The organism is Solibacillus sp. FSL W7-1472 (genome assembly GCF_037969775.1).
GTDB classification, from domain to species: domain Bacteria; phylum Bacillota; class Bacilli; order Bacillales_A; family Planococcaceae; genus Solibacillus; species Solibacillus silvestris.
In genome coordinates, this window is record NZ_CP150208.1 from 60,001 (window position 1) to 115,000 (window position 55,000).

56 protein-coding genes, 2 tRNA genes and 2 rRNA genes (1 of these 60 cut by a window edge) are annotated in these 55,000 nt (G+C 39.3%); 55 read left to right on the forward strand and 5 right to left on the reverse strand.

Annotated features, from left to right (window positions below; genetic code table 11):
* The 12 genes from MKY07_RS00260 to rsmI all read left to right on the forward strand — a co-directional run.
* A 23S ribosomal RNA gene (locus MKY07_RS00260) occupies positions 1-1,083 on the forward strand (it extends 1,846 nt beyond the left edge of the window).
* 183 nt (positions 1,084-1,266) lie between these two features.
* Positions 1,267-1,382: ribosomal RNA gene (gene rrf, locus MKY07_RS00265) — 5S ribosomal RNA — on the forward strand.
* Positions 1,383-1,726: 344 nt separating this feature from the next.
* Complete coding sequence (locus MKY07_RS00270; RefSeq protein WP_339263440.1) at positions 1,727-3,151, forward strand: aminotransferase class I/II-fold pyridoxal phosphate-dependent enzyme; 1,425 nt, start codon at positions 1,727-1,729, stop codon at positions 3,149-3,151.
* Positions 3,152-3,170: 19 nt separating this feature from the next.
* On the forward strand, positions 3,171-3,800 hold the full coding sequence (gene tmk / locus MKY07_RS00275; RefSeq protein WP_014822310.1) for a dTMP kinase: 630 nt from the start codon (positions 3,171-3,173) through the stop codon (positions 3,798-3,800).
* Between the two features lie 199 nt (positions 3,801-3,999).
* Positions 4,000-4,329, forward strand: coding sequence for a cyclic-di-AMP receptor (locus MKY07_RS00280; RefSeq protein ID WP_008408314.1), 330 nt, complete (start codon positions 4,000-4,002; stop codon positions 4,327-4,329).
* A gap of 136 nt (positions 4,330-4,465) precedes the next feature.
* Positions 4,466-4,906 carry a YaaR family protein gene (locus MKY07_RS00285; RefSeq protein ID WP_008408313.1) on the forward strand — a complete coding sequence of 147 codons (441 nt, stop codon included), beginning with the start codon at positions 4,466-4,468 and terminating at the stop codon, positions 4,904-4,906.
* A gap of 122 nt (positions 4,907-5,028) precedes the next feature.
* Positions 5,029-6,033 (forward strand): DNA polymerase III subunit delta', encoded by a 1,005-nt coding sequence (gene holB, locus MKY07_RS00290; protein ID WP_039967427.1) that lies wholly within the window; start codon positions 5,029-5,031, stop codon positions 6,031-6,033.
* Positions 6,026-6,841, forward strand: a complete 816-nt coding sequence (locus MKY07_RS00295; protein ID WP_008408311.1) for a stage 0 sporulation family protein — start codon at positions 6,026-6,028, stop codon at positions 6,839-6,841. The genes holB and MKY07_RS00295 overlap by 8 nt, the downstream gene beginning before the upstream one ends.
* A gap of 24 nt (positions 6,842-6,865) precedes the next feature.
* Positions 6,866-7,225: a DNA replication initiation control protein YabA gene (yabA, locus tag MKY07_RS00300; RefSeq protein WP_008408310.1), complete on the forward strand. Its 360-nt coding sequence runs from the start codon at positions 6,866-6,868 to the stop codon at positions 7,223-7,225.
* Positions 7,226-7,313: 88 nt separating this feature from the next.
* The gene (locus tag MKY07_RS00305) at positions 7,314-8,063 is read left to right on the forward strand and encodes a tRNA1(Val) (adenine(37)-N6)-methyltransferase (RefSeq protein WP_014822308.1); all 750 of its coding nucleotides are present in this window, start codon (positions 7,314-7,316) and stop codon (positions 8,061-8,063) included.
* Positions 8,047-8,325, forward strand: a complete 279-nt coding sequence (locus MKY07_RS00310; protein ID WP_014822307.1) for a GIY-YIG nuclease family protein — start codon at positions 8,047-8,049, stop codon at positions 8,323-8,325. The genes MKY07_RS00305 and MKY07_RS00310 overlap by 17 nt, the downstream gene beginning before the upstream one ends.
* Positions 8,306-9,178 (forward strand): 16S rRNA (cytidine(1402)-2'-O)-methyltransferase, encoded by an 873-nt coding sequence (gene rsmI, locus MKY07_RS00315; RefSeq protein ID WP_339263443.1) that lies wholly within the window; start codon positions 8,306-8,308, stop codon positions 9,176-9,178. The genes MKY07_RS00310 and rsmI overlap by 20 nt, the downstream gene beginning before the upstream one ends.
* Before the next feature lie 226 nt (positions 9,179-9,404).
* On the opposite strand, the gene MKY07_RS00320 is transcribed toward rsmI, so the two are convergent.
* Entirely contained in the window at positions 9,405-9,683 is a 279-nt protein-coding gene (locus tag MKY07_RS00320) for an AbrB/MazE/SpoVT family DNA-binding domain-containing protein (RefSeq protein ID WP_008408305.1), read from the reverse strand.
* A gap of 345 nt (positions 9,684-10,028) precedes the next feature.
* Here MKY07_RS00320 and metG point away from each other — a divergent pair, with 345 nt between their 5' ends.
* The 18 genes from metG (at position 10,029) to mfd (ending at position 29,253) form a co-directional block, all read left to right on the forward strand.
* Positions 10,029-11,990 (forward strand): methionine--tRNA ligase, encoded by a 1,962-nt coding sequence (gene metG, locus MKY07_RS00325; RefSeq protein ID WP_339263444.1) that lies wholly within the window; start codon positions 10,029-10,031, stop codon positions 11,988-11,990.
* 258 nt (positions 11,991-12,248) lie between these two features.
* Complete coding sequence (locus tag MKY07_RS00330) at positions 12,249-13,016, forward strand: TatD family hydrolase (RefSeq protein ID WP_339264607.1); 768 nt, start codon at positions 12,249-12,251, stop codon at positions 13,014-13,016.
* Positions 13,017-13,229: 213 nt separating this feature from the next.
* On the forward strand, positions 13,230-14,429 hold the full coding sequence (locus MKY07_RS00335; protein WP_339263446.1) for a ubiquitin-like domain-containing protein: 1,200 nt from the start codon (positions 13,230-13,232) through the stop codon (positions 14,427-14,429).
* A 286-nt stretch (positions 14,430-14,715) separates the two neighbouring features.
* Positions 14,716-15,279: a ribonuclease M5 gene (gene rnmV, locus MKY07_RS00340; RefSeq protein WP_039967429.1), complete on the forward strand. Its 564-nt coding sequence runs from the start codon at positions 14,716-14,718 to the stop codon at positions 15,277-15,279.
* The gene (gene rsmA, locus MKY07_RS00345) at positions 15,272-16,159 is read left to right on the forward strand and encodes a 16S rRNA (adenine(1518)-N(6)/adenine(1519)-N(6))-dimethyltransferase RsmA (protein ID WP_008408297.1); all 888 of its coding nucleotides are present in this window, start codon (positions 15,272-15,274) and stop codon (positions 16,157-16,159) included. The genes rnmV and rsmA overlap by 8 nt, the downstream gene beginning before the upstream one ends.
* Before the next feature lie 138 nt (positions 16,160-16,297).
* Positions 16,298-16,555, forward strand: a complete 258-nt coding sequence (locus MKY07_RS00350) for a Veg family protein (RefSeq protein WP_008408296.1) — start codon at positions 16,298-16,300, stop codon at positions 16,553-16,555.
* 108 nt (positions 16,556-16,663) lie between these two features.
* Positions 16,664-16,852, forward strand: a complete 189-nt coding sequence (locus tag MKY07_RS00355) for a small, acid-soluble spore protein, alpha/beta type (protein WP_008408295.1) — start codon at positions 16,664-16,666, stop codon at positions 16,850-16,852.
* Between the two features lie 257 nt (positions 16,853-17,109).
* The gene (gene ispE, locus MKY07_RS00360) at positions 17,110-17,976 is read left to right on the forward strand and encodes a 4-(cytidine 5'-diphospho)-2-C-methyl-D-erythritol kinase (protein WP_008408294.1); all 867 of its coding nucleotides are present in this window, start codon (positions 17,110-17,112) and stop codon (positions 17,974-17,976) included.
* 71 nt (positions 17,977-18,047) lie between these two features.
* Positions 18,048-18,881 carry a pur operon repressor gene (purR, locus tag MKY07_RS00365; RefSeq protein WP_008408293.1) on the forward strand — a complete coding sequence of 278 codons (834 nt, stop codon included), beginning with the start codon at positions 18,048-18,050 and terminating at the stop codon, positions 18,879-18,881.
* A complete protein-coding gene (locus MKY07_RS00370) occupies positions 18,878-19,252 on the forward strand; it encodes a RidA family protein (RefSeq protein ID WP_008408291.1) in 375 nt (124 codons plus the stop codon). The genes purR and MKY07_RS00370 overlap by 4 nt, the downstream gene beginning before the upstream one ends.
* Positions 19,253-19,573: 321 nt before the next feature.
* On the forward strand, positions 19,574-19,873 hold the full coding sequence (gene spoVG, locus MKY07_RS00375; protein ID WP_008408289.1) for a septation regulator SpoVG: 300 nt from the start codon (positions 19,574-19,576) through the stop codon (positions 19,871-19,873).
* Between the two features lie 285 nt (positions 19,874-20,158).
* Complete coding sequence (gene glmU, locus MKY07_RS00380) at positions 20,159-21,529, forward strand: bifunctional UDP-N-acetylglucosamine diphosphorylase/glucosamine-1-phosphate N-acetyltransferase GlmU (protein WP_339263448.1); 1,371 nt, start codon at positions 20,159-20,161, stop codon at positions 21,527-21,529.
* A 26-nt stretch (positions 21,530-21,555) separates the two neighbouring features.
* Positions 21,556-22,515: a ribose-phosphate diphosphokinase gene (locus MKY07_RS00385; RefSeq protein ID WP_008408287.1), complete on the forward strand. Its 960-nt coding sequence runs from the start codon at positions 21,556-21,558 to the stop codon at positions 22,513-22,515.
* Positions 22,516-22,740: 225 nt separating this feature from the next.
* A complete protein-coding gene (locus MKY07_RS00390) occupies positions 22,741-23,394 on the forward strand; it encodes a 50S ribosomal protein L25/general stress protein Ctc (RefSeq protein ID WP_008408286.1) in 654 nt (217 codons plus the stop codon).
* A 127-nt stretch (positions 23,395-23,521) separates the two neighbouring features.
* A complete protein-coding gene (locus tag MKY07_RS00395; protein ID WP_008408285.1) occupies positions 23,522-24,733 on the forward strand; it encodes an MFS transporter in 1,212 nt (403 codons plus the stop codon).
* 72 nt (positions 24,734-24,805) lie between these two features.
* A complete protein-coding gene (gene pth, locus MKY07_RS00400; RefSeq protein ID WP_339263451.1) occupies positions 24,806-25,369 on the forward strand; it encodes an aminoacyl-tRNA hydrolase in 564 nt (187 codons plus the stop codon).
* A 59-nt stretch (positions 25,370-25,428) separates the two neighbouring features.
* Complete coding sequence (locus tag MKY07_RS00405; protein ID WP_008408283.1) at positions 25,429-25,656, forward strand: anti-sigma-F factor Fin family protein; 228 nt, start codon at positions 25,429-25,431, stop codon at positions 25,654-25,656.
* A gap of 84 nt (positions 25,657-25,740) precedes the next feature.
* Positions 25,741-29,253, forward strand: a complete 3,513-nt coding sequence (gene mfd / locus MKY07_RS00410) for a transcription-repair coupling factor (RefSeq protein WP_339263453.1) — start codon at positions 25,741-25,743, stop codon at positions 29,251-29,253.
* 73 nt (positions 29,254-29,326) lie between these two features.
* Here mfd and MKY07_RS00415 read toward each other — a convergent pair whose 3' ends face one another.
* Entirely contained in the window at positions 29,327-29,638 is a 312-nt protein-coding gene (locus MKY07_RS00415; RefSeq protein ID WP_014822295.1) for a hypothetical protein, read from the reverse strand.
* A 236-nt stretch (positions 29,639-29,874) separates the two neighbouring features.
* Here MKY07_RS00415 and spoVT point away from each other — a divergent pair, with 236 nt between their 5' ends.
* From spoVT to MKY07_RS00455, 8 genes are all read left to right on the forward strand, one after another.
* On the forward strand, positions 29,875-30,411 hold the full coding sequence (gene spoVT / locus MKY07_RS00420; protein WP_014822294.1) for a stage V sporulation protein T: 537 nt from the start codon (positions 29,875-29,877) through the stop codon (positions 30,409-30,411).
* Between the two features lie 114 nt (positions 30,412-30,525).
* A complete protein-coding gene (locus MKY07_RS00425; protein ID WP_039967423.1) occupies positions 30,526-32,130 on the forward strand; it encodes a polysaccharide biosynthesis protein in 1,605 nt (534 codons plus the stop codon).
* A gap of 9 nt (positions 32,131-32,139) precedes the next feature.
* The gene (gene mazG / locus MKY07_RS00430; RefSeq protein ID WP_339263457.1) at positions 32,140-33,606 is read left to right on the forward strand and encodes a nucleoside triphosphate pyrophosphohydrolase; all 1,467 of its coding nucleotides are present in this window, start codon (positions 32,140-32,142) and stop codon (positions 33,604-33,606) included.
* Positions 33,607-33,611: 5 nt separating this feature from the next.
* Complete coding sequence (locus MKY07_RS00435; protein ID WP_014822291.1) at positions 33,612-33,902, forward strand: RNA-binding S4 domain-containing protein; 291 nt, start codon at positions 33,612-33,614, stop codon at positions 33,900-33,902.
* 79 nt (positions 33,903-33,981) lie between these two features.
* Positions 33,982-34,281, forward strand: coding sequence for a sporulation protein YabP (gene yabP, locus MKY07_RS00440; protein ID WP_008408271.1), 300 nt, complete (start codon positions 33,982-33,984; stop codon positions 34,279-34,281).
* A gap of 2 nt (positions 34,282-34,283) precedes the next feature.
* The gene (gene yabQ / locus MKY07_RS00445; RefSeq protein WP_339263459.1) at positions 34,284-34,739 is read left to right on the forward strand and encodes a spore cortex biosynthesis protein YabQ; all 456 of its coding nucleotides are present in this window, start codon (positions 34,284-34,286) and stop codon (positions 34,737-34,739) included.
* A gap of 47 nt (positions 34,740-34,786) precedes the next feature.
* Positions 34,787-35,221, forward strand: a complete 435-nt coding sequence (locus MKY07_RS00450; RefSeq protein ID WP_008408267.1) for a septum formation initiator family protein — start codon at positions 34,787-34,789, stop codon at positions 35,219-35,221.
* 240 nt (positions 35,222-35,461) lie between these two features.
* Entirely contained in the window at positions 35,462-35,890 is a 429-nt protein-coding gene (locus MKY07_RS00455; RefSeq protein ID WP_008408265.1) for a S1 domain-containing RNA-binding protein, read from the forward strand.
* A 127-nt stretch (positions 35,891-36,017) separates the two neighbouring features.
* Here MKY07_RS00455 and MKY07_RS00460 read toward each other — a convergent pair whose 3' ends face one another.
* From MKY07_RS00460 to MKY07_RS00470, 3 genes are all read right to left on the reverse strand, one after another.
* On the reverse strand, positions 36,018-36,209 hold the full coding sequence (locus MKY07_RS00460; RefSeq protein ID WP_339263461.1) for a sodium:potassium antiporter: 192 nt from the start codon (positions 36,207-36,209) through the stop codon (positions 36,018-36,020).
* 130 nt (positions 36,210-36,339) lie between these two features.
* Positions 36,340-36,411 (reverse strand) — tRNA-Glu (locus MKY07_RS00465).
* A 6-nt stretch (positions 36,412-36,417) separates the two neighbouring features.
* Positions 36,418-36,494, reverse strand: a tRNA-Met gene (locus MKY07_RS00470).
* A 255-nt stretch (positions 36,495-36,749) separates the two neighbouring features.
* Between MKY07_RS00470 and MKY07_RS00475 the strand changes: the two genes are divergently transcribed.
* From MKY07_RS00475 to lysS, 17 genes are all read left to right on the forward strand, one after another.
* Positions 36,750-39,104, forward strand: coding sequence for a SpoIIE family protein phosphatase (locus MKY07_RS00475; protein WP_339263462.1), 2,355 nt, complete (start codon positions 36,750-36,752; stop codon positions 39,102-39,104).
* A 21-nt stretch (positions 39,105-39,125) separates the two neighbouring features.
* A complete protein-coding gene (gene tilS / locus MKY07_RS00480; RefSeq protein ID WP_339263463.1) occupies positions 39,126-40,532 on the forward strand; it encodes a tRNA lysidine(34) synthetase TilS in 1,407 nt (468 codons plus the stop codon).
* Between the two features lie 32 nt (positions 40,533-40,564).
* Positions 40,565-41,107, forward strand: coding sequence for a hypoxanthine phosphoribosyltransferase (gene hpt / locus MKY07_RS00485; RefSeq protein WP_008408259.1), 543 nt, complete (start codon positions 40,565-40,567; stop codon positions 41,105-41,107).
* Positions 41,108-41,292: 185 nt separating this feature from the next.
* Positions 41,293-43,332: an ATP-dependent zinc metalloprotease FtsH gene (gene ftsH / locus MKY07_RS00490; RefSeq protein WP_339263465.1), complete on the forward strand. Its 2,040-nt coding sequence runs from the start codon at positions 41,293-41,295 to the stop codon at positions 43,330-43,332.
* Positions 43,333-43,590: 258 nt separating this feature from the next.
* Positions 43,591-44,358, forward strand: a complete 768-nt coding sequence (locus MKY07_RS00495) for a type III pantothenate kinase (RefSeq protein ID WP_008408254.1) — start codon at positions 43,591-43,593, stop codon at positions 44,356-44,358.
* Positions 44,359-44,375: 17 nt separating this feature from the next.
* Positions 44,376-45,257 carry an Hsp33 family molecular chaperone HslO gene (hslO, locus tag MKY07_RS00500; RefSeq protein WP_008408253.1) on the forward strand — a complete coding sequence of 294 codons (882 nt, stop codon included), beginning with the start codon at positions 44,376-44,378 and terminating at the stop codon, positions 45,255-45,257.
* Positions 45,241-46,215: a peptidyl-prolyl cis-trans isomerase gene (locus MKY07_RS00505; protein WP_339263468.1), complete on the forward strand. Its 975-nt coding sequence runs from the start codon at positions 45,241-45,243 to the stop codon at positions 46,213-46,215. The genes hslO and MKY07_RS00505 overlap by 17 nt, the downstream gene beginning before the upstream one ends.
* A gap of 219 nt (positions 46,216-46,434) precedes the next feature.
* On the forward strand, positions 46,435-47,370 hold the full coding sequence (gene cysK, locus MKY07_RS00510; protein WP_339263470.1) for a cysteine synthase A: 936 nt from the start codon (positions 46,435-46,437) through the stop codon (positions 47,368-47,370).
* A 147-nt stretch (positions 47,371-47,517) separates the two neighbouring features.
* Entirely contained in the window at positions 47,518-48,927 is a 1,410-nt protein-coding gene (locus tag MKY07_RS00515; RefSeq protein ID WP_065216279.1) for an anthranilate synthase component I family protein, read from the forward strand.
* Positions 48,924-49,493 (forward strand): aminodeoxychorismate/anthranilate synthase component II, encoded by a 570-nt coding sequence (gene pabA, locus MKY07_RS00520; RefSeq protein WP_065216280.1) that lies wholly within the window; start codon positions 48,924-48,926, stop codon positions 49,491-49,493. The genes MKY07_RS00515 and pabA overlap by 4 nt, the downstream gene beginning before the upstream one ends.
* Before the next feature lie 11 nt (positions 49,494-49,504).
* Positions 49,505-50,368 (forward strand): aminodeoxychorismate lyase, encoded by an 864-nt coding sequence (pabC, locus tag MKY07_RS00525; protein ID WP_008408248.1) that lies wholly within the window; start codon positions 49,505-49,507, stop codon positions 50,366-50,368.
* On the forward strand, positions 50,352-51,212 hold the full coding sequence (gene folP / locus MKY07_RS00530; protein WP_339263472.1) for a dihydropteroate synthase: 861 nt from the start codon (positions 50,352-50,354) through the stop codon (positions 51,210-51,212). Before pabC ends, folP begins: the two co-directional genes overlap by 17 nt.
* A gap of 10 nt (positions 51,213-51,222) precedes the next feature.
* The gene (folB, locus tag MKY07_RS00535; protein ID WP_008408246.1) at positions 51,223-51,591 is read left to right on the forward strand and encodes a dihydroneopterin aldolase; all 369 of its coding nucleotides are present in this window, start codon (positions 51,223-51,225) and stop codon (positions 51,589-51,591) included.
* A complete protein-coding gene (gene folK, locus MKY07_RS00540) occupies positions 51,588-52,112 on the forward strand; it encodes a 2-amino-4-hydroxy-6-hydroxymethyldihydropteridine diphosphokinase (protein WP_065216282.1) in 525 nt (174 codons plus the stop codon). Before folB ends, folK begins: the two co-directional genes overlap by 4 nt.
* Positions 52,064-52,267, forward strand: coding sequence for a helix-turn-helix transcriptional regulator (locus MKY07_RS00545; protein ID WP_008408244.1), 204 nt, complete (start codon positions 52,064-52,066; stop codon positions 52,265-52,267). The genes folK and MKY07_RS00545 overlap by 49 nt, the downstream gene beginning before the upstream one ends.
* 22 nt (positions 52,268-52,289) lie before the next feature.
* Positions 52,290-53,300, forward strand: coding sequence for a tRNA dihydrouridine synthase DusB (dusB, locus tag MKY07_RS00550; RefSeq protein ID WP_008408243.1), 1,011 nt, complete (start codon positions 52,290-52,292; stop codon positions 53,298-53,300).
* 174 nt (positions 53,301-53,474) lie between these two features.
* On the forward strand, positions 53,475-54,977 hold the full coding sequence (gene lysS, locus MKY07_RS00555; RefSeq protein ID WP_193433813.1) for a lysine--tRNA ligase: 1,503 nt from the start codon (positions 53,475-53,477) through the stop codon (positions 54,975-54,977).
* Positions 54,978-55,000 lie beyond the last annotated feature (23 nt).

Here is a 55,000-nt window from a genome sequence, read left to right on the forward strand (position 1 = left end):
GTATAGGGGCTGACGCCTGCCCGGTGCTGGAAGGTTAAGAGGAGCGGTTAGCGCAAGCGAAGCTGTGAATTGAAGCCCCAGTAAACGGCGGCCGTAACTATAACGGTCCTAAGGTAGCGAAATTCCTTGTCGGGTAAGTTCCGACCCGCACGAAAGGCGTAACGATCTGGGCACTGTCTCAACGAGAGACTCGGTGAAATTATAGTACCTGTGAAGATGCAGGTTACCCGCGACAGGACGGAAAGACCCCGTGGAGCTTTACTGTAGCCTGATATTGAATTTTGGTACAACTTGTACAGGATAGGTAGGAGCCAGAGATCTCGGAGCGCCAGCTTCGAAGGAGGCGTCGGTGGGATACTACCCTGGTTGTATTGAACTTCTAACCCATGCCCCTTAGCGGGGTAGGAGACAGTGTCAGGCGGACAGTTTGACTGGGGCGGTCGCCTCCTAAAGAGTAACGGAGGCGCCCAAAGGTTCCCTCAGAATGGTTGGAAATCATTCGTAGAGTGTAAAGGCATAAGGGAGCTTGACTGCGAGACCTACAAGTCGAGCAGGGTCGAAAGACGGGCTTAGTGATCCGGTGGTTCCGCATGGAAGGGCCATCGCTCAACGGATAAAAGCTACCCCGGGGATAACAGGCTTATCTCCCCCAAGAGTCCACATCGACGGGGAGGTTTGGCACCTCGATGTCGGCTCATCGCATCCTGGGGCTGTAGTCGGTCCCAAGGGTTGGGCTGTTCGCCCATTAAAGCGGTACGCGAGCTGGGTTCAGAACGTCGTGAGACAGTTCGGTCCCTATCCGTCGTGGGCGTAGGAAATTTGAGAGGAGCTGTCCTTAGTACGAGAGGACCGGGATGGACATACCGCTGGTGTACCAGTTGTCTTGCCAAAGGCATCGCTGGGTAGCTATGTATGGACGGGATAAGTGCTGAAAGCATCTAAGCATGAAGCCCCCCTCAAGATGAGATTTCCCATTACGCAAGTAAGTAAGACCCCTGAAAGACGATCAGGTAGATAGGTTCGAGGTGGAAGTGCGGTGACGCATGCAGCTGACGAATACTAATCGGTCGAGGACTTAACCACATTTTATTGCTCAATTCAATGAAACGTTTATCCAGTTTTGAAAGAATGATCTTTCTAAGGGTTTCAAGACACAAGCTAGTCGAGGAAACGACTGAGTGATTGAAGGAGCGTACTTAAGTACGTGACTGAAAGAACGAGGGAAGTTGACGAAGGATAGCGCCGTGAATTGGAAGCCGAAAATAGTGAAGTGATGATGGCAAAGAGGTCACACCCGTTCCCATACCGAACACGGAAGTTAAGCTCTTTAGCGCCGATGGTAGTTGGGGGCTTCCCCCTGTGAGAGTAGGACGTCGCTTCGCACAATGCAAACCCGCTGAGGAATCAGTGGGTTTTTTGTTTACTTAAAATCTGTATGCGCTGTAACCATGAGTATGCAAATTCAAGCAAGCACAAAGACCGAGAGCAAAGAAACTTTTGATAATTGAACAGAGACATATGAAATGCCAAAGTCTAAAATGCAGTGACGAATGTAGATATTGTTATAGAAAAAATAGTAGTTTGTTTAAAAATTTATTATGTAACCAATATACGTTTTATGACTAGCTAATGATCAATGTTAGCTAGTTTTTCATTTCTAACGCCAATAGTGGTTTGAGAGGTCGAGACGTCTTATAATAGAGGAACAATGGAAAATGAGGTGAATATGGTGAATAGTGATCGACCAATTGTTCAAGCATTAAAAAAGTTTGTTGCGGATGAGCCGCAATCTTTTCATGTGCCTGGACATAAAAATGGGTTGCTGTCGAATTTGCCTGATGAAATAAAACAGGCATTAAAATATGATGTAACTGAACTGACAGGGTTAGATGATTTCCATCATCCAGAAGAAGCGATTCAGCAGGCAGAACAACTTCTCGCTTCTACATACGGGGCAAATCGGAGTTTCTTTTTAGTAAATGGCTCAACAGTTGGGAACTTAGCAATGATCTATGCAACATGTGAAAAGGGAGATACTGTACTTGTTCAAAGAAATGCACACAAATCTATTTTTCATGCGTTGGAATTGGTTGGGGTAAAGCCTGTATATGTTTCACCAAAGTGGGATATAAAAAGTCAGACAGCGGGTTGTATCGATCTGGAGACATTAGAGCAAGCGGTAGAAACCTATCCGCATTTGAAGGCCGCTATTTTTACGTACCCGACTTATTATGGGGTGACAGCAGAGGATTTTGCAGAGCAAATTGAGTTATGCCATGAATATCATATTCCTGTTCTAGTTGATGAGGCGCATGGGGCCCATTTAACCGTATCGGAGGATCTGCCCGCTTCGGCCCTTGAGCTAGGTGCAGACATTGTCGTCCAGTCAGCCCATAAAACATTACCCGCTATGACAATGGCTTCCTTTTTACATATGAAATCATCATTAGTAAGCGAACAGAAAGTAAACCGTTATTTACGTATGTTACAATCGAGTAGTCCGTCGTATTTACTTTTAGCTTCCCTTGATGATGCAAGAAGTTATGTAGGGAACTATACGCCAGCTGACTATGCGTATCTTATGGAGAAGCGTCAGCAATTTATTAAATCATTGACAACTTTAACGGATTTAAAGGTTATTGAAGTGAATGATTCATTAAAACTATTAGTACGTGCCCCTGGTTACACAGGTTTTCAATTAAAAGAGGCATTGGAAAAAATGCATGTGTATGTTGAGTTGGCAGATGCAAAACAAGTGCTTTTAATTTTACCGTTATTGAAGCAAGGAGATTGTTACTCGATTACGGATTTATGTAACCGTATGAAAGAGGCAAATACCCATCTAAAACTCTGCGAAAGCAATGAATATATAAATGATACAGAAAGCTTTGAGACGTTAGCAATTACGCAACCGGAATATAGCTTTGAGGAAATAGAGCAGGCAGAAAAAGAGTGGACGCCATACAAGCTGACTATCGGGCGAATTGCAGCTAATACAATTATTCCGTATCCACCGGGAATTCCATTACTGGTCCAAGGTGAGAAAATTACGGAAGCACAAATTCGTCAGTTCGAAGAGCTGCTCGCTATCGGTGCACTGTTCCAGGGAGATCACCGATTACAGGAAAAACTAATACAAGTCATAATATAGATGCAGGGAGAATATAAAAATGCAAAGGAATTTATTTATTACGTTTGAAGGCGGGGAAGGTGCCGGTAAAACAAGTGTACTAAAGGCAATTGGGGAGCGTTTAAAAGAAGAGCGTATTGAGGCTTTACTAACACGTGAACCAGGCGGGATTGAAATCGCCGAGAAAATTCGGACGATTATTTTAGACCCGGCACATACAGAAATGCATGAGCGGACAGAGGCATTATTATATGCTGCAGCACGTGCACAGCATTTCTATGAAAAAATTGTGCCTGCATTGGAAGAGGGAAAGCATGTATTATGCGATCGGTTTATTGACTCCTCATTGGCATATCAGGGCTATGCACGGGAAATCGGAGTCGATGATGTACTTTCTATTAATGAATTTGCGATAGGAAAGCGTCTGCCGGATGTAACTATTTTCTTTAATATTGCACCGGAAAGAGGGTTAGCGCGTATTCATGCGACACGTAGTGATGAAATTAACCGATTAGACGCTGAAGGTTTGGCATTCCATCAAAAAGTATATGAAGGGTACGAGGAAGCAATAAGACGTTACCCGGAGCGCTTTAAAATGGTGAATGCAGACCAGGCTCTTGAACAGGTGATTGAAGAAGTGTGGGGGATTTTAAATCCGCTATTAGGGTAAAAGTAAATGAAGTGTACCTTTTATTTTTATTCAGCGGGTTTCTAGAACACCCGCTGAATAAAAATAAGCCTCTGGCAGATGTCACAGATTTTTTAATAGAAATTTTTTGAGTAAACTCAAAAAAAATCTGGACACAATTACACCGAGGCGTAATTGATGATATAATAGAGGAACCAATTCAATGAAGGGGTGAGTACGGATGAAGTTAGTAGTAGCAGTAGTGCAAGATCAAGATAGCAACCGCTTATCGAATGCATTAACGAAAAACAACTATCGTGCGACAAAATTAGCGAGTACAGGTGGATTTTTACGATCGGGAAACACGACATTTTTAATAGGTACGGATGATTCTTTAATTCCAAGGTTATTAGAGATTATTCGTGAAAACTGTCGATCACGCGAGCAAATGGTTGCTCCTGTATCGCCAATGGGGGGGAACGCAGATTCTTACATCCCGTACCCTGTAGAAGTTGAAGTTGGAGGAGCGATTGTATTTGTATTACCAATCGAACAATTCCACCATTTTTAATTTCTTTCAACAGACTGAAGGAAATTAAAGCCCCAATCGGTAATGTTAAATTCACGCAGCCATCATTATTGCGCGTATAAAACCGAGTTCGGTAGTAAGTATAGTGGGGCGTTATTTTTTTGGAGGCGAATGGTAAATGAAGATTAATCAAGATCTCCGAACAAATTTGAATGCGAATCGCAATGATTTGCGTCCGGCAAATCAAAACGGGAATCGCTTTGGTGACATGATTGTAAAGCAAGAGTCGAAAATGCAGTCAGAGCAGCTCACGAGATTAATGGGTGATATTTCTACAGCGGGTGACCGAGTAGCACGATCACGAAATTTACGTGAATTAGCTCGCTTTAAAATGCTTGTGAAACGTTTTTTACAGGAAGCAGTAGATTATGGGCTTGAGATGAAGCAATCACATACATGGAACCGTTTTGGAGAAGGGCGCCGCTTAAAAATTGTCGAAACAATTGATGAGCGTCTTGTCGAATTGGCAGAAGATATTTTAAATGAAGAAAAAGAGTCTATTGAGTTATTGGCGAAAATTGGCGAGATTAAGGGACTTTTAATAAATCTGTATATGTGAAAAATGCCCGTGTCTTTGTTGTGCACTAGACACGGGCATTTTTCCAAGCAGAATATATATTGTTTGAATTGTACATAGGGCATTCAAATAAATAGAAGCAGGAAATGAAAAAGGTGAGGGAATTGACACGAACTATTGAAGAGCTTACGAAGCTGCAACCTGTAGTGATGAAGCAACTACAAACAATTGTAGATAAAGATCGTTTAGCACATGCCTATATATTCGAAGGTGAAAAAGGTACGGGTAAACGAGATGTCGTCTCTTTTTTTATGAAACTTCTTCTTTGCGGAAATTTGTCAGAAAATGTTCCATGTGAAACATGTCGAAATTGCAGACGAGTTGATTCGGGAAATCACCCGAATATTTGGCAAGTAGAGCCTGATGGACAATTTATTAAAATTGATCAAATAAGAGATTTAGTTGCGGAAATGAAGATGACAGGTGTAGAGAAGGGCAAGAAAATTTATGTGCTTCATCATGCAGATAAATTAAATATTGCTTCTGCTAATATGCTCTTAAAGTTTTTAGAAGAACCTGACGGACAAGTCGTGGCGATTTTATTAACCGAGCAAATTCAATCTATTATTCCGACGATCCGTTCTCGTTGTCAGCATATTAAATTTGCAAAAGCACCCCGTATTACTATGATGGAGCAACTGGTAGAACAGGGAATTACAAATTCAATGGCATCGACAACAAGCATGGTGACAAATGATCTCGAAACAGCTATTGCACTTGCAAATGATGAGCAATTTGTACTTGCACGAAAAACAGTGTTAAAATTAGTAGAGATTGTTCATCAAAATGTTCATGAAGCACTATTATATATTCATGAAGAATGGCTCCCGCTCTTCAAAGAAAAAGAAGATATGGAGCTAGCACTGGATTTGTTGCTATTTGCATACCGTGATATAGTAGCGATTAAAGCAAACCAGCAAGCAAAGTGCACGTATCCCGATATGTATCAACGATTTAATGAACTGGCACTCGTATTGACATATGAGAAACTGTCACGCCAAATGCAATCTATTTTGCAGGCCCGCACGAATTTAAATCGTAATATGAATCGTACGTTATTGATGGAACAGCTTATGCTGAATCTTCAGGAGGGGTATACATTTGTATAATGTAGTCGGAGTTCGCTTTAAAAAAGCGGGTAAAATATATTATTTTGATCCAGCCGCTTATATTTTGGAAGTTGGCGAATATGTAATCGTAGAAACAGCCCGGGGAATTGAATATGGCAAAGTAGTTGTGCCGATGCGGCAAGTCGGGGAGAATGACGTTGTTTTACCATTAAAACAAGTAGTTCGACCAGCCGATGAACGTGATCGTTTCCAGGTAGAAGAAAATACTATTGAGTCAAAACGTGCCTTTGAATTAGCGAATACGAAAATTGTTGAGCATTCGTTGGATATGAAGCTCGTTGACGTTGAATATACATTTGATCGCAATAAAATTATTTTTTATTTTACAGCAGAAGGGCGTGTAGATTTCCGGGAATTAGTAAAAGATTTAGCTAGCGTTTTCCGTACACGAATAGAGCTACGTCAAATTGGTGTTCGTGATGAAGCGAAACTGCTTGGAGGAATTGGTCCATGTGGAAGAATGCTTTGCTGTTCGACATTTTTAGGTGATTTTGAGCCTGTGTCGATTAAAATGGCAAAGGATCAGAATTTATCGCTGAATCCGACAAAAATATCCGGGTTATGCGGGCGTTTAATGTGTTGTCTAAAATACGAAAATGATGATTATGAGATTGCAAAAGAAGGTATGCCAGACATCGGTGATTTATCAATGACACCAGAAGGCGAAGGCAAAGTCGTCGGATTAAATGTATTAGAGCGACTCATTCAAGTATATTTGACGAAGCAGGAGCGTATGGTTGAATATACGCTTGAAGAGCTTATGCAATATGAGAAAAATCTGATATAGATAGAAATTAATGGGGTGGCTTGAGTGAAGGACCGTAATTTTTTGGATACTGTTATGGAGTTCGAACAACAGCTTGAATCAATGCAACAGCAATTTAGCGCACTTAAGCAATTTGTTGCGCATATGATGGAGGAGCACCAGACGCTTCAAACAGAAAACCTTCACCTACGTACGCGCTTAGAAGAACTATTAGCGAATGAAGCAACTGCAATTAAACGAGTAGAAGAGCTGAAAAAAGAACCAGTAGATATTGGTGAAGGGTACGATAATTTAGCAAGGCTTTATAATGAAGGCTTCCATGTATGCCATGTGCATTTTGGAAGCTCACGTAAAGGTGAAGATTGTTTGTTCTGTCTATCATTTTTAAATAAACAAAATGGTTAAAAACAAAAGGCTGAATCTGCTAAAGTAGATATCAGTCTTTTGTTTAGAAAAGACTGATTATAATAGCAGTTAAGTGGAGGATTTAATAGTGGAGCAATGGTTGAAGGATGATGAGCGATTAGATTATTTACTGGCGGAGGATTTACGAATCATTCAAAGCCCGTCCGTCTTTTCGTTTTCATTGGATGCAGTATTATTGGCGCGATTTGTACAAGTTCCGAAAAATAAAGGACATATTATTGATTTATGTTCAGGCAATGGGGTAATCCCATTATTTTTGAGTGCGCGGACAAATGCAAAAATTACAGGTGTTGAATTACAGCCGCGGTTGCATGATATGGCAACACGCAGTATCGAATACAATAACTTGGCACAACAGATTGACATGCAGCTTGGTGATGTGAAAGATGCACCAGGAAAACTTGGTATTGAAAAATATGATGTTGTGACATGTAATCCTCCTTATTTTTTGGCACATGAGTTGAGCGAAAAAAATACGAGTGAGCATTATGCAATCGCAAGACATGAGCTGTACCTAACGCTGGATGAAGCAGTCGAAGCAACAAGTCGTCTATTAAAACAAGGCGGAAAGGCGGCCTTTGTGCACAGACCAGGCAGGCTTTTGGACATTGTAAGTGCGATGCGCGCAAATCGGCTGGAGCCAAAGCGGATTCAGTTTGTTTATCCAAAACGGGGGAAAGAAGCGAATACATTACTGATTGAAGCAATTAAAGACGGCAAGCCGGATTTAAAAGTATTGCCACCATTATACGTATATGAGGATAATAATGAATATACGCCAGAAGTGAGGGCGCTTTTATATGGAGAAGGAAACTAAACATTACTTTTATGTGGTAGAGTGTAGTGATGCAACACTGTATGCAGGCTATACGAATAATTTAGAAAAGAGAATTGCGGCACATAATGCAGGTAAAGGGGCAAAGTATACACGGGCACGCGGTCCGGTAACGTGTATTTATTTTGAAACATTTGAAACAAAACAGCAGGCAATGTCTGCTGAATATGCATTTAAACAATTAAAGCGTCCCCAAAAAATAAAGTATATAAGGAGTGCTACAGATGAACTCACAAAAAAGTAGCCAGCACGAACAAGGGAGCTGTCTTTACTTAGTAGCGACACCAATTGGCAATTTAGAAGACATGACGATGCGTGCACTGCGTATTTTAAAAGAGGTCGATATTATTGCTGCAGAAGATACACGCAATACGAAAAAGCTGTGTAATTATTTCGATATTCAAACACCGCTCATTAGTTATCATGAACATAATATTGAAGTAGGCGGCGAGAAACTGCTTGGCTATTTACAAGAGGGAAAATCCATCGCATTAGTAAGTGATGCAGGTTTGCCTTGTATATCGGATCCAGGTGCAGATATTGTCGTAAAAGCAATTGCTGAAGGATTTGCTGTCGTACCGATTCCTGGAGCAAATGCAGCGTTAACTGCTTTAATTGCATCCGGTCTTTCTCCGCAGCCATTTTATTTCTTCGGCTTTTTAAAAAGAAACAAAAAAGAACGCAGAGAACAGCTGGAAAAATTGTCAAAGAGAGAAGAGACGCTGATTTTTTATGAAGCACCACATCGTTTAAAGGAAACATTAAAAGACTTACAGCTCGTATTAGGTGACCGTAAAATTACATTGGCGCGCGAATTAACGAAGAAGTTTGAAGAGTTTTTGCGAGGCACAATAGAAGAAGCGATCATTTGGGCAAGTGAAAATGAAATTCGCGGTGAATTTTGCATCGTACTGGAAGGCAATACTTCCGGTGAAGCCGAAGAAGAAGAAGAGGCTTATTGGACGACAATGTCATTGGATGAGCATGTTACTTATATAATAGAAGAAACTCAGTTATCTTCAAAAGAAGCTATAAAAGAAGTAGCCAAATTACGAAACTTACCAAAACGTGACGTTTACCAGGCATATCACCAATAAAAAAGCGTTGAAAAGTCGACATACTTTTCAACGCTTTTTATATTTGGTAAAATAATACTTTACATTACATAAAGTGGAACTTCAAACAGTGGGGTTTTCGCCATGCTTAAGTCCAGAGGCGGGATTCTTGCCTCTGGACTTAAGCATTCGAGGCAGATAAACTACTGCCCGTTAATACGGGATAAATTAGTAAACCCTAACCACTTTATTTGTGTAAATAAGTATATTATTTTTTTAAGTTTTCTTGAATTTCTTTCATTAATGCTTCTGCACCTTCAGAAGACAAGATTAATTTACCGCCTACTAAACGCATGTTTTCATCAGAAACTTCACCAGTTACTGCACATGTCATGTTAGGCATGTATTTTTTTAAGATGATTTTGTCGTCATCCACATAAATTTCTAAAGCATCTTTTTCAGCAATACCTAATGTACGGCGTAATTCGATTGGAATTACTACGCGTCCTAATTCGTCTACTTTACGTACGATACCTGTTGATTTCATATTAATACTTCCTCCTATATAATAAAAAGTTATTTAAATTCGTCAAAATTCGACATTCATCTTGATCTAGTTAAAATCATAACAATTAATACCATAAACGTCAATAAATTAGTATTCATATTTTCTTCATTTAAGAAACTTTTTTGTCATATTTGTACTTTTTAAGGAAATTATAAAAAAAACTTATCATTTAATATTTAGAATAGTCGGAAAGATTTAACCAATTACCAACATTTAGTTATCGATTTTTCGACAAAACTGAATTCCAATAAACTTTCATTGAAACAATTTTCGTACTTCGTTAGAATAAGGATTATACTTTAACAAACAAATGGAGGCACTTTCGTGAGTGAACAACAAACATTCTATATAACAACCCCTATTTATTACCCGAGTGGAAAATTCCATATCGGTACTGCATATACGACGGTTGCATCTGATGCAATAGCGCGGTATAAGCGTTTAAAAGGCTTTGATGTCCGCTTTTTAACAGGCATGGATGAACACGGACAAAAAATTCAGGAAAAAGCACAAGAAGCCAATATGCATCCAAAAGATTATGTAAATGAAATTGCAGAAGGTGCTAAAAAATTATGGAATACTATGGATATTTCCTATAATGACTTTATTCAAACCACTGAAACGCGTCATACAGATTCTGTAGAGAAAATTTTCCGGAAATTTTTAGACAATGGTGACATTTACAAAGGCGAATATGAAGGACTATATTGTGTACCTTGTGAGTCTTATTATACCGAGACGCAATTAGTCGATGGAAAGTGCCCGGATTGTGGACGTGATGTGCAAAAGGTTAAAGAAGAGTCATACTTCTTTAATATGAAGAAATACGCAGATCGCCTGCTTGCTTATTATGAAAATAATCCAGAGTTTATCGAGCCGGAATCTCGCAAAAATGAAATGATCAATAACTTCATTAAACCGGGGCTGGAAGATTTGTCTGTATCCCGTACATCATTTGACTGGGGAATTAAAGTACCTGGAAATCCGAAGCATGTAATTTACGTATGGGTAGATGCATTATCGAATTATATTACTTCTTTAGGATATGGTTCTGACAATGAGGAGCTGTTCAATAAATATTGGCCGGCAGATGTCCATGTAGTAGGGAAGGATATTGTCCGTTTCCATACAATTTATTGGCCGATTTTCTTAATGGCATTGGATTTACCATTACCAAAGAAAATTTTTGCACACGGTTTCATCATGATGAAAGATGGAAAAATGTCGAAATCTAAAGGAAATGTTGTGTATCCGGAAATGTTAATTGAGCGATACGGTTTAGATGCGACACGTTATTTCTTGTTACGTGAGCTGCCGTTTGGTCAAGATGGCGTATTTTCACCTGAATCATTCGTTGAGCGTACAAATTTCGATTTAGCGAACGATTTAGGAAACCTTTTAAACAGAACAGTTTCCATGATGAACAAGTATTTTGATGGGGTAATTCCTACTGAAAATTTGGAAGCTACACAATTTGATGCAGCATTAAAAGAGCATGCTGAAAGTGTACGTATTAGATATGAAGAAAGTATGGATAAAATGCAGTTTAGTGTCGTACTTTCTGAATTATGGTCTTTAGTTTCACGCACTAATAAGTATATTGATGAAACATCTCCATGGGTATTAGCAAAAGACGAAGCCGATCATAACAAGCTTGCTGCTGTTATGAATAATTTGGCAGAGAGCTTACGCCATATCGCAGTGATGATTCAGCCATTCATGACTAATGCGCCAAAACAAATTATTGAACAATTAGGTCTTGATGAGAAATCATTACAATGGGACACGATTGAAACATTCGGGAATGTTATTCCGAAAAACATAAAAGTTGCAGAAAAAGGTACTCCTATCTTCCCGCGTCTTGATGCGGAAGTGGAAATAGCTTACATTCGTGAACAAATGCAAAGTTCTGTAAAAACACCGCAGGAAGAGGAAACTACAACTGTTGAAGCACCTGAAACAGAAGAAATTACAATTGATGATTTCATGAATGTAGATTTACGTGTTGCAACAGTAATGGCATGTGAACCAGTAGCAAAAGCAAAGAAATTATTAAAGCTGCAGGTTGATTTAGGTTATGAACAACGTCAAGTAGTATCAGGTATTGCCGAGCATTATAAACCGGAAGAGCTTATCGGTAAAAAAGTAATAGTCGTTGCCAATTTAAAACCTGTTACATTACGCGGCGAATTATCTCAAGGGATGATTTTAGCAGGTTCACATGATGGAGTTTTAACGTTGGCCACTGTTGATCCAAAATTAGCAAACGGTGCACAAGTGAAGTAATTTGAAAAGAGTCTGTTGGACCAGAAAAGTTCAGCAGACTTTTTCATTATTTTGTAAATAAAAGTAAAAGAAAACTATTCTAGTATAACTTATAAATGGTTGAAAAAGGATGATAAGTGGTTTTATGGTACCTCGTTACTAACTTTATAACAAGTACACAATAATAAATGAATATTTTGTAACCTACATGTAATAATACTGAAAACTAAGAAATATGATCTATGAGTACAATACACGATAGGAGAAATGAAGATGAGCATATTTATAGATACACATGTCCATTTAAACGCAGATCAATATGATGAAGATTTACAGGAAGTAATTGACCGTGCTATTGCTGCCAATGTAGAAAAGATGGTTGTAATCGGCTTTGATAAAAAAACGATAGAGCGTGCGATGCAGCTAATAGAGGATTACGATTTTATTTATGCAGTAATTGGTTGGCACCCGGTAGATGCAGTTGATTGCACAGATGACTATTTAAACTGGATTGAACAATTGGCAAAGCACCCGAAAGTTGTCGGAATAGGTGAGACAGGACTGGATTATTACTGGGATAAGTCTCCGAAAGATGTTCAGCAGTATTGGTTCCGTAAGCAGATTCATTTAGCAAAAAAACTCGAATTACCAATAATAATTCATAATCGTGATGCGACAGGGGATGTCGTACGGATTTTAAAAGAAGAAAACGCAGCTGCTGTTGGCGGAATTATGCATTGTTTCGGCGGTAGTGTTGAAACAGCTTATGAATGCATAAACATGAACTTCATGATTAGTCTTGGAGGACCGGTGACATTTAAAAATGCACGTCAGCCAAAAGAAGTCGCGGCAGAAATTCCACTTGAGCATTTGCTGATTGAAACCGATGCGCCGTATTTAGCACCGCATCCATTTCGAGGGAAACGGAATGAACCGGCATTCGTTACTTTGGTAGCAGAGGAGATTGCTCGCCTAAAGGAATTACCTGTGGAAGAAGTTGCCTATAAAACGACGGAAAATGCAAAACGCTTTTTTAAAATTCAATAATGAAACTATTAAAATAACCGTAGAAATAGATTCGGGATTTTTTCGTTAGGTTAGTTTTTTAAAGTGCAAAAACTTTACCATGATAAGTCGCCTCCAATACTAGTTGCAGTACGAGTTCAAGCAAAATGCCCAATTTTTGATAAATTCTTTTTTATTGACAGTAAGAAAACTAGTACGTATAATCCAACTTTGTATTAAGGAGGCGTTATTTTCATGTCAAATCAATCCATGAAAAGCCAGTTCTTAGATTCATTGAGGAGTAAGCAAACAGGGGTCCGAATTGTTTCTGTAATCCTGTTTGTATCTGTAATTGCATTTGTTCTATACCACGGAACTAAGACTCCCGTTATGTTGACAGCAGACGGGGAGACCACAAAAATTTATACACACGCAACTACGGTTGATGAGCTTCTGACAGCTCAAAATATAGATTATACAAAATACGATAAAGTATCACCCTCACTGAGTACCAGTATTGATAGTGGAATGTCAATAGAATGGGAACAGGCAAAAGAAGTAGTAATTTCAGTTGATGGAAATCAGTCTAAAGTTTGGACAACTGAAAATGTAGTGAAGAACATTTTGGAAGAAGCAAATATTGAAGTAACAGAGCATGATCTTGTATCACAAAGCTTAGATACAGAAGTAGGAGCCGATAACAAAATCGATATTCAAAAAGCGTTTCAGTTAACGCTTGTCGATGGCAAAAAAGAGAGACAAGTATGGTCCACTTCGACTACGGTCGCTAACTTTTTAAAACAACAAGAGGTTCAATTAGGTGAATCGGATCGTGTCGACAAAGGTTTGGAGGAAGTTATCACTCCAAATGATAAAATCGCAGTTGTTCGCGTAGAAAAGGTTACCGATGTAGTGGAAGAATCAGTAGATTTCGCAATTGAAAAGAAAAATGATTCTTCTTTATTAAAGGGCAAAGAAAAGGTTGTTTCAGAAGGTAAAAAAGGTAAGGTAGAGCGTACATACTCTATCGTAAAAGAGAACGGAAAAGTTGTCTCGAAAAAACTTGCTTCTGAAAAAGTCATTAAAAAACCGAAAACAAAAGTTGTATCTGTAGGGACAAAAGTTGTTACTGCCAATGTTTCCCGTTCTACTGAACCGAGTTCTGGGAAAGAGTTTTATGTAACTGCAACAGCATATACACCAAATTGTGCAGGCTGCTCGGGTATTTCAGCAGCAGGTCTTAACCTGCGCGCAAATCCGGATATGAAAGTCATTGCAGTTGACCCTAACGTTATTCCATTAGGAACAAAAGTATGGGTTGAAGGCTACGGGAATGCTGTAGCTGCTGACACAGGCGGTGCTATAAAAGGTAATAAAATCGATGTTTTAGTACCAACAACGTCCAAGGCAAAAAGCTGGGGACGTAAAAAAGTGCGTATTAAAGTACTGAAATAAAATTTACCTTTATTCAGCAAATTGTTTTTGTGCTGAAAGAGTAGCGGCAGGTACAAAAAAACACTCACCTCTGTAGGTGGGTGAAGAGTGCCTTTGTTCGTTTCAACTTCAGCGTAATTGATTATTTAGTTGTTTTATATAAGATCAACAATCCAAAATGTATAATGGCTTTCTCGCTTTTTGACTGATGGCGAGGGAGCTTTTTTCATTGAAGTTAGCACAGCGGAAACAAAGTGCAATCTATGGTAAAATAGCGAAAGACTATGTTGGAAATGAGGAACGTTTCTTGGATATACAAGAGATTATTGTTGTTGAAGGAAAAGACGATACAACAGCGATTAAGCGTGCAACAGGAGCAGATACTATTGAAACAAACGGCTCTGCCATTTCAGACGAAGTACTGCGCCGTATCGCACATGCCCAGAAAAAAAGAGGCGTCATTGTATTCACTGACCCTGATTACCCAGGCCGCCGTATTCGTGCGATTATAGAAGAACGGATACCAGGTGTGAAGCATGCGTTTTTAGCAAAGGCGAAAACAATCGCCAAAAACGGTAAAGGTTTAGGGATTGAACACGCAAACGATGAGGATATCCGTGAAGCATTAAGCAATGTTTATACATTGGCGGATTCACAAATTGAAGAAAAAATTACACTGGAAGATTTAATGACAGCCAAACTGATAGGACACCCGCAATCCAAAAAACGTCGTGACCAGTTAGGTGAAATTTTAAATATTGGCATGACAAATGGTAAACAGCTTCATAAACGGTTGATGATGTTTCAAATTACAATCGAGCAGTTTGCAGAGGCAATTTCGCAATTAGATCAGGAGGATACGCATGCATAAAGACATTGCTACACCGGTACGTACAAAAGAAATTTTAGAAAAATACGGATTTTCATTTAAAAAGAGCTTAGGGCAAAACTTTTTAATCGACCCGAATATTTTACGTAATATCGTCAGCCACGCCAATTTGACGGAAAACAGCGGAGCAATTGAAGTTGGACCTGGGATTGGTGCATTGACAGAGCATTTAGCCCGCGAGGCAAAAAAAGTCGTATCGTTTGAAATTGATCAAAGGCTTTTACCTGTACTCGAGGATACATTAAGCCCTTATGACAATGTAAAGATAGTCCATTCGGATATTTTAAAAGCGGATGTTGCGCAAGTAATTGAAGAAGAAATGCCAGGTATTGAAGATATTATGGTTGTAGCTAACTTACCTTATTACGTAACAACGCCGATCTTAATGAAGCTTTTAAATGATCGTTTACCGATTCGCGGTTTTGTCGTTATGATGCAGAAGGAAGTAGCGGATCGTATTACGGCAAAACCGGGTACGAAGGCATATGGCTCCTTATCAATTGCTATTCAGTATTACGTAACAGCGGAAATCGCGATGGTTGTACCGAAAACGGTATTTATGCCACAGCCAAATGTAGATTCAGCAGTAATCCGTTTGATCAAACATGAAAACCCGCCGGTGAAAGTAATTGACGAGGACTTTTTATTTGAAGTATCCCGTGCTTCTTTTGCGCAACGACGTAAAACAATTTTAAACAATTTACAAAACGGACTTATAAACGGAAAGCAAAACAAAGAGCTGATCCTTAAAGCATTAGAAGAAGCCGGAATTGAGCCCTCACGCCGCGGCGAAACATTGTCAATTCAAGAATTTGGGAAATTAGCGGACTGCTTATATCCACACTTTTGTGTACGACAATAAAGTGAATTTCCATTAAAAAATTTTAAGAAATCTTAAGAAAAAAGTTGACGACTTTGTATTGCGGTGATAAAATATTATATTTTATTGACATTTTAACTACATCATGGTATACTGTTTTATAGTGAGGTGTATGCAAAAATGCCAAAAACGTTAGCAGACATTAAAAAATCATTGGATAGTCATTTGGGTAAACGTTTGCAATTAAAAGCAAATGGTGGTCGCAAGAAAACAATTGAATGCGAAGGCGTCTTAAGTGACACTTACCATGCAGTGTTCGTCATTGAACTAAAGCAGGAAGATAATGCGTGTAAACGCGTATCTTACAGTTACACAGATATACTTACTGAAGCAGTAGAGATTACTTTTTTAGATGATGCTGTAGCTACCATCAAATAGTTTTTCTAGTACTTATTTTAATATTTTTAAAAAAAGCGCTCATTTAAAGTGAGTGTTTTTTTCTTTTTTGCACATGCTAAAAGCGTCAACAAAAAGGAGGTTTTTTGCATGGCAAGACAAAAAATCATGTCGAGTCGTCTAAAGGAAGAGATTGCAAAAGAACTTGGATTTTACGACGTTGTTCAACGTGAGGGTTGGGGCGGTATTAAAGCCCGTGATGCAGGAAACATGGTAAGACGTGCGGTTGAAATGGCTCAGGAAAACTTAGCTAAACAATCGCAGAACAACCAAAAATAAGTTGACACAAAGATGGCACCATCGTAGGTTCTCGCTTACGGTGGTGTTATTTTGCTTGCAGGTAAAGCGATTTACTAAGCTTACTTAAAATGTCTAACTACTGGATTGTACAGCATGCATATTTTAACAATAAATTGCAAAGAAAAGTGAATGTTTTCGTGCATAATACAACGCTTTCATATGGTAAAATAGGGGCAATAGAATTTTAATCGCGTATTACATATTATGCGTGCCTTATACAGTAGGAGGAATTTTCAATGTTATACGTAAAAGCACCCGCAAAAATTAACTTAACACTCGATGTGCTTTATAAACGTCCAGATCAATATCATGAAGTGGAAATGATTATGACAACGGTCGACTTGGCCGATCGAATTGGACTAGAATCACGAGCAGATGGCCAAATTAAAATTGTTTCGACAGATAATTTTGTCCCGGATGATCAGCGGAATTTTGCTTACCAGGCAGCAGAGCTTTTAAAAAATACATACGGTATTAAAGAAGGCGTAACTATTTCAATTGAGAAGCAAATTCCTATAGCGGCGGGTCTAGCGGGTGGAAGCAGTGATGCAGCGGCTACATTGCGCGGTTTAAATGAGCTTTGGAATCTAAATTTAACGTTGGACGAGTTGGCGGAACATGGAGCGAAAATTGGTTCTGATGTATCTTTCTGCGTTTATGGCGGTACAGCATTGGCTACTGGGCGCGGAGAAAAGATTAAAGAACTATCCGCACCTCCAACTTGTTGGGTTGTTTTGGCCAAGCCGAAAATTGGCGTATCGACAGCTGATGTATATGGTGGGCTGAATATTGAAGGGCTACAACATCCAAACACGAGTGAAATGATAAAGGCGATTGAAACAGAAGATTATGAGCTAATGTGCAATTCTCTTGGAAATGTTTTGGAAACTGTAACATTTAATCTTCATCCGGAAGTTATTACCATTAAAGAGCAAATGCAACGTTTTGGTGCTGACGCAGTACTTATGAGCGGCAGTGGTCCGACAGTATTTGGGCTGGTGGAAAATGAAGCACGTGTCAGCAGAATCTACAATGGATTACGTGGTTTTTGTGAGGAAGTTTATGTAGTACGTATGTTAGGGGAACGAAATCCACTTGCATAAATACGTATAATTATGGTAATTTGACTATTAAATATTCGTATTTTAATAATTAATGTTTAGGAGAGGGTCGCATGAAATGGAAGCGCAGTGAACGCCTTGTGGATATGACTTATTATCTACTTGAGCATCCACATCAGTTGATCCCGCTAACTTATTTTTCTGAGCTTTACAGTTCTGCAAAATCTTCAATTAGTGAAGATTTAACAATTGTAAAGGAAACATTCGAAGAAAAAGGAATTGGGCTTTTAATTACTGTACCTGGGGCAGCAGGCGGTGTTAAATATATCCCTAAAATGGCGGAACAAGAAGTTCGTGATATAATTAGGGAATTTATGGGAGAACTTAGTCAATCCGATCGACTGTTACCTGGTGGCTATTTGTTTATGACGGATCTTTTAGGAAATCCGGAATTAATGAATCGTGTAGGTAAAGTATTTGCAAGCGTGTTCGCAGATCGGCAAATTGATGTCATTATGACTGTTGCAACAAAAGGGATTTCAATAGCACATGCGATTGCAAGACATTTGAATGTCCCGGTTGTAGTTGTGCGTCGTGACAGTAAAGTGACTGAAGGTTCAACGGTGAGTATTAATTATGTATCAGGATCTTCTCGTCGTATTCAAACGATGGTTTTATCAAAACGTAGTATGAAAAGTGGCCAGCGTGTATTAATTACCGACGATTTCATGAAAGTCGGAGGCACAATGAATGGTATGAAGAACTTATTGGAAGAATTCGAATGTGAGTTGGCAGGTATTGCTGTATTAGTAGAAGCACAGCATGCTGATGTAACATTAGTAGATGATTACTATTCTTTAGTAAAACTACAAGAAGTAAATGAGAAAGATCGCACAATTGCATTAAGTGAAGGTAATTTTTTTTCAAAAGGAGAGAAATTAAAATGAAAACTGTTTCAACAACAAATGCACCAGCAGCAATCGGTCCATATGCACAAGGTATTGTAGTAAATAATATGTTTTATTCTTCAGGCCAAATTCCACTTACAGCTTCAGGGGAACTTGTAGAAGGCGATATTGAAGTACAGACTCACCAAGTTTTCGAAAACTTAAAGGCAGTTTTAGCAGCAGCCGGTTCTTCTTTAAGCCAAGTTGTTAAAACAACAGTATTTATGAAAGATATGAATGATTTCGCTATAATGAATGAAGTGTATGCAAGTCATTTTGGTGAGCACAAGCCAGCTCGTTCAGCAGTGGAAGTTGCCCGTTTACCAAAAGATGTAAAAGTTGAAATTGAAGTCATTGCATTAGTGAAATAATATTTTATTAGGAATAATTATTTTGATTTATATTAGTTATAGCTTAAATCCACGGCTTTCGGACTTTAGAAAAGGCGTGGATTTTTTATTAAAAAAATATTTTGACTCTATTTACAGCAATTATTAAGAAAATCCTCAGAAATAAGTAGAATATTTAGTTTATTTTAATAATTATAAAAATTGTAGATAGAAAAAAATTACATTATATTGTATTCTATTGATAAATGATGAATTTTTAGAAATTTACTGGATGATAGAAGGAATCTATACTTTCATCCCGAATACTAAAAATAACACATCAAACTACAGGGGGTATAAATAATGGAAGTAACTGACGTAAGATTACGACGTGTTCAAACAGAAGGGCGTATGCGTGCGATTGCCTCAATTACGCTAGATGATGAATTTGTTATCCATGATATTCGTGTAATTGATGGAAATACTGGTTTATTTGTAGCAATGCCTAGCAAAAGAACACCAGATGGCGAATTCCGCGATATTGCGCATCCGATTAATTCAAATACGCGCAACAAAATTCAGGAAATCGTTTTGGAAGCTTTCCATGCATCTGCTGAGGAAAATACAGAGGAAACTTTGGAATTAGAAGAAGTGAATGTTTAATATAAATTAGGGTCACTCATATGAGGAGGCTCTTTTTTTTATGAATTTTTTTTATAGGCAGAAATGTTCTATAACAGAAAAGGAAAAATGAGAATATGGTCGGAAAAATACTGATTATTTACTTTTTATCGTTAAAATTTGCTGAATTAGTACACAAAAGAAAATGTGTCAAACTATTATAGATATTTTAAATTCAAAGATTTGTCAAGTCTGAATACCTTGAAAAGATTATGAAATTGCTTTATAGTCATAAGAGAAAATGAGCTAAATTGGAGGACTTGTAATATGACGAATATTTTTGCGGTCGTGTTAGCGGCTGGTCAAGGTACACGAATGAAGTCCAAATTATATAAAGTGCTCCACCCAGTATGCGGAAAGCCAATGGTGGAACATGTAATTGATCATATCAGTTCACTAAATGTTGAACGTGTCGTAACTGTTGTAGGACATGGTGCAGAGCTGGTAAAAGAAACACTTGGAAATAAGAGTGAATATGTTTTACAAGAAGAGCAATTAGGCACAGCGCATGCGGTTCAACAGGCAGAGCCGATTTTAAGCGGACTTAGCGGAACTACGCTTGTCGTATGTGGAGATACCCCTTTAATTCGCCCTGAAACAATGCAGGCACTTCTGGATCAGCATGCTTCTCAAAATGCAAAAGCAACTATTTTGACAGCGGTTACAGATGATCCGACAGGCTATGGTCGTATTTTACGTGACGAACATGGTCAAGTTTCGCAAATTGTTGAACAAAAAGATGCAACATCTGAACAACAGCTTGTGAAAGAGATTAATACAGGAACATACTGCTTCGATAATGAAGCACTGTTTGAGGCACTTAAGCTAGTTAAAAATGAAAATGCACAAGGTGAATTCTATTTGCCGGATGTTATTGAAATTTTACAGAAGCAAGGTGAAACAGTTGCAGCCTATGTAACAGAAAACTTTGATGAAACGCTTGGTGTCAATGATCGCTTTGCTCTATCTCAAGCAGAGGAACTAATGCGTGCACGTATTAACGAACGTCACATGCGTAATGGTGTAACGATTATTAATCCAATTTCTACACATATTAGTGCAGACGCAGTAATCGGCAGTGATACGGTTATTTTACCTGGAGTAATCATTGAAGGTAAAACGGTTATTGGCGAAGATTGTAAAATTGGTCCGAATAGTCATATTGTGGACAGTCATATTGGCAATGCAACTACGATTCATAGTTCAGTCGTGCTAAACAGCCAAGTAGGTAATGAAACAGCAGTAGGTCCGTTTGCACATTTACGTCCGGAATCTTCATTAGGAAACCATGTAAAAATCGGTAATTTCGTTGAAGTGAAGAAGAGTACATTAGGTGATGATACGAAAGTGTCTCATTTAAGCTATATTGGCGATGCAGAAGTCGGCAAGAACGTAAATATTGGCTGCGGTTCAATTACTGTTAACTATGACGGTAAAAACAAATATAAAACAACTATTGAAGACGATGTATTCATTGGATGTAATTCAAATTTAGTTGCACCGGTAACATTGAAAAAAGGTTCCTTTATTGCAGCAGGATCGACAATTACTAAAGAAGTTCCTGAAGATGCATTGGCGATTGCGCGTGCTCGTCAGGAAAACAAATTAGGCTATGTGAGTAAATTAAATTCAAAATAAAATTAACTAAAATACAGGAGGCCATCATGCCGTATCAATACGCTGACTCAAAATTAAAAATCTTCTCATTAAATTCTAACAATCCACTTGCCAAAGAGATTGCTGATGAAATGGGTTTAGAACTAGGGAAATCATCCGTTAAACACTTCAGTGATGGAGAAGTCCAAATTAGCATTGAAGAAAGTATTCGAGGAATGGATGTATTTATCGTTCAATCTACTTCTGCGCCTGTTAATGAGCATTTAATGGAACTTTTAATTATGATTGATGCTGTTAAACGTGCATCTGCTCGTACAGTAAACGTTGTTATGCCTTACTATGGCTATGCACGTCAAGACCGTAAAGCAAAAGCGCGTGAACCAATCACTGCTAAATTAGTAGCAAACTTACTTGAAACTGCCGGTGCAACTCGTGTAATCGTATTAGATCTACATGCACCTCAAATCCAAGGTTTCTTTGATATTTTAATCGACCATTTAGTGGCTGTACCACTACTTGCTGAACATTTCGGGACAAAAGGATTCAATGAAGAGGAACTAGTTATTGTTTCTCCAGACCATGGTGGTGTAACTCGTGCGCGTAAATTAGCAGAGCGCTTAAAAGCTCCGATTGCTATTATTGATAAGCGTCGTCCAAAACCAAACGTGGCAGAAGTAATGAACATTGTTGGTAATGTAGATGGCAAAATCTGTATCTTAATTGATGATATCATCGATACGGCAGGTACGATTACGATTGGTGCAGAGGCATTAATTAAGAGCGGTGCTAAAGAAGTTTACGCATGTTGTTCACACCCTGTATTATCAGGTCCAGCAATTGAGCGTATTGAAAATTCTCCAATTAAGGAATTAGTTGTAACAAACACTATTCAATTGTCTGAAGAAAAACTTTCTCCAAAAATTCAGCAATTATCAGTTGCGAAATTAATGGCAGATGCAATCTCTCGTATTTATGAAAATAAATCTGTTAGTACATTATTCGACTAATCCATTGCAAAACAAGAAGCAAACAGCATTTTCCTCAATAGAGGAAGATGCTGTTTTTTTTATACCCTCACTCATGAAATCTCTACGGCTGTCGCAACTAAATTTTCATTCCTCGTATTTCTATATGCGGATATTTGCAAAAAAATCTGACAATTTTTATGTTTAGTGTGGACAAAGGTAGGGTAAATGTATCTTTGTATAACTATTTAAGGGGGACGATGGAATATGACTACAGTATTACAAGCAACAAAGCGAGAAACTGGGAAACGTTCGATACTATCCCAACTTAGAAACGAAGGCCAACTGGCAGGTGTGCTGTATGGCTATGAAACAGAAACAACACCAATATCGTTGGATTATAGAGATACCGCTAAAGCAGTTCAAACATATGGTACAACTAGCGTGTTTAAAATTGAAGTAGGCGGGAAAAGAGTAAATGCAGTACTTACTGATATCCAACGTGATGCACTAAAAGGACATGTGAAGCACGTTGACTTCCTTGCTATCAATATGAAAGAAGAACTTGAAGTGGATGTTCCAATTGCATTTATCGGAACTTCAGTTGGTGTAAAAGAAGGTGGAGTAATTACTCAACCTAACCATACATTGAAGATTAAAGTGAATCCAAGCAAAATTCCAGACACAATTGAAATCGATGTATCCGATTTAGCAGTTGGTGAATCGTTATCTGTGGGTAATGTTCGTGATCAATTTACAGCGTTTACGATTGTAGATAATGACGACTATACATTAGCAACGGTAACACCGCCAGCAGCACCAGTTGAAGATGTCGATGCAAATGCAGAAAATGTAACAGCCGATGATCTTGATGCAACGGGAGAAAAATTATCGCCTGAAAAACCAGGTAGAGAAGATTAAGAAATTGGACGGGCCGCCCTATTTATTAGGGCGGTTTTTTTAGTGTAAAAAAATACTTCGACATCCGAAAGGAAATCAGTATAATAATATGGAGATGAGTAAATATTAAGAAAAATTAGAGGTCTTTATGAGAACACATAATGAAAAAATGAGTATTTACCACGGGATGGCATCTGCTGTTGCACAAAATACATCAAACAGCTACATTCCGATTTTTGCGATGACGATTCTTGGTGCAACAAATTATCAGGTCGGGTTAATCAGTTCTTTGCCACCGTTAATTACATTGCTAATGACATTACCGGCTGCTATTTTACTAAATCGAGCATTCGAACAAAAAAGGCTCGTTGCTTTTTCCGTCTTGGCAGCACGCTTTGTATTCTTACTAATTGCCTTTATTAGTTATGTACCAGGAAGTTTTGGTTCTTGGTTGCTGCTGGCACTGATCGCTGCAATGAGTGTGCCGAATACGATGGCGAACATGGGCTGGCAATCTTTTATCGGTAATATTATTGAGGAAACACGTCGGGCCCAATTTTTTAGTGACCGTAATCGCTTGCTGACAGTGGTAGGCTTATTCGTTACATTAACGATTGGTATTGTCATGAAAGATATAACCGCCAATCGAATTGCTTATCAAATACTATTCATGTTTACTTTTGTCGTCGGGGTTGTTGAGCTGTATTTTCTATTAAAGCATGATGAACCGGTACGTGAACGGAATATAGAAAATAAACGTGCAATGGATTGGTCAATTTTTAAAAACAATAAATATGTCCTGTTTTTAATTGTTGCACTTGTTTTTAACTTTGGCTGGCAAATGGCGTGGGGGATTTTTAATATTTATAATGTCCGGTATGCGGAAGCGACGATCTTTTGGATTAGTATGTTCAATGTGGCAAATATGATTGCTCAAATTTTATCATTTTCATTTTGGCGTAAATGGTCGCAAAAATATGGCAATATGAGTGTATTTGTCTGGGTTGCCTTTGGGATGTCAACAGCACCATTACTGATGGTTTTATCGACGAATCTTTATTATTTAGTCGCGATGTCCTTTATTTCAGGGTTGTTTGTTTCAGGAACGGTTTTAATATTATTTAATTTATTGCTTGAAAATTCACCGCAGGAAGTGCGCACTTATTGTATTACGACTTATAATGTGCTACTTGCAGTCATTGCTTTTTCTTCTCCGCAAATAGGAATATGGCTGCTCGAAACTTACTCGATGGAAACAGCGATGTATTTATCGACAGCAGTTCGATTTTCTGCTGCAGTAGGCTTTTTAGTACTTTATATTGTAAGGAAAATGCGCGAGAAATCATTGGCGTCATACTAGTTGACGATACATACTTTTCATGAGGATATATGATAAAATAAAGGCGATCAGAGAAAAAGGATGCGATTACTAGTGAAATTAATTATTGGTTTAGGAAATCCGGGAAAACCATATGAACATACACGCCACAATATAGGTTTTGATGTAATTGATGAATTAGCCAATCGATGGAATGCGCCATTAAACCAAACTAAATTTAATGGTATGTATGCAACGGTTCATCGTCCTGAGGGAAAAGTCATTTTATTGAAGCCACTAACATATATGAATTTATCAGGAGAATGTGTTAGACCTCTAATGGATTATTTTGATATAGAAATTGAAGATATTATTGTTATTTATGATGATTTAGATCTGGAAACGGGTAAGTTAAGATTACGCGGCAAAGGAAGTGCTGGTGGACATAACGGGATTAAATCATTAATTCAGCACTTAGGGACACAGGAATTTAACCGAATCCGTGTCGGAGTAAGCCGCCCGCCGGCAGGTATGAAAGTTGCGGATTATGTATTGGCAAAGTTTTCAAAAGAGGATCAGCCCATCGTAAAAGAAGCTGTTGAAAAGAGCTGTGATGCTGTAGAAACAGCTTTGAAAAAGCCGTTTTTAGAAGTGATGAACAAATTTAACGGCGCATAAATTAATCAAAAAATGGTTAGACTTTAATATACATAAGTGTTTAAAGGAGGCCATGGGAGATGCCTGTACGCTACCGCTGTAGACATTGTGAGGTAGAGATTGGTACTTTGCCTTTCGATGCAGAAGAAACGGTTCAAAAGCTTCACTTGTTTGAAATAGGTGAAATCGATGAATTCATTAAAAAAAATGAACGGGGAGAAACGACCGTTTACAGCATTTGTGAGCATTGTGAAGAATCATTGCGTCAGTTTCCCGATTACTATGCGTTAAAAAGATGGTTACAGTAGAGGAGTTGCTTTGGTCGCATAAAATGCGCCAAGGCTTTTTCCATTTCCGTTTTCATTTATCGAAAAAGAGAAGGGGGACTAGACGTGGATACGATACATCAAATATTTATAAAAGATAAACAGATTGATAATATGATAGAGCAAATTCGAAAAAATCAAGCAAACGATCACCTTATTACAGGGTTAACGGGAAGTGCAAGACCTGCGCTGATCCATACAATCTATCAAGAGACAAATAAATCGATTTATATTATGTCCTCAAACCTATTGCAGGCACAAAAATTAGTAGATGATCTGACTGCGTTAGTTGGTGATGGGCATGTCCATTATTACCCGGCCGAGGAATTTATCGCTGCAAATATGACGACTTCTTCCCATGAGCTGCGTGCACAGCGTATTGCAACTTTAGGGCGCTTAGTTAATAAGGAACGCGGAATCTATATTATTCCGGTAGCAGGAATGCGCAGTATGCTAAATGCGCCTCAAAAGTGGCTTGGATATGAACTTTCTACTTCTTTAGGTCAAGATGTCGACATCAATACTTGGTTAGATAAGCTTGTTGAAATGGGCTATACGAGAAGTGAAATGGTTACAACACCAGGTGAGTTTGCAATGCGCGGCGGAATTTTGGATATTTATCCGCCATATGCACAAGATCCGATCCGTATTGAATTATTTGATACGGAAGTGGATTCGATTCGTACGTTTTCTGCCGATAATCAGCGCTCGATTGAAAAGTTAAAGGAAATCAAAATTTTCCCTGCGACAGAGCTTCTTTTAACAAAAGAAGAGCGCATAAAACTTGCGGAGCGCCTTGAAGCATCATTGGCAGTGAGTTTAAAAAAGGTCCGTAAACAGGAAACCCAGGAATTGCTCATGCAAAACATTCAGCATGATATTGAGCTGCTGCGTCTTGGTCATCTGCCGGATTATATTGCAAAATATGGCTCGTTATTATTTGATCAGCCGTATTTTTTAGGTGATTACTTCAAGGAGGACGGCCTTGTCCTATTTGATGAGCTAGGTCGCATTCAGGAAGTGATGGAAGCTTGGGAACGCGAAGAAAATGAATGGTTTATTTCATTGATTGAGGGGGGCAAAATGCTTCATGATGTAAAGCCCTCCCATTCATTAAAAGAAGTGCTTTCAATGCTGAAACAGCAGAAAATGTATTTCGCATTATTTACAAGAACATTTGCAGGTGTCACTCTTAAAAAGACAATTAACATTTCCTGTAAGCCGATGCAGCAATTCCACGGACAAATTGCTTTACTGCAAAATGAAATTGAGCGTTGGACGCATGAAAAATTTGTCGTGTTATTTACGGCTAATTCAGATAGCCGGATAAAGGCCATGCAAAATTTACTGGATGACTACCATATTGCGTCAACAATCGGCTATGCCGATGCACCGGGTATTTATCTGGTCAATACGGCATTGTCTTCTGGCTTTGAGCTACCATTACAAAAAATAGCGGTTGTTACAGATGATGAACTCTTTAAACAACAGGCCAAGAAAAAATCACGACCACAGCAGATGACTAATGCTGAGCGTATTAAGTCTTATACAGAAATTAAATCAGGCGACTATGTTGTACACGTGCATCATGGGATCGGGAAATATATTGGCATCGAAACACTTGTTGTGAATGGTACACATCAAGATTATTTGCATGTACGTTACCGTGAGGACGATAAGTTATATGTACCTGTGGATCAAATTGAACTGATTCAACGTTACGTGCCTTCAGGCGAAAAGGAACCGAAACTTCATAAACTCGGTGGTACGGAATGGAAGAAAACACATAAGAAAGTTTCGAATGCGGTACAGGATATTGCGGACGATTTAATCAAACTTTATGCAAAGCGCGAAGCAGAAAAAGGTTATGCCTTTTCTCCGGATTCCGATGAGCAACGGGGCTTTGAGGCTGCTTTCCCGTACGAAGAAACAGAAGATCAGTTACGCACAATCGCCGAAGTGAAAAAAGATATGGAACGAGAACGTCCAATGGATCGCCTCGTTTGCGGGGATGTAGGATACGGAAAAACAGAAGTTGCAATTCGTGCTGCATTTAAGGCTATTTTAGACGGCAAACAGGTTGCCTTTTTAGTGCCGACTACTATCTTGGCGCAGCAGCACTATGAAACGATCTCGAAGCGCTTTGAAGACTATGCGATCAATGTAGGTCTGCTCAGTAGGTTCCGCTCCAAAAAGCAGCAAACAGAGACGTTAAAAGGTCTAAAAGAAGGAACAGTAGATATAGTGATCGGTACACACCGTATTTTATCGAAGGATGTAGTGTATCAAGACTTAGGATTGCTTATCGTCGATGAGGAGCAACGTTTCGGTGTTACGCATAAAGAAAAAATTAAGCAGCTTAGAACGAATGTCGATGTGCTGACATTAACGGCAACACCAATCCCGCGTACCCTTCATATGTCGATGGTTGGGGTGCGTGATTTATCGGTCATCGAAACACCTCCACAAAACCGTTTCCCTGTCCAAACGTATGTAATGGAGCATAACGGAGCACTTGTACGTGAAGCGATCGAGCGTGAAATGGCACGTGGTGGACAAGTATTTTATTTATATAATCGTGTAGAGGATATTACAAGAAGAGTAGAAGAAATTCAGATGCTTGTTCCGGATGCGCGAGTCGCTTTTGCACATGGTAAAATGACGGAGGCGAAGCTGGAATCGGTTATTTTATCGTTTATTGAAGGTGAGTATGATGTGCTTGTCACGACAACGATTATTGAAACCGGTGTAGATATTCCAAATGTAAATACATTAATTGTTCATGATGCAGATCGTATGGGACTTTCTCAACTGTATCAGCTGCGGGGACGTGTAGGGCGTTCAAATCGAATTGCCTATGCATATTTCATGTATGAACGTGATAAAGTTCTTACTGAAGTCGCAGAGCAGCGTTTGCAGGCCGTAAAAGAATTTACGGAATTAGGTTCAGGTTTTAAAATTGCGATGCGGGATTTATCGATCCGTGGTGCCGGGAATTTACTTGGTGCTCAGCAGCATGGCTTTATCGACTCAATCGGTTTTGATTTGTATTCACAAATGCTGGAAGAAGCAGTGGAAGAACGTCGAACAGGTGTAAAGAGAGAAGAGAAGCAGGATGTCGAGATTATGCTGCATGTTGATGCGTATATTCCGGATGCGTATATTCCCGATGGCTACCAAAAAATCCAAATGTATAAACGAATTAAGGCGATGGAACACATCGAAGATTATTCGGAAATTATCGATGAACTGCAAGACCGCTTTGGAGATTTACCAGTTGAAACAGAGCGTCTGATGCGTGTGGCCCGTATGAAAGTTTGGGCTAAGGAAGCGAATGTGCTTTCAATAAAAGAAAAGCAGCAAGTTGTATCTATTATTCTTTCAGAAGAAGGAACGGCCAATACAAATGGTGCACAGATTGTCGAGCAGTCGATGGAGTTTGGTCGGGCGGTCGGCTTTGGAATGGAAGGAACACAGCTTGTAATAACAATAGATTACAACAAATGCGGAAATCACCTGCCATTTGATGTAGTAGAAAAAATGATGCAAATTATCGCATCTGCAAAAAAAGAATCATAAAAAAAGAGAGGAAATATTAAAAGTTTTGGGCTTTTAATATTTCCTCTCTTTTCGATTGCATACAACATATGAATTATAAGAAAGATTGTTGCACACTGTAATGTACTCCGTTCGAATAATTTAAACGTTGAAGCAATTCTTCGCGGTTACTATGTTCTTCACGCTTTGCCAATAGCTGTTTCTCTCTTGTAGTGGAAGCAGAAACTAAATCGCGCTGACCATTTGGCTTTTCTAAATAACGTTTGAAAATGCCGTTTTCAAATTTTGAAATAACAGTAGAACGCTCTTTCGATAAATCCGGGTAATAAGCTAAATGAGTACCTGCATAATATTGATGCTGACGATATGCATCTGGTGTTGATGTAATACGATCGACTCTTACCATTACTGCACCTCCAAAAAGATTGTTTTATTTTGTTTATTGCCTCTTTCATAAAAACAAAACATAAAATGACCGAAAACGTTGTAATTTCCTATATCATGTTGAGGAAAAATAGGTACTTCATCATACATATACGAAATATTATTTTATCCTTTTCGAACAATGCATAGTTTCATGTATTTCTTTCCATACTAGGAGCATCATGCTGTGAATTGATGGAAAGTGAGGGAACATGAACGATGAAAGCAACAGGAATAGTTCGCCGCATCGATGATTTAGGTCGTGTTGTTATCCCAAAAGAAATCAGAAGAACACTTCGTATCCGTGAAGGGGATCCCCTTGAAATTTATACGGACCGCGAAGGAGAAGTGATTTTAAAAAAGTATTCGCCAATTAATGATTTAGGCGAATTTGCACAACAATATGCGGAATCATTATTTGAAACATTAGGTACTCCAACATTAATAAGTGACCGAGATGAAGTAATAGCCGTTGCAGGCGTTTCGAAAAAAGATTATGTGGCGAGACGTTTAACAGTTTTTGCGGAAGATATTATTAAAAACAGGTCACTTGTAAGTGAGAAGCTGGAGATGTCGATTGAACTTGTAGCAGGACAGTATGAACAAGTGAAATCATATTGCATCGTACCGATCGTTTCGAATGGAGATCCGATTGGTGCTATTTATTTAATATCACGGGCCCATTTTATCGGTGAAATTGAACAAAAAACTGCTGAAACAGCAGCCAATTTTTTAGCAAAGCAAATGGAAAACTAAAATCACTTTAAAACGTCCATATTAATGGGCGTTTTTTTAATTCCTCGAGTAAAATTAGCAAATGGTTTTCATGATATAATTAGTTTATTGTATGAAATAGAGGAAGGAAATAGAATGACTTCGCAAAGTTTTGGTATGAAAAATTATATGAAGGGCGCCCTTCTCCTGACAGTTGCGGCGCTATTAGTAAAAATATTAAGTGCAATTTACCGAGTACCCTATCAAAACTTAGTAGGTGACCAAGGATTTTATGTATATCAGCAAGTGTATCCGTTCATCTCGTTTTTTGTCGTATGGACATCAAGCGGATTTGCTGTTGCCATTTCCAAAATGCTCGCGGATATTGAAGGGCGTGGTGGTACATATGGAGAAAAACGATCTGTATCGCGCATCATCTTTTATTATTTAACAGCATTAGCTCTTATCTTCTTCTGTCTTTTATTCTTTGGTGCACAGCCATTAGCTAATTTGATGGAAGATCCCCAGCTTGCGGGGCTATTAAAAGTAGGCTCATTCATTACGTTATGTATGCCGCTGCTTGCTGTTTTAAAGGGTAATTTTCAATCGGAAAGTAAGATGCAGCCGGTTGCTTATGCGCAAGTGTTCGAACAAATGGTTCGGGTAGCGATTATATTAGTCGGAACAATTGTGTTGCTGCAATATACACAATCTGTTTACGCAGCCGGGAAAATGGCGATGCTCGGTACAGTTGTAGGGGAAATAGCAGGGATTGTACTACTGCTTTACTTTTTGAAACGGCAGTATCAGCCAACTGGAGAAATAGCCAATGTAAAAGTCTGGCCAATCTTAAAAGAGGTCACAATATACAGTATCGCGATCAGTATGAGTGCACTGCTATTATTATGCTTCCAGCTTGTGGATTCCTTTACGATTTACAAAATGCTTGTCCATTCAGGGATGAATACGCTTGAAGCGATGGAAGTGAAGGGGATTTATGACCGCGGCCAACCGCTTGTGCAGCTGGGAATTGTAATTGCAACTTCTTTATCGCTGGCTATTGTACCGCTCGTTGCATTAAAGGCAAATCAGCCAAACGGTCGTGGTGCAAAGCCGTTTATTCAATTGACATTCCGGAGCTCCCTCATATTCGGAGTAGCTGCGGCACTCGGATTAATACTTGTTATGCCATATGTAAATCAAATGCTGTTTAAGACAGATGCCTATTCGAATGTGCTGAAGCTTTATTCGTTTCAGATTGTTCCATTATCGATAATTTTAACGTTTACAGCTATTTTACAAGGCTATAGTAAATTAAAAGGACCTGCCGTATTTTTAGGGGTCGGAATCGTATTAAAATATATAGGGAACATTATTTTTATTCCGCGTTATGATGTGATGGGCGCGGCAATTGCGAGTAATATCGGGCTGATTTTTACAGCAGCTGCCCTTATCGTTTATTTAAAAAAACTGACGTCTATCAGCCTGGCGAATCGTACGTTTTATAAAAAACTGTCCATCGCCTGTCTCATTATGATAGTCGTTGTACAAGGCGCTGTTTACAGTTTAAATAGTCTGTTTACCGGCCTGTTTAGTCGTTTTGATGCACTCATTTACAGTGGGGTGCTCGTCATGCTTGGCGCAGGTGCTTTTATAACAGCAGTCGCAAAAATGCGAGTATTGACAGAAAAGGATTGGTTTTTAATCCCACTCGGCAGGAGAATGGCTGCATATCAACTAATGTTAAATCGAAAGAAGTAGGTGTATAACTTGAATCAATTAACCGTTATTGGCTTAGGAGCAGCCGATTTTGAACAAATGCAAATGGGTGTTTATAAAAAAATTAAAGCAGCCAAAAAAATATATGTCCGAACAGAGGACCATCCTGTCATTCAAGACTTAAAACTGGAAGGTATCGAGTTTACGAGCTTTGATGATGTGTATATTAAGCATGGTTCGTTCGGTCCTGTTTATGAAGAAATTGCACAGCGTCTTATTGAAGCCGTTTCACAGGAAGATGTTATGTATGCTGTGCCGGGACATCCGCTCGTAGCAGAGCAGACCGTCCAGCACTTAATTGAAGCGGATCAGAACGGGCAGATTAAGCTTGTAATTGAAGGCGGGCAAAGCTTTTTGGATCCGATTTTCGGCGCCTTAAAAATTGACCCGATCGAAGGGTTTCAGCTGTTGGACGGTACGAGCATGTCCATCCATGATATGAATATGCGTCAACACATTTTAATAGCCCAAGTCTATGATTCGTTCAGTGCGTCAGAAGTAAAGCTCACGCTAATGGAAAAATACCGTGATGATTACCCGGTAACAATTGTGACAGCAGCAGGTTCCTCACAGGAATCATTGCGTACTGTTCCGCTTTATGAGCTTGATCAAGCAGCAGAAATCAACAATTTAACGACTGTCTATGTACCGCCTGTTGAATCTGATGAGGAAGCATTGCGTGATTGGACAACATTCCGTCAAATCATAGCGACATTGCGAGGTCCAGATGGCTGTCCTTGGGATCAGAAGCAAACACATGAATCATTGAAAAAGTACTTATTGGAAGAAGCACATGAGTTTTTAGCAGCGGTTGATGCCGAAGATGATTTTGCTATGGTTGAAGAGCTCGGCGATATCCTTTTACAGGTGTTTTTGCATGCGCAAATCGGGGAAGATAATGGTTATTTCACATTGGAAGAAGTGCTTGCATCGATTAGCGAAAAAATGATTCGCCGCCACCCGCATGTTTTTGGGGATGTGACTGCAGAAGATGCAGAAACGGTTGTAGCTAACTGGGAAGCAATTAAAAAGCAGGAAAAAGGCAATGTAGATGGCGAACCACTATTAAAGAACGAATATAGTCCTTACTCATCGCTTCAAACATCGTACAATTACCAGAAAAAAGCAGCGACAGTAGGTTTTGATTGGCCGAATGCTGACGAAGCGTGGAAGAAGTTTACGGAAGAATGGCAAGAGTTCCAGGATGAAATAAAGCAAGGTAACGAATTGAGCCGTACCGATGAATTCGGGGATGTATTATTCACCCTTGTGAACATCGCACGATTTTATAAAATTTCACCGGAAGAAGCGATGCTACATGCCAATGAAAAATTTGCACGTCGCTTTCATTACGTTGAGCAAAGTGTAGCAAAGAGCGGCAAGGCATTCAGTGATTTTACATTAGAGCAGTTAGATTCATTTTGGAATGAAGCAAAACAAATAGAAAAAGGGGAGTAAATGGGATGCGCTTAGATAAGTTTTTAAAAGTTTCACGTTTAATTAAACGTCGTACATTAGCGAAGGAAGTAGCGGTGCAGGGCCGTATAACAATTAATGATAAAGTGGCAAAAGCCAGCAGTACTGTAAAAGTTGGCGATGAGCTGGCAATTCGTTTCGGTCAAAAAATTGTAACGGCACGTGTCGAAGAAATTCGTGAAAATGTGAAAAAAGAAGATGCTTTAAAAATGTTTACAATTATAAAAGAAGAGCGTTTAGAGAAAGTTGAACCAGAATTTATTGATGATGAAGATTAGGGCATGACCAACTTTTGAGTCATGCTTCCTTCCGTTGATGCATATAGTGTACAACTATAAGCTCAAAGGGGGACTTGCATTGACTATTCATCAAGAAAGCGCACGCTATACCATTTCGTCTGGGGATCACTTAGTAACGGTACGTAATCGTAAACGGATGGACATGACATCTGTTAAAAGTATCGAACGGTTCGATCAGGAAGAATTTTATGTGAATACATCACAGGGTCATTTATTGATTCGTGGTGAGGAACTGCGTATTGTTCATTTAGATGTGGACAAGGGATTACTGACGTTAGAAGGGGAAGTGAAGCAATTCCAATACGATGAAAGCGAGAGTGGCTTATCGAAAAGTTTCCTTCATAAATTGTTTGGATGATGATGAGTGCGCAGCTTATAAGCATTCTTGTCATGTTTATAAGCGGAGTTGCTGTAGGTGCAATAATCGATTGTATCCGAATTAATGTAAATCGTATCCCTTTAAAAAATATTCGACGTATTACATGGGTTTTAGAATGGATTGTCTGGTTAATATTAGGGGTTACTACGTTTTATTTATTATTTTTAGTAAAAGGAGGGCAATGGCGGGTAGTTGATCCACTTGCCCAAATCGCCGGAATTGCAACATATGAATTGCTGTTCCAAAAAATTATCCGCTTTGTTGGAAGAGTATGTATAAATTTATTTGTGAAGCCGGTTTTTTTCATTGGACATGTAGTAGTTAAAATAGTCAAAAGTATTATAAAATTATTGGTAGGGATTGTATTATTTATCTGTCGTCCCTTTATTAAGTTTTTCAAGAAATATTTGTTAAAAAACTTTAAAACACAGCAGTGAACTCGTATAATGATTACAACTATTGATTGTGAGGGAGGAGACGGAAAATGGGAAGAAGAAATGTGCAAGAAGAGCTACATAACCAAAATGTCCAGTCGTTGAATAACGATTATGTCCGCTCAAATCCGCAAGCAAAAGCTCAAATAAAAGCAAAAATTGCAGTACGTCGTCGCAGAAGATTAGCAGTATTTTTCATTTTAGCAACTGTAGTAATAGCAGGATTAGTAAAAGCTAACATGGTCCAAAGTGAACGCCTCGCCGCAAAGGAAGAAACGAAAGCGGCGGTGGAAGAACGATTGGAAGAAGCGCTTCACAGACAAGAGCTACTAAATTTGCAGATTGCGAAGCTGGAAGATGATGAGTATATTGCGAAGCTGGCAAGAAAAGAATTTTTCCTTTCTGAAGAGGGCGAAATTATTTTTACAATACCGAATAAATCGGATAAAGAAAATAAAGACAAGCCTGAAGATGACAAAGAATAATTTTAACGCGATAATAAAAGAAAAAAATGTGACTTTAAAAAATAATAAAAAACCAGTAAGCATGGTAATTTCGTGATAAAAATTTTGGTATTAATTGCCTTTAGGTAGAGTGTCTTGTTGACACTCTTTTTATGTTAGCTATAATTAGAGAAGAAGCTATTGAACAAAAGTTTCATTATAATTGATAAATGGCTTTTCAATCGAAGAGTCTCTTAAAATTTAAGGAGGAGCATTTTTTTTATGTCAATTGAAGTAGGCAGCAAAGTACAAGGTAAGGTAACAGGAATCACAAATTTCGGTGCATTCGTTGAGCTTCCAGATGGGAAAACAGGTTTAGTTCACATTAGTGAAGTGGCAGATAACTACGTAAAAGATATTAACGAGCATCTTAAAGTAGGCGATGAAGTCGAAGTTAAAGTGATGAATGTTGAAGCGGATGGAAAGATTGGTCTTTCAATTCGTAAAGCAAAGCCTCAAGCTGAGCGACCAGAGCGTCCACAGCGTCCTCGTCGCGAAAACAACCGTTCTAACGATCGTAATGATCGTCAACCAAAAGAGAACTTTGAACAGAAGATGGCGCGTTTCTTAAAAGATAGCGATGAGCGTTTAACTACATTAAAGCGTGCAACTGAGTCTAAGCGCGGTGGCCGTGGAGCTCGCAGAGGATAATTTTGCTGGCTGTTTGAACGTAGAAAAAGTGTCAAATAGATGATAAAGCGATGGATTGTAAGTGTATATCTTACAGTCCATCGCTTTTTTTCATTAATAAAATGTTGTGTTGGAGTGGGAAATCAGATTATTCTTTTTCAGTATTATGCCTTATGAGTACACGGATAAGGGTAATAAAACAAAAAATACCTCCGATTAATCCGATTGTAATCATAAGAATCTGCAATGAGAGCGGCAAGTTTGTCAAGATGACGCCTCCAACGACTAGAAGCATGCTAATACCGCAAAGAAAAGCTAAATATGTAAAGTTTTGGACCAAAAAAAACGCCTCCTCTTATAGTTACAAGTATAATGGATAAGGGAGAAAGTGTGTCAGGAATTTACAGAATAGAAAAAAGAACAAAATAAAAGCCGCCTAGGAACACTAAGTTCCTAAACAGCTTTTGAGATGACCCGTACGGGATTCGAACCCGTGTTACCGCCGTGAAAGGGCGGTGTCTTAACCACTTGACCAACGGGCCTATAAATGGTGGCGGCAGAGGGAGTCGAACCCACGACCTTTCGGGTATGAACCGAGTGCTCTAGCCAACTGAGCTACACCGCCAAATTTAACAACAGAACTAATAATACATTGCAGTCTATATAGTGTCAATACTATTTTTTAATTATTTCCTCTATCATAATATGCAGGAAATTACTGCGTATTATTTTTTGTAATTACTAATAAAAAAAGCGTAAAAACGCGCATATTACCGTAAAAAAACCGTCGAACAATTTTTTGGTGTCAATCCTACAAACAGACAAAATTCACTTTTTCAGCTTTATATAATAGCGTTAAAAAGAAAAGGTGATAGTAAAAATGGTGACATTAAATAATCAAAATGAGTTTCAAACACTAAACTTAGACTTATTCTTATATAAAGAAAAATCGAGAATAATAATAGCAAGTGTTATAGCGTTTGCAGCTTTCTGTTTTGCTCAGGCGGTATTCTTTGAAGCTGTTACTCCGTTGTTTTTACCTTTTTGGCTTGTTATTCGAACGAGATTTGCCTCATTTCAAAAGAGTGCTTTACTAGGGGGAATCCTCGGAACGCTCTTTATTGGGTTTGGACAGGCAGCCGTTGTGTTAGTGCAGTTACTCTTCATGGAATGTCTCGTCCGTTTTAAGTTTATAAAACTATCACCGTACTTTTTACTAGGAAGTACAATTATCGCTATTCAGCTAGCATGGCAAATGCTGCTTCATAGTGGTATGCCATCTGTCATGACATTATTTTATATCGTATATGAATGTCTTTTTGCAGTTTCGATTTTATTCTTTATGCGTATTTTGACATTTCCAAGTAAAGAAAACGGAACCATTGAATGGACAAGAGAAAAAATAACGGCAATTATTGTCGTTTTGGCCGGTATGCTAATCGGCATGGAAAGCTTGACTCTATTTTACTTTTCAATGTCACTGATCGTTCTTCATTTCCTCATCTGCCTTGTAGCCTATGCCTCGACAGTTGGAGCTACGGTTATTTTTTCATTATCTCTTGGCTTTTTTATAGGCTTAGCTAATTTATCATTCACAGGTATGATGATCCTATATGCATGTACAGGGCTGGTCGCCGCTTTTGTACAAAACCAGGGACGTTATGCCGTTGCGCTTTTTAGTTTTCTGCCGAGTATTTTTTTCTTCTTTTATGATGCAACATTACCGATCGATAGCGTTTATTTTATGTCGATGCTTACAGGCGCAATTATTTTCCTGCTTATGCCGAAAAATATACTTGAGTATTGCAAAATGTATTACAAACAAAATACGGTTAGTATAATCCAGGTGAACCGCAATGAAGTAGTGGAAGTGCAGCTCAAGCAATTTCAGCAATTTGTATCTTTTATGAAGGAGCTTGTGTTTGATCATTTTACACAAAATAAAACTAAAAGTAAGACAACTGCAGAACCGTTTCTAATTTGCTCCAGCTGTTTCAAATATGAAGAGTGCTGGGGGAGAAACGGGGAGATGGAAGGAATTATTGATTCTTGGCGGTTAGCGAAAAGAAGTACGAAACCAGTCAGCTGGATTCGGGTAGAAGAGCAGCTGAAAGGGAAATGCATTAAATCTTCTAAATTGCTGGAAGAACTAGAGTCGGCTTTACACAAAGAGCATATGGAGAGACAGTTCTATCATGGTAAAAAAATGATTGCCTTACAGCTTCGGGATTTAAGCAGCCACTTTGAAAAGCTGTTAAACAGCCAGCGATTAGAAATCGGCACATCGGAAATGGATGGGGAGATGCAGCAGTTTTTAAAGGAACATGATATTCATTGTTTGCATATTCAGTGGATAAAAAATGAAATAGGGAATCGAGAGTTCGTTTGTTATGTCGCAGATCATCGTGATGCACATGTCGTTATCCAGCAATTAGAACAGCAACTGTTTGAATTTTTGCATGAACCATTGAAAGGTGAACAGATTTACGAGCAGCACTCGCCAATTTTTTATCGCCAAATTAAGTTTACTTCAGCAATTCGTTATCAGTTGGAGTATGATATATATACGTATTCCCATGCAAACCATGCAATTTCCGGAGATTCTTACCGGGTATTTCCGATTCATCCAGGACTTATGGCGATCATGCTGTCGGATGGTATGGGGACGAATGTGAGAGCAAATCGTGAAAGTGAACGCTTAATTCAAATGATGCAGGATTGTCTTACGTACAACATGGATCCTGAAACAGCGATGCACACAATGCATTATGTCATGTCGCTTAAAAATGATTCGGACATGTATGCGACAATGGATTTTGCACTTGTCGATTTACAGTTCGGCCATTTATGGTGTTGGAAAGCGGGAGGCATGACGACATATGTATTAAGAGGGAATGATTTATTCAAAATAGAAAGTACAAGTGCTCCAATTGGCTTTTTGCCTAACTTCGCAATCGATACAGAAATGACACAATTATTGTCAGAGGACGTTATTTTAATGATTTCCGACGGGTTATTTTCACCATCTGCACAATGGGATGCACAGGAACAATTATTTATCCGGCTGATTCGTCAAGGGCTGGAAAATGGTGCTTCCATCCAGGTTGTACTATTTGATGTCATGACGCAATTCAAACAAAAATACCCGATTGCAGACGACTGCACTGTGATGTTATTCCGTTTGCAGCATGTCATAAAACCGTGGCAAGTATTCAGACCAGCAATCACACATTGAAATGTAATATGAGGTGAGTAAATGCACACTTTAGAGCATCAAGTTTTAGCGTATATAAAAGAGCAGCAGCTTATTAAAAGCGGAGATAAACTATTAATTGCTTGTTCAGGAGGCGTTGATTCAATGGCGCTTCTTTCTTTTTTTTATCATTTTCAGCACTATTTTAATATTGAGCTCGCCGTTGCGCATGTTGACCATATGCTTCGCGGCGAACAATCTGCTCAAGACCGCCAATTTGTTGAGCAGGCATGTGAAGACTGGGCTATTCCTTTTTATAGCTGTGCGATTCCGATTGCGGAAATCCAAAAAAAAGAAGGCGGAAACATGCAGGCGATTTGCCGGAAGGAACGCTATCATTTCTTTGAAACCGTCATGCATACACATAAGTTTACAAAATTAGTAACTGCCCATCATGCGGACGATCAGCTCGAATCAATGTTAATGGCCATGACGAAAGCGAGTTCACTAAACGGATTAAAAGGCATATTACCTTCCCGTAAATTTCAACAATTTACTGTAATTCGTCCTTTTTTGATGGTTACAAAAGACGAAATTGGGGAATATTTACATAGTAAAGGTCATTTGTACCGTGAAGATCCGAGCAATGCAAAGAATGATTATACCCGCAATCGTTTCCGTCACAATGTCGTACCAGTTTTAAAGGAAGAAAACCCCCTTGTTTCCCGACACACAGTCCACATTGCCCAGCAGCTTTTAGAGGATGATACGTATTTAATGGAGCTTGCAGAAGAGCGTTTTTCAAAGCTTTTTCTGAAAGTTGATAAAAATTGTTATAAAGTCAAGGTTTCAGAATTACAAAAAGAGCCACTTGCTTTACAAAGAAGGCTCATTTTAATACTATTAAGTTATCTTTATAACGATTCAAATACGATTCAAAGCTACACACTTTGCACGACGATTTTGACGTTATTCTCAATGTCGGATGGAAGTCGTGCACTTGATTTACCGGAGAATTTTATTGCGCGTCAACAATACGATGAAGTTGTATTTGAATATAAGCAGCAAAACTTGCGAACATCAAATCAACAAATCGCTTTGAATGAGTGGTGTGTGCTTGGAACGATGCGCATATATATTGGGGAACTTGCACAATGTGATGAGGACTTACTTCAAAAGTATCCGCATCACTTTTTCGCCGCATCATCTGTTTCGTTTCCTTTATTCGTAAGGGCTCCCAAACAAGGGGATCGTATTTTGCTACAAGGTATGCAGCATCAGAAAAAAGTATCTCGCATTTTTATTGATGACAAGATTCCTTTCACCAAAAGAGCTAGCTGGCCGTTGTTAGTCGATGCTAATGATGACCTTTTAGCGATAGTAGCTGTACGCGTTAACAATAAATTTTCTAATGTAAAGTCGGCGGAGCATGAAATGGTGCTTCTTGTCGATAGCAATGAACGTCTTTAGAAAGTTTGAACAATAAAAGGAGGAATCTACTCATGATTCAAAATGACATCGAAAAAATAATGATTACAGAAGAACAAATCCAGGAACGTATTAAAGAGCTTGGCGCTCAACTGACAGAGGAATATAAAGAAATGTTCCCATTAGCTGTCGGAGTGTTAAAAGGTGCAATGCCATTTATGACGGATCTGATGAAACGTTTCGATTCATATGTGGAACTGGACTTTATGGATGTTACTTCATATGGAAATGCAACTGTTTCATCTGGGGAAGTAAAAATACTTAAAGACTTAAATACAAGTGTGGAAGGTCGCGATGTCATTATTATTGAAGACATTATCGACAGTGGTTTAACATTAAGCTATTTGGTGGATTTATTTAAATACCGTAAAGCTAAATCGATTAAAATCGTAACATTACTGGATAAGCCATCTGGCCGTAAAGTGGAATTGAATGCAGATGTTGTAGGCTTCGAAGTACCGGACGGTTTTGTTGTGGGCTACGGATTAGATTATGCAGAGAAATATCGTAACTTACCTTACATCGGAATTTTAAAACGCGAAGTATACTCATTTTAATATTTCCTAGACTGTACAAACCTTCAATTTTGAGGTAAGCATTTAGGCATAAGCAGTAATTGAGCGGATTTTGTCATAATTCGTTTCAACGTTTAAAATGTGTGGTGCTTTTTATTGTATGAAAATTTCAACGTATGTTAAGATTTTACTTATAGTTTTTCTGTAACGTTGTGAGGAGGCTGGGGATGAATCGAATATTTCGATACACCATATTTTATTTACTAATATTTCTCGTGATTATCGGGATTTTTGGAACATTTAATGGTGGAAAAAAGACAACTGAAAACCTTGATTACTATGCGTTTTTTGAGGCTTTAGAGAGCAATGAGATTGCTTCTATGGATATACAGCCTGAAAGAGGCGTGTATAAAATTGTAGGTCAGATGAAAGGCGCTGAAGAGGGCGAAACTTTCACAGTAAACGTTTTACAAAATGACCAAACTACTGTAGACCGTATTCTGCAAATTGAAGAACAAGTTGCAAACGGTGAATATCCAGGAGTGGAAATTTTAGAACAACCACAAACAAGTGGGTTCGTAACATTCCTTACGAGCATCATTCCATTTGTCATCATTATTATTTTATTCTTCTTCTTACTAAGCCAATCGCAAGGTGGCGGTAATAAGGTGATGAACTTCGGGAAGTCAAAAGCTAAGCTATTTGATGACACGAAGAAAAAAGTTCGTTTCAATGACGTGGCAGGTGCCGACGAAGAGAAACAAGAACTTGTTGAAGTAGTAGATTTCTTAAAAGATCACCGTAAATTCACTGATATCGGTGCACGTATTCCGAAGGGGATTCTATTAGTAGGTCCTCCTGGTACAGGTAAAACATTACTTGCACGTGCTGTTGCCGGTGAAGCGGGCGTACCATTCTTCTCGATTTCAGGTTCTGATTTCGTAGAGATGTTTGTCGGTGTCGGTGCATCTCGTGTTCGTGACTTATTTGAAAACGCTAAGAAAAATGCCCCATGTATCATTTTCATCGATGAGATTGATGCGGTAGGTCGTCAACGTGGTGCGGGTCTTGGTGGTGGTCACGATGAGCGTGAACAAACATTAAACCAATTACTAGTTGAAATGGATGGTTTCGGTGCAAACGAAGGTATTATTATCATCGCTGCAACAAACCGCCCTGATATTCTAGATAAAGCATTATTACGTCCTGGTCGTTTTGACCGTCAAATTACGGTTGGTCACCCAGACGTAAAAGGCCGTGAAGCAATCCTTAAAGTACATGCTCGCAATAAGCCATTATCAGATACAGTTGATTTAGCTGCTGTTGCACAACGTACACCAGGATTCTCAGGTGCAGATTTAGAAAACTTGTTAAACGAAGCAGCTTTAGTTGCAGCTCGTAAAAACAAAAAATCAATAAACATGGCTGATATTGATGAAGCATCTGACCGCGTAATTGCCGGTCCTGCAAAAGCAAGCCGTGTGTATTCTCCAAAAGAGAAAAAGCTTGTTGCATTCCATGAAGCCGGTCACGTAGTTGTCGGTCTTGAATTGGATGAAGCTGATACTGTTCATAAAGTAACGATTGTCCCTCGTGGTCAAGCAGGTGGTTATGCCATCATGTTACCGAAAGAAGAGCGTTTCTTCACAACGAAGCAAGAGTTACTAGACCGTATCGCCGGATTACTAGGCGGACGTGTTGCGGAAGAAATTGTACTTGGTGAAGTATCTACAGGTGCACATAATGACTTCCAGAAAGTAACGAGCATTGCGCGTGCAATGGTTACAGAATACGGAATGAGCAATAGTCTTGGTGCTGTTCAATACGGTTCAAACCAAGGTGGTAATCCATTCCTAGGTCGTGACTTCGGTTCAGATCAAAACTACTCTGATACAGTAGCATATGAAATCGATAAAGAAGTTCAGCGTATCGTTGATGAGCAATATGCTCGTACGAAACGTATTTTAACAGAGCGTCGTGACTTACTAGATTTAATCGCAAATACGTTAATTGATAAAGAAACGTTAAATGCACAGCAAATCGAACATTTACGCGACCACGGTATATTACCTCCTGAAGAGGCGGTAGTAGAATCGGAGCTTCAACAAAAAGAACAAAAAGAAGCAACACCAACAATTGAAACGGCTGGTAATGCATCGATTAATGAAGATGTTCAAGGTGAAAAGAAATCACCAACAGTTGAAGATTTACCGAAAGACGTGTCAGATGATCGCCCGCAAGGCATCGATGAAGACCGTCCAAAATAATACAACACAACTGACTATTTCCTGGGAAAAGGAGATAGTCAGTTTTTTCTTCTTAAAATCTTGCCTTTAAATAAACGCGATTTGGTGAGTTGGTTGAAAAGGAGGGTGGTAGACTCTAGCGGAAAGCCTTTACCCCTATGGAGATCAACAGGTTTTAGTTGAAAGGGAATGATTGCCGACTAAAAATACTGAATACTGTATAGTAGATGGCCAAATATGGTATGATTTTTTTCAGTATAAGAAAAGTAGGTGCCACTTGTGATTTTAGTAATGAATGCGGGTAACTCCAATATCATTTTAGGTATTTATGATCAAGATAAACTTATCCATCATTGGCGGACAGAGACAAATATACGAAAAACTGAAGATGAATATGCGATGCAATTTAAGGCGTTTTTTTCTCATGAAGGCATTTCATTTGAACAAGTAAAAGGGATTATTATATCCTCAGTTGTGCCACCTATTATGTTTGCACTTGAATTAATGTGTAAAAAGTATTTCAATATCCAGCCTTTGATTGTGGGACCCGGTGTAAAAACAGGCTTGAATATAAAGTATGAAAATCCGCGTGAAGTAGGCGCAGACCGTATTGTAAATGCGGTTGCCGCTTTACAGCAATATAGTGGGAGACCACTGATTATTATCGATTTTGGTACAGCGATTACGTATTGCTTTATTAATGAACGAGGCGATTATTTAGGGGGCGCCATTGCACCCGGTATTGCCATATCAACAGAGGCGCTCTATACACGTGCAGCAAAGCTACCTCGAATTGAAATTGCCCATACATCGCAAGTTGTGGCAAAGAATACGGTAGCTGCTATGCAGGCAGGGGTTTTTTACGGGTTTTTAGGACAAGTAGAAGGCATCGTCAGTCGTATGAAAGCGCAAAGTAAAGAAGAGCCCCTCGTAATTGCAACTGGGGGACTAGCAAAATTGATTGCGAATGAAACCCAGATGATTGATGTCGTCGATCCGTTTTTGACGCTCAAGGGACTAGCAACGATTTATAAAAGAAATCAATAGAAAAGAGGAATTTCAACATGAAAGACTACTTAGTAAGAGGAATTGCATATGACGGACAGGTACGTGCGTTTGCAACAAATACAACTGCAACTGTAGGAGAAGCACAACGCCGTCATAATACATGGCCTGTTGTATCTGCTGCGTTAGGCCGTTCAATGACAGCATCTGTAATGATGGGTGCGATGTTAAAAGGTGACGACAAAATTACCGTAAAAATCGAAGGGAACGGTCCAATCGGTCCAATGGTTATCGATGCAGATGCCAAAGGAGATGTGCGTGGCTTCGTTACAAATCCACATGTTCACTTTGAATTAAATGAACAAGGAAAACTGGATGTACGTGCTGGTGTCGGTTCTGAAGGTGCTTTGACAGTTGTTAAAGACTTAGGTTTACGTGATATGTTCTCAGGTCAAACACCGATCGTCTCAGGAGAAATTGCTGAGGACTTCACATATTACTTCGCTACATCTGAACAAGTACCTTCATCAGTAGGTTTAGGTGTGTTAGTAAATCCGGATAATACAATTTTAGCAGCGGGCGGCTTTATTATTCAATTAATGCCAGGCTGTGAAGAAGAAACAATCGAAGCAATTGAAAAGCATTTATCATCAATTGAGCCTGTTTCTAAAATGATTGAAAAAGGATATACACCTGAGCAAATTTTAGAAGCAGTATTAGGCGAAGGCAATGTTCAAATTCTTTCAACAATGCCTGTACAGTTCCAATGTCAATGTTCAAAAGAGCGTTTCGGTGCGGCAATTATCGGTTTAGGTGTCGGTGAAATTCAGGAAATGATTGACGAAGATGGCCAAGCAGAAGCGCAATGCCACTTCTGTTTAGAAACTTATCACTTCGATAAAAGTGAACTTGAAGGCTTTGTGAATGAAATCCAATCGTAATTTACACAAAACACCACAACCACCGCAAAATAATTTACCGTATACACAACGACGCTTAAAAACAAAACCTACGTTGCTGTTATTACTGCTATTGTTAATCGGAAATCTATTTTGGTTTGTGTTATGGGTACTCCCATCTGATGAAACAACATCAGAGAAAGAAGACGGCGGCGAAAAAATTGCTGCCGTCGAGGGAGATCCAATTACACGCCAACAATGGCTTGCTGAAATGGAAAACCGTTACGGAAAAGAAACATTGCAGAGTTTAGTAAATGAAGCTGTTATGGAAAAAGCGGCGGAAAAATATAAACTCGATGTAAAAGAGGAAGAGATTGATTTAGAAATAGCCTTATTACGTTCGGCACAAGATTCAAATGATTCAACTCTACATAGTTTATCCCCAGAGCAATTGCGTCAAAAAATGCGTGCTCAGCTCATCTTAGATAAAGTACTGACAAATGATATTGTAGTAAAAGAGAATGAAGCTAAAAAGTATTACGAGGATAATAAGTCGATCTATAATATTCCAACTACACACCGAACAAGTATCATTATCGTGAATTCAAAAGAGGATGCGGAACGGGTGGAAAAAGAGCTGAAGGACGGCTCTGATTTTGCGGTTCTGGCACGCGAGCATTCATTGGATACAGCGTCGGCAAGTTTAGGTGGAGACATTGGCTTTATATCATCAAGTCAATCGGCAGTGGATCCTGCCATTTTACCAGAAGTGGAAAAGCTGAAGGAAAAGGAAACTTCTAAACCTTTTGTATTAAGCGATGGGCGCTATGCAATCGTCAAGGTTACTGAGAACATGGAAGGGCAGTCATTCAGCTTTGATGAAGTAGAAGGGCATGTGAAACGTCAGCTCGCTTTGGAACAGCTGTCGCCTTCCATTACACCGGAAGCTTTCTGGGCAGAATTTAATGCAACATGGATCTACGGAGAATCTAAAAATTAACACCAGATTTATATGGGCCAGGACAGAAGTTGAAGTTTAAGTGAAAGAGGAACTTTTAACTGTCTTTGCCCTTTTTCCTATTTAATAAGTAAAACTAAATAGTCAGAAATTTTACAAAAATTTCGTTTCAATTAATTGACAAGTGCTATGAAAAATTGATAAGATACAAATTAAGTAAAACCTATTGATTTGGTAGGGATTTGGAGAGGAATGGATAAAATGAGTAAATTAGCAAATTCAGTGGCGGACTTAGTAGGTCGCACACCAATCGTAAAATTAAACAATGCAACAAGTGAAAATGAAGGTACAGTTTACGTAAAGCTTGAATACTTTAACCCAGGTTCTTCAGTAAAAGACCGTTTAGCTTTAGCAATGGTTGAAGCAGCAGAAAAAGACGGCACATTAAAGCCAGGCGGTACAATCATCGAGCCAACTTCTGGTAACACAGGGATCGGTTTAGCGATGATTGCTGCAGCAAAAGGCTATAAAGCGATTTTAGTAATGCCAGAAACTATGTCACTAGAGCGTCGCAACCTTTTACGTGCTTATGGTGCTGATTTAGTATTAACACCAGGCCCAGAAGGTATGAAAGGTGCAATTGCAAAAGCAGAAGAATTATCAAAATCAGAAGGCTACTTCTTGCCACAACAATTCAAAAACGAAGCAAACGCAGAAATTCACCGTTTAACAACAGGTCCTGAAATTGCGGAAGCATTCGAACAAGACGGCTTAAAATTAGATGCATTTGTTGCTGGTGTAGGTACTGGCGGTACAATTACTGGTGCAGGTGAAGTACTGAAAAGCAAATTCCCTGAAATTGAAATTATTGCGGTTGAACCTAAAGATTCTCCAATTCTTTCAGGCGGTAACCCTGGTCCACATAAAATTCAAGGTATTGGAGCAGGTTTCATTCCGGACGTATTAAACACAGAAGTATATGATTCTGTATTACCGGTTGAAAACGAAACGGCATTCGAATATGCTCGTAAAGTAGCGCGTGAAGAAGGCATTTTAGCTGGTATTTCTTCAGGTGCAGCAATTTATGCAGCAATCGAAACAGCAAAACGTTTAGGCAAAGGCAAAAACGTATTAGCAATTATCCCATCAAACGGTGAGCGCTACTTATCAACGCCTTTATACCAATTTGAAGACTAATTAAATTTTACCTAAGTGATTTTAAAAGCTATTTTGCGAGTTTAACCTCGTAAAATAGCTTTTTTTCTTAGAAACTGCTAAGTTATAAATGGATTTTTAAAGCGTTATCGAGTTTAATTAAGAAAAAGGTAAAGCAGGTGTAAATTGATGCAACAACTAGAAACACATACATTTTACATGACAAAAGATGAGTTTTATTATAGTTTCCAGGAACAGACGGCAATGGAAAAACAGCGTGCATTTCTGGAAAGCGGTAGGGGCGGGCATTTTTCAATTGCTGCATGGCAGCCAATTGCAACAGCAAAGTCAGTGGAACACGGTCTGGAACTGAAGTGGAAAAATGGAGAGACAGAACTGAAAACAGGTGAGGCACTGGCGGAATTAGAAAAAGTAAACGCAGAGTATAAGCTTGAAGCGAATCCGAATCTGCCTGATTTCCAAGGTGGAGCAATTGGATTTATTTCGTATGACTATGCTCGCACGATTGAAGTTCTTCCAAATAATGCGGAAGATGACTTACACGTACCGGATCTTTATTTTTATTTGTTTGATCATTGGGCAGTCCGGAATGTCCAAACAGGTGAAGTAACATTGATGAAGTTGTCTACGAGTGAAGTCGATTTACTTTCATGGCAATCGGATTGGCAACAGCATGCCGAATCCGGGTTGGAAAAGCGTCATTTTAATCAGGAAACAGCTAAAAACATGCAGCAGGATGAAGCGGAATTACAAGTTTCCTTCAGTGGGGATGCATTTGAATCTGCTATACATAAAATTCAGCACTATATTGGACAAGGTGATGTGTTCCAGGTCAACTTGTCGGTGCGCCAGGCGAAAAAACTTTCTGCAGCACCGATTGCGATGTATGAGGCAGTTCGTTCGTTTAATCCTTCACCGTATATGGCTTATATTGAAAGTGAGGATTTTGCGGTTGTTAGCGGCTCGCCGGAATTGCTTGTAAAACGTAAAAACAATGAGCTGTCAACAAGACCAATTGCAGGAACACGTCCGCGCGGAGCATCGGAAGAACAGGATGTGGCTTTAGCCAATGAACTGATTGAACATGAAAAAGAGCGTGCAGAACATGTCATGTTAGTTGATCTAGAGCGCAATGATTTAGGAAGAGTAAGCAAATACGGAACGGTAGAAGTAAATGAGTTTATGGTTATCGAGCATTACTCGCATGTGATGCATATTGTTTCGAATGTGCGCGGGGAAATTGCACAAGGAAAAACAAATGCGGATGTCATTCGGGCAATGTTCCCCGGTGGTACGATTACAGGGGCACCGAAAATCCGTACGATGGAAATTATTGAAGAGCTGGAGCCGGTACGCCGTGGTCTTTACACAGGATCAATCGGCTGGATTGGCTACACAGGTGACTTAGAGCTAAATATCGTTATCCGTACAGCGTATATTCAAGATGGTATTGCGTACATTCAGGCGGGTGCTGGTATTGTCATCGATTCCATTCCGGAAAACGAGTATATTGAATCGATGAATAAAGCGAAGGCAATGTGGCAGGCAAAAGCGATGGCAGAAGAGGTGAGCAAATGATTTTAATGATTGATAACTATGATTCGTTTACATATAACTTAGTGCAATACTTCGGTGAATTCGGTCATGAATTGGTCGTAAAGCGCAATGATGAGATTACGGTCGAGGAAATTGAAAAACTTCGGCCAATGATGCTTGTCATCTCACCAGGGCCGTGTACACCAAACGATGCCGGAGAAAGTCTCCGTATCATCGAACATTTCACAGGCAAGCTTCCGATTTTAGGTGTGTGCTTAGGTCATCAGGCGATTGCACAAGTATTTGGCGGCGATGTTGTGCGTGCTGAGAGATTGATGCACGGGAAAACTTCCCCTGTTCTTCATAAGGGGATTGGTCTGCATAGAAAAAATGCGAACCCATTTTTGGCAACACGCTACCATTCACTGATTGTAGAACCGACAACTTTACCGGACTGTCTGGAAGTGACAGCTTGGACAGCGGAAGGCGAAATTATGGGGCTGCGACATAAAGAATATCCGATTGAAGGGGTTCAATATCACCCGGAATCAATTATGACCGAAGACGGCAAGCAGCTGTTACGCACATTTATTGAGTCGTATTGTTAGGGGGAAAGGCAATGCTATGTTGGATGAATGGACAGTATATCGATGAACAAGATTTGAAAATTTCTCCGTTTGATCACGGTTTTTTATATGGACTCGGTTTTTTTGAAACATTTCGTACATATGAGGGAAAGGCTGTCTATTTGCATGAACATTTCAGCCGTCTGCTTGAAGCATTAAAAGAATACCGTATTCATTTTCCGTATACGTTACAGAACATAGAAGAGGTCATTGAAAAGCTCAATGCACAGGACGGCAAAGAAGGGTATTTTCGTTTAAATGTATCAGCCGGTGTGCATCCAATTGGACTTGCACCCTCCGAGTATACCGAACCGACCGTTATTCTGTTTCGTAAAGAACTGCCAGAAATGGTACGCGGGACAGAAAAAGAAGCGGTGTGGCTGAAAACAGCCCGTAACTCTCCGGAACAGCAGACCCGCTATAAAAGCCATCACTACGGCAATAATGTACGAGCGCGGTTAGAGTTACCGAGTTTAGCTTCTCAAGAAGGTTTCTTTACCGATCAGAACGGTGTTATCGCAGAAGGCATTACGTCAAATGTCTTTTGGATAAAAGATGGTATACTGTATACGCCTTCTACTAATTTGGGTATTTTACCGGGGATTACACGTAAAAAAGTCATTCAACTCGCTGAAGAACTCCAAATTCCGGTACGAGAAGGCCGCTTTATGGCATGGGAATTGGAACAGGCGGATGAATGCTTTATTACAACAGCTGTACAGGAGCTCGTACCGATTTCCCGTATTGGGGAGGTACGTTTTGCGGGCAGTGAAGGCAGACTTTATAAAAAGTTGCATCAAAAATATTTACAAAAAATTGTTATGTGTTTAGGAGACCGTCATGTTAGAAAACTATAAAGTACTCACATTAAATGGGATCGAACTGGATTTTCGTAAAGAAACATTCGTGATGGGCATTTTAAATGTAACACCGGACTCATTTTCGGATGGCGGCAGGTTCAATTCAGTTGAAAAAGCAGTTGCACAGGCAAAAAAAATGGTGGCAGATGGCGCAAAAATTATCGATGTTGGCGGGGAATCAACACGCCCTGGCTATACACGGATTTCAGATGAGGAAGAAATTGCACGTGTTGTACCGGTAATTCGGGCGCTTTTAAAAGAAGTACCTGCGATTATTTCAATTGATACGTATAAATCGAATGTTGCGCGTGCTGCAATTGAAGCAGGGGCACATATTATTAATGATATATGGGGCGCAAAGGCGGATCCGGAAATGGCAAGTGTCGCGGCAGAACTCGATGTGCCGATTATTTTAATGCATAACCGCCTGTCAGATCAGTACGATAACTACTTCAACGATTATATGGCCGATATGCAGGAAAGTATTGCGATTGTAAAAGCAGCAGGTGTACGTGACGAGCATATTTTCCTTGATCCTGGTATCGGTTTTGTGAAAAGTTTAAGTGAAAGTATTGAAACGATGCAGCGCCTTGATGAGCTTGTTGCATTAGGCTATCCAGTATTGCTTGCGACATCACGCAAGCGTATGATCGGATCGATTTTGGAACTACCCGTAGATGACCGAGTGGAAGGGACAGCCGCTACTTGTGCATTTGGTGTCCAAAAGGGCTGCCATATGATGCGTGTTCATGATGTAAAGGAAGTGGCGCGTACAGTGAAGATGATAGATGCGCTTGTAGGGAAATTTGAAGTACAAGGTGAATTGGCACCGAGACATTAAGGAGTTTGCAATGGATTATATTCATTTAAAAGAAATGCAGTTTTTTGGTTATCACGGTGTATTACCGGAAGAAAACGTATTAGGACAACGCTTTCGGGCTAATGTTTCGCTTGCTGTTGATATGAAACGTGCAGGTGAGACGGATGAGCTGGATCAGACGGTTAGCTATGTGGGCGTTTATGATATTTGTAAAGAAGTAATTGAAGGGAAGCCGTTTAAATTGATTGAAGCAGTAGCGGAAAAAGTTGCTTCAAGCATTTTAACGCAATATGAAGGTCAGATTTTTGGGTGCCGCGTCGAAATTATTAAGCCTGACCCTCCAATTCCGGGACATTACAAAGAAGTCGCGGTTGAAATTACAAGAGGACAATTCGTATGATGACGACAGCGTACTTATCGATCGGTACAAATATAGGTGAGCGTGAGCAAAACTTGCAAGACGCGGTAAAGCTGCTCACCGCACATGAGGCGATATCTGTAACAGCCATTTCTTCAATTTATGAAACAGCAGCAGTAGGCTATACAGATCAGGCAGATTTTTTGAATATCGCGGTTGCTCTTGAAACGGAACTCGATGCCTTTGAGCTTCTTGCGGAGTGCCAAAAAATCGAAAATGATCTTGGCCGTGTCCGTGAATTTCGGTGGGGACCACGAATAATCGATTTGGATATTTTGCTGTATGGTCAACAACTGTATGAAACCGAAAAATTAATAATTCCACATCCTCGAATGTACGAACGTGCATTTGTACTTGTACCGTTAGAAGAGATTATGACGCAAAATTATGATATGCTTGTAGGCGTGCAAAAAGCGTTACATGCACTTGATATAGAGAAAGAAGGCGTCAATCTGTGGAAGAAAATCAATACGGTCGCAGAATTCGTGCCTTTCGAAAACTAAAACGAATTCAGCAAACCGAATTTGCAAAACATATTGGTATATCTGTAACAATTTTAGGGCGAATTGAACGAGGCGAGAAGAAACCCTCTGAAGAACAACTTCAAACAATTGCAGATGTATTACAAATAGATATAAAAGAATTAAAAGGTGAGTAACCGAGTGGAGGGAACAGAAAAGGTGTCAAACATCGACCAAAAGCCATTCCAAATAGGCGATATTATTATGGATAACCGGGTCGTTCTTGCTCCGATGGCAGGAATTTGCAACTCTGCTTTCCGGTTAACGGTAAAAGAGTTTGGAGCGGGGTTAGTCTATGCGGAAATGATCAGCGATAAAGCGTTGAACACCCGCAACAAAAAAACATTGGACATGCTTTATATTGACGAGCGGGAGAACCCGATGACGCTGCAAATTTTTGGAGGAGACAAAGAAAATTTAGTAGAGGCAGCGAAATTTGTAGACAAACATACAACAGCCGACATTATCGATATCAATATGGGATGTCCTGTAAACAAAATTATTAAATGTGAAGCTGGCGCAAAATGGCTTCTTGATCCGAATAAAATTTACGAAATGGTTTCAGCAGTTGTCGATGCAGTTGATAAACCCGTTTCGGTAAAAATGCGTATCGGTTGGGATGAAGAGCGTGTATTCGCTGTGGAAAATGCCCAGGCAGCAGAACGTGCAGGCGCAGCCGCTATCGCGATGCATGGCCGAACTCGTGTGCAAATGTATGAAGGTAAAGCAAACTGGGACGTTTTAGCCGAAGTGAAGAAAAATATTAGCATCCCGTTTATCGCAAATGGGGATGTGGAAACACCGGAAGATGCTAAGCGCATTCTGGAACATACGAAGGCAGATGGGGTCATGATTGGTCGTGCTGCTTTAGGAAATCCATGGATGATCTATCAAACGGTAAAATACTTGGAATCAGGTGTTCAAATTCCAGAGCCTTCAGTTCGTGAAAAAATGGATGTTTGTTTATTGCATTTTGAACGTCTAAAAGCACTTAAAGGTGAAAAAGTGGCGGTTAGAGAAATGCGTAAACATGCATCATGGTACTTAAAAGGTATTCGTGGAAACGGAAAGATCCGTAATGCCATCAATTTAACGGAGACCGAGCAAGAATTACGTATTCTTCTAAACAGTGTTGCAGATGAATACGAAGAAGAAGCAGTAATTGTATAAAAATCATTGAAGGCATCAGACGATGGTGCCTTTTTCTTATGTAAAGAAAAATCACTTGTCATAATTATCTGATATTTAAAATTAATTCGAAACAGGTGAATCAACATAAGAAATACTGTACAATAGAAACATTATGGACTATTGTGCCGTTTTGGAGCGCAAAAACATTAAGGAGTGAAATACGTGTCAAATATCGAAGAATTAAACGACCAACTTTTGGTGAGACGCCAGAAGATGACAGATATTCGTGAAAACGGTATGGACCCATTCGGCAGCCGTTTTGAACGCACACATTTATCGAACGAAGTTATTGCAGAAAATGAGCAATTTAATAAAGAACAGTTAGAAGAAAATCCACGTGAAGTAGTAATCGCCGGACGTATTATGACGAAGCGCGGTAAAGGTAAAGCAGGTTTTGCGCATATCCAGGACTTAGCAGGCCAAATCCAAATTTATGTACGTAAAGATGCAATTGGTGAAGAAGCATATGAATTGTTTAACAAAGCAGATCTTGGTGATATCGTAGGGGTAAAAGGAAACGTATTCCGTACGCAAGTTGGAGAGCTGTCTGTTAAAGCGACAGAGTTCACTTTCCTAACAAAAGCATTACGCCCGTTACCTGATAAATTCCACGGTCTGACAGACGTAGAACAACGCTACCGTCAACGCTATGTAGACTTAATGACAAACGACGAATCAAAAACAACATTTATCCAACGTTCAAAAATCATCCGAGCAATCCGCAACTATTTAGATAACAATGGTTATTTGGAAGTGGAAACACCGATGCTGCATACAATTGCAGGTGGTGCTGCGGCTCGCCCGTTCATTACACACCACAATGCATTGGATATGGAATTATATATGCGTATCGCAATCGAGCTGCATTTAAAACGTTTAATCGTTGGTGGCTTGGAAAAAGTATATGAAATCGGCCGTGTATTCCGTAATGAAGGAATTTCAACTCGTCACAACCCGGAATTCACAATGATTGAATTATATGAAGCGTATGCAGACTACAACGATATTATGGACTTAACAGAAAACCTTATTGCACATGTAGCCCAAGATGTTCTTGGTACGACATCTGTACAATATGGTGAAGATACAATTGAATTAGGTGTTGGCTGGAAACGTGTGCATATGGTAGATGCAGTTAAAGAAGCAACGGGTGTAGACTTCTGGGCTCCGATGACTGTAGAAGAAGCACGTAAACATGCTGCTGAACACGGCGTGGAAATTAAAGATGCACATGAAGTAGGTCACATCATCAATGAATTCTTTGAGCAAAAAGTAGAAGAAACATTAGTACAACCTACATTCGTAACAGGTCACCCTGTGGAAATTTCTCCGTTAGCGAAGAAAAATCCTGAAGATCCACGCTTCACAGATCGTTTTGAGCTATTCATTGTTCGCCGTGAGCACGCTAATGCATTCACAGAATTAAATGATCCAATCGATCAACGCGAGCGCTTTGAAGCTCAAATGGCCGAAAAAGAGGCAGGAAATGACGAAGCACATGAAATGGATAATGACTTCATCGAAGCATTAGAATACGGTATGCCACCAACAGGTGGTTTAGGTATCGGTATCGACCGCTTAGTAATGTTATTAACGAACTCACCATCAATTCGTGATGTATTGTTATTCCCGACAATGCGCCATACAACAAAATAAGTTTAGTTTAATTAGGGCCTTGC

What these genes read in the sequence shown, in the direction of transcription:
- MKY07_RS00270 (WP_339263440.1), top strand. Translation starts at nt 1,727, where the DNA reads ATGGTGAATAGTGATCGACCAATTGTTCAAGCATTAAAAAAGTTTGTT.
- tmk (WP_014822310.1), top strand. Translation starts at nt 3,171, where the DNA reads ATGCAAAGGAATTTATTTATTACGTTTGAAGGCGGGGAAGGTGCCGGT.
- MKY07_RS00280 (WP_008408314.1), top strand. Translation starts at nt 4,000, where the DNA reads ATGAAGTTAGTAGTAGCAGTAGTGCAAGATCAAGATAGCAACCGCTTA.
- MKY07_RS00285 (WP_008408313.1), top strand. Translation starts at nt 4,466, where the DNA reads ATGAAGATTAATCAAGATCTCCGAACAAATTTGAATGCGAATCGCAAT.
- MKY07_RS00310 (WP_014822307.1), top strand. Translation starts at nt 8,047, where the DNA reads ATGGAGAAGGAAACTAAACATTACTTTTATGTGGTAGAGTGTAGTGAT.
- rsmI (WP_339263443.1), top strand. Translation starts at nt 8,306, where the DNA reads ATGAACTCACAAAAAAGTAGCCAGCACGAACAAGGGAGCTGTCTTTAC.
- MKY07_RS00320 (WP_008408305.1), bottom strand. Translation starts at nt 9,683, where the DNA reads ATGAAATCAACAGGTATCGTACGTAAAGTAGACGAATTAGGACGCGTA.
- MKY07_RS00335 (WP_339263446.1), top strand. Translation starts at nt 13,230, where the DNA reads ATGTCAAATCAATCCATGAAAAGCCAGTTCTTAGATTCATTGAGGAGT.
- rsmA (WP_008408297.1), top strand. Translation starts at nt 15,272, where the DNA reads ATGCATAAAGACATTGCTACACCGGTACGTACAAAAGAAATTTTAGAA.
- MKY07_RS00350 (WP_008408296.1), top strand. Translation starts at nt 16,298, where the DNA reads ATGCCAAAAACGTTAGCAGACATTAAAAAATCATTGGATAGTCATTTG.
- MKY07_RS00355 (WP_008408295.1), top strand. Translation starts at nt 16,664, where the DNA reads ATGGCAAGACAAAAAATCATGTCGAGTCGTCTAAAGGAAGAGATTGCA.
- ispE (WP_008408294.1), top strand. Translation starts at nt 17,110, where the DNA reads ATGTTATACGTAAAAGCACCCGCAAAAATTAACTTAACACTCGATGTG.
- purR (WP_008408293.1), top strand. Translation starts at nt 18,048, where the DNA reads ATGAAATGGAAGCGCAGTGAACGCCTTGTGGATATGACTTATTATCTA.
- MKY07_RS00370 (WP_008408291.1), top strand. Translation starts at nt 18,878, where the DNA reads ATGAAAACTGTTTCAACAACAAATGCACCAGCAGCAATCGGTCCATAT.
- spoVG (WP_008408289.1), top strand. Translation starts at nt 19,574, where the DNA reads ATGGAAGTAACTGACGTAAGATTACGACGTGTTCAAACAGAAGGGCGT.
- glmU (WP_339263448.1), top strand. Translation starts at nt 20,159, where the DNA reads ATGACGAATATTTTTGCGGTCGTGTTAGCGGCTGGTCAAGGTACACGA.
- MKY07_RS00385 (WP_008408287.1), top strand. Translation starts at nt 21,556, where the DNA reads ATGCCGTATCAATACGCTGACTCAAAATTAAAAATCTTCTCATTAAAT.
- MKY07_RS00390 (WP_008408286.1), top strand. Translation starts at nt 22,741, where the DNA reads ATGACTACAGTATTACAAGCAACAAAGCGAGAAACTGGGAAACGTTCG.
- MKY07_RS00395 (WP_008408285.1), top strand. Translation starts at nt 23,522, where the DNA reads ATGAGAACACATAATGAAAAAATGAGTATTTACCACGGGATGGCATCT.
- MKY07_RS00405 (WP_008408283.1), top strand. Translation starts at nt 25,429, where the DNA reads ATGCCTGTACGCTACCGCTGTAGACATTGTGAGGTAGAGATTGGTACT.
- MKY07_RS00415 (WP_014822295.1), bottom strand. Translation starts at nt 29,638, where the DNA reads ATGGTAAGAGTCGATCGTATTACATCAACACCAGATGCATATCGTCAG.
- spoVT (WP_014822294.1), top strand. Translation starts at nt 29,875, where the DNA reads ATGAAAGCAACAGGAATAGTTCGCCGCATCGATGATTTAGGTCGTGTT.
- MKY07_RS00425 (WP_039967423.1), top strand. Translation starts at nt 30,526, where the DNA reads ATGACTTCGCAAAGTTTTGGTATGAAAAATTATATGAAGGGCGCCCTT.
- MKY07_RS00435 (WP_014822291.1), top strand. Translation starts at nt 33,612, where the DNA reads ATGCGCTTAGATAAGTTTTTAAAAGTTTCACGTTTAATTAAACGTCGT.
- yabQ (WP_339263459.1), top strand. Translation starts at nt 34,284, where the DNA reads ATGAGTGCGCAGCTTATAAGCATTCTTGTCATGTTTATAAGCGGAGTT.
- MKY07_RS00450 (WP_008408267.1), top strand. Translation starts at nt 34,787, where the DNA reads ATGGGAAGAAGAAATGTGCAAGAAGAGCTACATAACCAAAATGTCCAG.
- MKY07_RS00455 (WP_008408265.1), top strand. Translation starts at nt 35,462, where the DNA reads ATGTCAATTGAAGTAGGCAGCAAAGTACAAGGTAAGGTAACAGGAATC.
- MKY07_RS00475 (WP_339263462.1), top strand. Translation starts at nt 36,750, where the DNA reads ATGGTGACATTAAATAATCAAAATGAGTTTCAAACACTAAACTTAGAC.
- tilS (WP_339263463.1), top strand. Translation starts at nt 39,126, where the DNA reads ATGCACACTTTAGAGCATCAAGTTTTAGCGTATATAAAAGAGCAGCAG.
- hpt (WP_008408259.1), top strand. Translation starts at nt 40,565, where the DNA reads ATGATTCAAAATGACATCGAAAAAATAATGATTACAGAAGAACAAATC.
- ftsH (WP_339263465.1), top strand. Translation starts at nt 41,293, where the DNA reads ATGAATCGAATATTTCGATACACCATATTTTATTTACTAATATTTCTC.
- hslO (WP_008408253.1), top strand. Translation starts at nt 44,376, where the DNA reads ATGAAAGACTACTTAGTAAGAGGAATTGCATATGACGGACAGGTACGT.
- MKY07_RS00505 (WP_339263468.1), top strand. Translation starts at nt 45,241, where the DNA reads ATGAAATCCAATCGTAATTTACACAAAACACCACAACCACCGCAAAAT.
- cysK (WP_339263470.1), top strand. Translation starts at nt 46,435, where the DNA reads ATGAGTAAATTAGCAAATTCAGTGGCGGACTTAGTAGGTCGCACACCA.
- MKY07_RS00515 (WP_065216279.1), top strand. Translation starts at nt 47,518, where the DNA reads ATGCAACAACTAGAAACACATACATTTTACATGACAAAAGATGAGTTT.
- pabA (WP_065216280.1), top strand. Translation starts at nt 48,924, where the DNA reads ATGATTTTAATGATTGATAACTATGATTCGTTTACATATAACTTAGTG.
- pabC (WP_008408248.1), top strand. Translation starts at nt 49,505, where the DNA reads ATGCTATGTTGGATGAATGGACAGTATATCGATGAACAAGATTTGAAA.
- folP (WP_339263472.1), top strand. Translation starts at nt 50,352, where the DNA reads ATGTTAGAAAACTATAAAGTACTCACATTAAATGGGATCGAACTGGAT.
- folB (WP_008408246.1), top strand. Translation starts at nt 51,223, where the DNA reads ATGGATTATATTCATTTAAAAGAAATGCAGTTTTTTGGTTATCACGGT.
- folK (WP_065216282.1), top strand. Translation starts at nt 51,588, where the DNA reads ATGATGACGACAGCGTACTTATCGATCGGTACAAATATAGGTGAGCGT.